The 41,785-nt window shown below is 69.9% G+C and carries 42 protein-coding genes and 1 rRNA gene (1 of these 43 running past the window's edge); 23 read left to right on the top strand and 20 right to left on the bottom strand.

The features are described 5' to 3' along the window. Positions 1 to 184 precede the first annotated feature (184 nt). Positions 185 to 306 (top strand): 5S ribosomal RNA (rrf, locus tag DVR07_RS08290). Positions 307 to 493: 187 nt separating this feature from the next. Continuing rightward, on the top strand, positions 494 to 1,729 hold the full coding sequence (locus DVR07_RS08285) for an ornithine cyclodeaminase (RefSeq protein WP_115796252.1): 1,236 nt from the start codon (positions 494 to 496) through the stop codon (positions 1,727 to 1,729). Position 1,730: 1 nt separating this feature from the next. On the opposite strand, the gene DVR07_RS08280 is transcribed toward DVR07_RS08285, so the two are convergent. Beyond that, positions 1,731 to 3,386 (bottom strand): lipopolysaccharide biosynthesis protein, encoded by a 1,656-nt coding sequence (locus DVR07_RS08280; protein WP_115796251.1) that lies wholly within the window; start codon positions 3,384 to 3,386, stop codon positions 1,731 to 1,733. Positions 3,387 to 3,601: 215 nt separating this feature from the next. Here DVR07_RS08280 and hisD point away from each other — a divergent pair, with 215 nt between their 5' ends. Beyond that, positions 3,602 to 4,909, top strand: a complete 1,308-nt coding sequence (hisD, locus tag DVR07_RS08275; RefSeq protein ID WP_115796250.1) for a histidinol dehydrogenase — start codon at positions 3,602 to 3,604, stop codon at positions 4,907 to 4,909. 16 nt (positions 4,910 to 4,925) lie between these two features. Here hisD and DVR07_RS08270 read toward each other — a convergent pair whose 3' ends face one another. From DVR07_RS08270 to DVR07_RS08245, 6 genes are all read right to left on the bottom strand, one after another. Beyond that, positions 4,926 to 6,272 (bottom strand): hemolysin family protein, encoded by a 1,347-nt coding sequence (locus DVR07_RS08270; RefSeq protein ID WP_115796249.1) that lies wholly within the window; start codon positions 6,270 to 6,272, stop codon positions 4,926 to 4,928. A gap of 227 nt (positions 6,273 to 6,499) precedes the next feature. After that, entirely contained in the window at positions 6,500 to 6,865 is a 366-nt protein-coding gene (locus DVR07_RS08265) for a HesB/IscA family protein (protein ID WP_115796248.1), read from the bottom strand. 206 nt (positions 6,866 to 7,071) lie between these two features. Further along, positions 7,072 to 7,281 carry a dodecin gene (locus tag DVR07_RS08260; protein WP_115796247.1) on the bottom strand — a complete coding sequence of 70 codons (210 nt, stop codon included), beginning with the start codon at positions 7,279 to 7,281 and terminating at the stop codon, positions 7,072 to 7,074. 94 nt (positions 7,282 to 7,375) lie between these two features. After that, complete coding sequence (locus DVR07_RS08255; RefSeq protein ID WP_115796246.1) at positions 7,376 to 8,029, bottom strand: hypothetical protein; 654 nt, start codon at positions 8,027 to 8,029, stop codon at positions 7,376 to 7,378. Next, entirely contained in the window at positions 8,026 to 8,634 is a 609-nt protein-coding gene (locus DVR07_RS08250) for a hypothetical protein (protein WP_115796245.1), read from the bottom strand. The genes DVR07_RS08255 and DVR07_RS08250 overlap by 4 nt, the downstream gene beginning before the upstream one ends. Positions 8,635 to 8,721: 87 nt before the next feature. After that, entirely contained in the window at positions 8,722 to 9,687 is a 966-nt protein-coding gene (locus DVR07_RS08245; RefSeq protein ID WP_115796244.1) for a metal-dependent hydrolase, read from the bottom strand. A gap of 608 nt (positions 9,688 to 10,295) precedes the next feature. Between DVR07_RS08245 and DVR07_RS08240 the strand changes: the two genes are divergently transcribed. Beyond that, positions 10,296 to 11,486, top strand: coding sequence for a pyridoxal-phosphate-dependent aminotransferase family protein (locus DVR07_RS08240; RefSeq protein ID WP_205254498.1), 1,191 nt, complete (start codon positions 10,296 to 10,298; stop codon positions 11,484 to 11,486). 84 nt (positions 11,487 to 11,570) lie between these two features. Here the strand turns inward: DVR07_RS08240 and DVR07_RS08235 are convergent, their stop codons facing one another. The 3 genes from DVR07_RS08235 to DVR07_RS08225 all read right to left on the bottom strand — a co-directional run bounded on the left by DVR07_RS08235 (position 11,571) and on the right by DVR07_RS08225 (position 12,813). After that, complete coding sequence (locus DVR07_RS08235) at positions 11,571 to 11,891, bottom strand: DUF7116 family protein (RefSeq protein WP_115796243.1); 321 nt, start codon at positions 11,889 to 11,891, stop codon at positions 11,571 to 11,573. Positions 11,892 to 11,934: 43 nt separating this feature from the next. After that, positions 11,935 to 12,465 (bottom strand): hypothetical protein, encoded by a 531-nt coding sequence (locus tag DVR07_RS08230; RefSeq protein WP_115796242.1) that lies wholly within the window; start codon positions 12,463 to 12,465, stop codon positions 11,935 to 11,937. Positions 12,466 to 12,573: 108 nt separating this feature from the next. Then, positions 12,574 to 12,813, bottom strand: a complete 240-nt coding sequence (locus DVR07_RS08225) for a DUF5816 domain-containing protein (protein WP_115796241.1) — start codon at positions 12,811 to 12,813, stop codon at positions 12,574 to 12,576. Between the two features lie 127 nt (positions 12,814 to 12,940). Here DVR07_RS08225 and DVR07_RS08220 point away from each other — a divergent pair, with 127 nt between their 5' ends. Together DVR07_RS08220 and DVR07_RS08215 are read left to right on the top strand one after the other, a co-directional pair. Then, complete coding sequence (locus DVR07_RS08220) at positions 12,941 to 14,320, top strand: bifunctional metallophosphatase/5'-nucleotidase (RefSeq protein ID WP_115796240.1); 1,380 nt, start codon at positions 12,941 to 12,943, stop codon at positions 14,318 to 14,320. Positions 14,321 to 14,347: 27 nt separating this feature from the next. Further along, positions 14,348 to 14,752, top strand: coding sequence for a universal stress protein (locus tag DVR07_RS08215; protein ID WP_115796239.1), 405 nt, complete (start codon positions 14,348 to 14,350; stop codon positions 14,750 to 14,752). A gap of 22 nt (positions 14,753 to 14,774) precedes the next feature. Here DVR07_RS08215 and DVR07_RS08210 read toward each other — a convergent pair whose 3' ends face one another. Continuing rightward, positions 14,775 to 15,713: a mechanosensitive ion channel family protein gene (locus tag DVR07_RS08210; protein WP_115796238.1), complete on the bottom strand. Its 939-nt coding sequence runs from the start codon at positions 15,711 to 15,713 to the stop codon at positions 14,775 to 14,777. A gap of 148 nt (positions 15,714 to 15,861) precedes the next feature. On the opposite strand from DVR07_RS08210, the gene DVR07_RS08205 reads away from it, so the two are divergent. Together DVR07_RS08205 and trmB are read left to right on the top strand one after the other, a co-directional pair. Continuing rightward, positions 15,862 to 16,605, top strand: coding sequence for a proteasome assembly chaperone family protein (locus tag DVR07_RS08205; protein ID WP_115796237.1), 744 nt, complete (start codon positions 15,862 to 15,864; stop codon positions 16,603 to 16,605). A 419-nt stretch (positions 16,606 to 17,024) separates the two neighbouring features. Then, on the top strand, positions 17,025 to 18,080 hold the full coding sequence (trmB, locus tag DVR07_RS08200) for an HTH-type sugar sensing transcriptional regulator TrmB (protein ID WP_115796236.1): 1,056 nt from the start codon (positions 17,025 to 17,027) through the stop codon (positions 18,078 to 18,080). 39 nt (positions 18,081 to 18,119) lie between these two features. On the opposite strand, the gene DVR07_RS08195 is transcribed toward trmB, so the two are convergent. Further along, complete coding sequence (locus DVR07_RS08195; RefSeq protein WP_115796235.1) at positions 18,120 to 19,034, bottom strand: hypothetical protein; 915 nt, start codon at positions 19,032 to 19,034, stop codon at positions 18,120 to 18,122. 131 nt (positions 19,035 to 19,165) lie between these two features. Here DVR07_RS08195 and DVR07_RS08190 point away from each other — a divergent pair, with 131 nt between their 5' ends. From DVR07_RS08190 to DVR07_RS08160, 7 genes are all read left to right on the top strand, one after another. Further along, positions 19,166 to 20,143, top strand: a complete 978-nt coding sequence (locus DVR07_RS08190; protein ID WP_165881743.1) for an aldo/keto reductase — start codon at positions 19,166 to 19,168, stop codon at positions 20,141 to 20,143. Positions 20,144 to 20,317: 174 nt separating this feature from the next. Then, entirely contained in the window at positions 20,318 to 21,781 is a 1,464-nt protein-coding gene (locus tag DVR07_RS08185) for an extracellular solute-binding protein (protein WP_115796233.1), read from the top strand. Positions 21,782 to 21,801: 20 nt separating this feature from the next. After that, a complete protein-coding gene (locus DVR07_RS08180) occupies positions 21,802 to 22,785 on the top strand; it encodes a carbohydrate ABC transporter permease (protein ID WP_115796232.1) in 984 nt (327 codons plus the stop codon). Position 22,786: 1 nt separating this feature from the next. Continuing rightward, positions 22,787 to 23,710 carry a carbohydrate ABC transporter permease gene (locus DVR07_RS08175; protein WP_115796231.1) on the top strand — a complete coding sequence of 308 codons (924 nt, stop codon included), beginning with the start codon at positions 22,787 to 22,789 and terminating at the stop codon, positions 23,708 to 23,710. A gap of 6 nt (positions 23,711 to 23,716) precedes the next feature. Further along, positions 23,717 to 24,913 carry an ABC transporter ATP-binding protein gene (locus tag DVR07_RS08170; protein ID WP_115796230.1) on the top strand — a complete coding sequence of 399 codons (1,197 nt, stop codon included), beginning with the start codon at positions 23,717 to 23,719 and terminating at the stop codon, positions 24,911 to 24,913. Next, entirely contained in the window at positions 24,913 to 25,116 is a 204-nt protein-coding gene (locus DVR07_RS08165; protein ID WP_115796229.1) for a hypothetical protein, read from the top strand. The genes DVR07_RS08170 and DVR07_RS08165 overlap by 1 nt, the downstream gene beginning before the upstream one ends. 151 nt (positions 25,117 to 25,267) lie before the next feature. Next, the gene (locus DVR07_RS08160; RefSeq protein WP_115796228.1) at positions 25,268 to 26,341 is read left to right on the top strand and encodes a Gfo/Idh/MocA family protein; all 1,074 of its coding nucleotides are present in this window, start codon (positions 25,268 to 25,270) and stop codon (positions 26,339 to 26,341) included. A gap of 62 nt (positions 26,342 to 26,403) precedes the next feature. Here DVR07_RS08160 and DVR07_RS08155 read toward each other — a convergent pair whose 3' ends face one another. Then, positions 26,404 to 27,336, bottom strand: a complete 933-nt coding sequence (locus tag DVR07_RS08155; RefSeq protein WP_115796227.1) for a hypothetical protein — start codon at positions 27,334 to 27,336, stop codon at positions 26,404 to 26,406. A gap of 163 nt (positions 27,337 to 27,499) precedes the next feature. On the opposite strand from DVR07_RS08155, the gene cyaB reads away from it, so the two are divergent. Together cyaB and DVR07_RS08145 are read left to right on the top strand one after the other, a co-directional pair. Beyond that, complete coding sequence (cyaB, locus tag DVR07_RS08150; RefSeq protein WP_115796226.1) at positions 27,500 to 28,081, top strand: class IV adenylate cyclase; 582 nt, start codon at positions 27,500 to 27,502, stop codon at positions 28,079 to 28,081. 183 nt (positions 28,082 to 28,264) lie between these two features. Next, positions 28,265 to 29,476 (top strand): methionine adenosyltransferase, encoded by a 1,212-nt coding sequence (locus tag DVR07_RS08145; protein ID WP_115796225.1) that lies wholly within the window; start codon positions 28,265 to 28,267, stop codon positions 29,474 to 29,476. Between the two features lie 99 nt (positions 29,477 to 29,575). Here the strand turns inward: DVR07_RS08145 and DVR07_RS08140 are convergent, their stop codons facing one another. Next, positions 29,576 to 29,755 carry a hypothetical protein gene (locus tag DVR07_RS08140; protein ID WP_115796224.1) on the bottom strand — a complete coding sequence of 60 codons (180 nt, stop codon included), beginning with the start codon at positions 29,753 to 29,755 and terminating at the stop codon, positions 29,576 to 29,578. Positions 29,756 to 29,879: 124 nt separating this feature from the next. Between DVR07_RS08140 and DVR07_RS08135 the strand changes: the two genes are divergently transcribed. The 3 genes from DVR07_RS08135 (at position 29,880) to DVR07_RS08125 (ending at position 32,149) form a co-directional block, all read left to right on the top strand. Continuing rightward, positions 29,880 to 31,082 (top strand): tRNA sulfurtransferase, encoded by a 1,203-nt coding sequence (locus DVR07_RS08135; RefSeq protein ID WP_115796223.1) that lies wholly within the window; start codon positions 29,880 to 29,882, stop codon positions 31,080 to 31,082. 62 nt (positions 31,083 to 31,144) lie between these two features. After that, the gene (locus DVR07_RS08130; protein WP_115796222.1) at positions 31,145 to 31,639 is read left to right on the top strand and encodes a CHRD domain-containing protein; all 495 of its coding nucleotides are present in this window, start codon (positions 31,145 to 31,147) and stop codon (positions 31,637 to 31,639) included. Between the two features lie 51 nt (positions 31,640 to 31,690). Further along, entirely contained in the window at positions 31,691 to 32,149 is a 459-nt protein-coding gene (locus DVR07_RS08125) for a DUF5804 family protein (protein WP_115796221.1), read from the top strand. Between the two features lie 30 nt (positions 32,150 to 32,179). On the opposite strand, the gene DVR07_RS08120 is transcribed toward DVR07_RS08125, so the two are convergent. Beyond that, a complete protein-coding gene (locus DVR07_RS08120; RefSeq protein ID WP_162829485.1) occupies positions 32,180 to 32,515 on the bottom strand; it encodes a hypothetical protein in 336 nt (111 codons plus the stop codon). Between the two features lie 59 nt (positions 32,516 to 32,574). Between DVR07_RS08120 and DVR07_RS08115 the strand changes: the two genes are divergently transcribed. Beyond that, a complete protein-coding gene (locus tag DVR07_RS08115) occupies positions 32,575 to 33,429 on the top strand; it encodes an alpha/beta fold hydrolase (protein ID WP_162829484.1) in 855 nt (284 codons plus the stop codon). Here the strand turns inward: DVR07_RS08115 and DVR07_RS08110 are convergent. Beyond that, positions 33,426 to 34,505: a PLP-dependent cysteine synthase family protein gene (locus tag DVR07_RS08110; RefSeq protein WP_115796218.1), complete on the bottom strand. Its 1,080-nt coding sequence runs from the start codon at positions 34,503 to 34,505 to the stop codon at positions 33,426 to 33,428. The genes DVR07_RS08115 and DVR07_RS08110 overlap by 4 nt on opposite strands. Before the next feature lie 215 nt (positions 34,506 to 34,720). On the opposite strand from DVR07_RS08110, the gene DVR07_RS08105 reads away from it, so the two are divergent. Continuing rightward, positions 34,721 to 35,092, top strand: coding sequence for a thioredoxin family protein (locus DVR07_RS08105; RefSeq protein ID WP_115796217.1), 372 nt, complete (start codon positions 34,721 to 34,723; stop codon positions 35,090 to 35,092). 69 nt (positions 35,093 to 35,161) lie between these two features. On the opposite strand, the gene DVR07_RS08100 is transcribed toward DVR07_RS08105, so the two are convergent. From DVR07_RS08100 to DVR07_RS08085, 4 genes are all read right to left on the bottom strand, one after another. Next, positions 35,162 to 37,408, bottom strand: a complete 2,247-nt coding sequence (locus DVR07_RS08100; RefSeq protein WP_115796216.1) for a hypothetical protein — start codon at positions 37,406 to 37,408, stop codon at positions 35,162 to 35,164. A 74-nt stretch (positions 37,409 to 37,482) separates the two neighbouring features. After that, positions 37,483 to 38,247 (bottom strand): DUF7504 family protein, encoded by a 765-nt coding sequence (locus tag DVR07_RS08095; RefSeq protein ID WP_115796215.1) that lies wholly within the window; start codon positions 38,245 to 38,247, stop codon positions 37,483 to 37,485. Between the two features lie 80 nt (positions 38,248 to 38,327). Continuing rightward, positions 38,328 to 40,484 carry a thioredoxin domain-containing protein gene (locus DVR07_RS08090; protein WP_115796214.1) on the bottom strand — a complete coding sequence of 719 codons (2,157 nt, stop codon included), beginning with the start codon at positions 40,482 to 40,484 and terminating at the stop codon, positions 38,328 to 38,330. 345 nt (positions 40,485 to 40,829) lie between these two features. After that, positions 40,830 to 41,285, bottom strand: coding sequence for a pyridoxamine 5'-phosphate oxidase family protein (locus tag DVR07_RS08085; protein ID WP_115796213.1), 456 nt, complete (start codon positions 41,283 to 41,285; stop codon positions 40,830 to 40,832). 151 nt (positions 41,286 to 41,436) lie between these two features. Here DVR07_RS08085 and purD point away from each other — a divergent pair, with 151 nt between their 5' ends. Further along, positions 41,437 to 41,785 carry the beginning of a phosphoribosylamine--glycine ligase gene (gene purD / locus DVR07_RS08080; protein WP_115796212.1) on the top strand. The gene runs 944 nt beyond the window's last position, so only the first 349 of its 1,293 coding nucleotides appear in the window; its start codon is at positions 41,437 to 41,439; the stop codon falls past the right edge of the window.

Raw genomic sequence — 41,785 nt, 5'->3', positions numbered from 1 at the left:
GCAACGAGGCGTTGAGCCCGCGAGCACTAACAGATCGCGCCACACACTCATCACCGCACTTGGTACCCGGACGAACTCGGGTCCAGGCGCAAACTGGATTGCACGTAATCATACGGTCGATAATCGGTCATTGGACCACCGACACTGGCGGAGAAATTCGCGGTTCGATTCCGCGAGTCGGCGTTAAGGCGGCCACAGCGGCGGGGCGACACCCGTACCCATCCCGAACACGGCAGTTAAGCCCGCCTGCGTTTCGGCAAGTACTGGAGTGCGCGAGCCTCTGGAAACCCCGATTCGCCGCCTCCCACTCATCCAACGGCCCATCACAGCACCACGCTGTGATGGGCCGTTTTCATTTCGAACACGACGGTCCGCGAGCGGCGGCTCCGTCAGTCGTCGACGACTGGAGGGGTGACCGAACGTGGACCGGCCGCGCGGCGAGAAAACAACCACCAGCGCAACGTTGATGGCTCGCCCCTCCGTCGTTCGGACGATGACAGTCGCACGCACCGTCGAACTCGAAGGACACATCATCGACTCCGGGATGATGCAACAGTGCTTCGGCGTGGTGATGGACCTCGGCGGAAACTTCGACGTGGAGGTCTTCGACGTCGGGGAGCACAAGGACGCCGAATCGTTCTGCCGCATGACCGTGACGGCCGACGATGAGGAGAGCCTCCGCGAGATACTCCACGAGCTCCACCAGAACGGCGCGCACCTGCCGGACCCGCCGGACGCGACGTTGAAGCCCGCGCCCGGCGACCGGGTGGTGCCCCACGGATTCTATTCGACCACGAACCATCCGACCCAGGTCCGGTACGAGGGCGAGTGGCTTTCGGTCGAGAACGTCGAGATGGACTGCGTCGTCGTCGTGGACCCCGACGCAGACGGCGGACCGCGGGCGTACACGAAGGTGTTGAACGCGGTCGAGGAGGGCGACCTGATCGTCACCGACGAGGCGGGCGTCCGGGTCGACCCGCCCGAGCGGCCTCGGGGGTCGGGAGGCCCGTTCGGGTTCATGCAGGGCGGCGTCTCGGCCGAGCGGCCCTCCGAATCGCTCATCCGGGAGATCGCCGAGGCCATCGAGGAGACGAAGGCCGACGGCGGGTCGGTGCTCGCGGTCGCCGGCCCCGCGGTCGTCCACTCGGGCGCGGGCGACGCGCTGGCCCGACTCGTCCGAGAGGGGTTCGTCGACATGCTCTCGGCGGGCAACGGCTTCGCGGTCCACGACCTCGAGCGCGGCCAGTACGGCACCTCGCTCGGGATGGACGTCGAGACCCTCGAGAACCCCCGGAAGGGACACAAGCACCACATCTACACAATCAGCGAGATCGTCCGCGCGGGCGGCATCGAACCGGCCGTCGACCAGGGCGTGGTCGAGGAGGGCGTGATGTACGAGTGCGTCGACAACGACGTGCCCTACGTCCTCGCCGGGTCCATCCGCGACGACGGTCCGCTGCCCGACACCATCACCGACGCCGTCGAGGCCCAGAACGCCATCCGCGAGCAGGCCCACGAGGCCGACCTCGTCCTGATGCTCGCGACGCTGCTCCACTCGGTCGCGGTCGGCAACTGTCTGCCGTCGACGACCCGGGTGGTCTGCGTCGACATCAACCCCGCCACCGTCACCCAACTGCTCGACCGCGGGAGCGCCCAGGCTATCGGCATGGTGACCGACGTGGGCACGTTCGTCCCGGCGCTCGCCGACCAGGTGCTCGACGAGGCGTGACTCAGCCGAACGCCGACGCCCAGTCGCGCGACAGCGATTCCCGGTACCGCCTGACCAGCGTCGCCCCCAGCCGGCGCTCGACCCGCGTGAACCCGAGCGCCTGCAGCGTCTTCGCGTACGCGGCCAGCCCGCCGGCGGTCCCGAGCACCGGCGCCGCGACGCCCGGCACCGCGAACCTGACCCCGAGCGCGACCGCCGCCAGGGGCACCGCCGCGACGAGCGGTCTCGCGTGGCGGCGCGTGAACGGCTGGAGACCCTCCAGGCGGTAGAGCACCGCCACTTCCAGACCGTTGTTCACGGTCAGCATGAGCACGTAGCTGACGACCAGCCCAGTCAGTCCGAACTGCGACGTCAGCGGCACCGCGATAATCGCCAGTCCGGTAGTAATCGCGACGTTGACGACCAGTAGCGCCCGCTGGTGGTCGGTCATCGTCAGCAGGATCCCGACGCTTCCGGCGGCGCAGGCGGCGTACTGCGCGAGGATGAACCCCGGTAACAGCGGTGCGTACTGCACGTACGTCGGCCCGAACAGCCCCATCACGCTCTCCCGGTACACGATCACCGGAACCGCCAGCCCCGTCACGCCGATCAGCACCAGCCGGCTGGTGACGTGGTAGAGCCGCTGCAACGCTTCGCGGTGGCCCTCCTCGTTGAGCGCGGCCGCGACCGGCGGGATGAACTGGTTGATGCCCATCAGCGGCAACCGGACCAGCGTCCCGAGCAGGACGCCGACCGCGAACACGCCGCCCGCGACGCTCGACAGGAACACCGCGATGAGCGGGTAGAACCCGAGCCGCTGGGTCGTCGTGGCGAACCCGCCGACGAACAGCGGCAACGTGAACCGGAGGTACTTCCGGCGGAGCCGCCGCGCCTCGGCCCCGCGGAGCCGGGGCCTGAATCCACGTTCGCGGGCGACCCAGACCGCGGCCGCGACGCCGACCGCCCCCGTGGCGAGCACGACGCCGACCGCCGCCAGCACGAGGTCCTGGAGGACGTACGTCGCGACCGCGCCGGCGATCAGCTGGGCGGTCGGGAAGCCGACCCGGAGCGCGAGGTTGAGCGGGCCGACCGCTTCGAGCCCGCGGAGCACCTCCGTCACGGTGAACAGCCACACGCCCGCGGGGAGACCGAGCGCGAAGACGCGCAGGAGGAGCTGGAACTGCGGCCCCTCGCCGGCCACCTCGGTCGCCAGCGGCGCCGCCGCGAACAGCGCCGCCCCGAACGCGACGGAGACGCCGACCAGCAGCAGGGCCGCGAACGTGGCGAGCGCGTCGCGCTCGGCCGCCGACTCGGCGTTGGGGAGAAAGCGGCTCAGCCCGCTCCGGAACCCCAGCGCCAGCCGCCGGAGGTACCGCTGGAGGCGCCGGGCCAGCGCGAACGCGCCGTAGGCGCTCGCGGCAAATCCGTTCGTCAGGACCGCCGTGAACGCCAGCGCGAGCCCGCGCTGGAGCAGGATGGCCGGCACCGAGACGGTCGCGCCGTGGGCGACCCGTTCCAGCGCGTCCTCGAGGCGGGCCTCGACCGCGTCCGTTCCGTCGGCGGTCGGTCCGGTCGCGTCGTTGCGGTCGAGTGACTCGCCGCACCGGGTCGGCGGCTCGCACTCCCCGGACGTACCGTCGGCGCCGCGCGCGGGCGACCCGTCCGATTCGGAGACCACGCCCTCACTTCCGCCAACGCGGGAATAAACCCGCCGGAGTCGAGCGATTACTCCTCGGCGGTCTCGAAGAACGCGGTCGCCTCCGGGCCGGTCGAGCGGCCGTCGGAGCGGCCGGATCCGGCGGTCGCCCCAGCGACGTTCGAGCGGGCGCTCGTCTCCGGCGGCGCGCCGCCCGGAAGGAAACCGTTTTTCGCCCGCGCTCCGAAGCGGGTGGCATGAACGTGCGAACACTGGCCGACCTCGGGCCCGACGACCGGCGGGCGCTGTTCGACCGCGACGCCGGCGTCGAGGCGGTCCGCGACGACGTGCGCGACATCGTCGCCCGCGTGCGCGAGGAGGGCGACGTGGCGGTCCGGGAGTTCTGCGAGGAGTTCGACGGCGTCTCCGTCGGCAACCTCGACGTCACCGACGAGGCCGAGCGGGCCTACGACGAGGTCGACGACGAGGTTCGCGAGGCCATAGAGACCGCCGCAGAGAACGTCAGGGAGTTCCACGAGGCACAGCTTCCGGAGGACTGGCGACGGGAGTTCGCCGAGGGCCGGGAGCTCGGCCGGCGGTTCCGCCCCATCGAGCGCGTCGGGGTGTACGTCCCCGGCGGCGCCGCGGCCTACCCCTCCAGCGCGCTGATGGGCGTCGTGCCGGCGAAGGTCGCGGGCGTCGACCAGGTCGCGGTCGCCACCCCGCCCGCCGAGGAGCTCAACCCCGCGACGCTGGCCGCCATCCACGCCGCGGGCGCCGACCGGGTGTTCAACGTCGGCGGCGCGCAGGCGGTCGCCGCGCTCGCCTACGGCACCGAGCAGATCGACCGGGTCCAGAAGGTGGTCGGTCCGGGAAACAAGTGGGTCACCGCGGCGAAGGCCGAGGTGCAGGGCGACGTGGCCATCGACTTCCTCGCCGGCCCGAGCGAACTGCTGGTCGTGGCCGACGAGACCGCCGACCCGCAGCTCGTCGCCGCCGACCTGCTCGCGCAGGCCGAGCACGACGCGGAGGCCTCGGTCGTGGCGGTGACCGACGACGAGGCGACCGCCGAGGGGATCGTCGACGAGCTCGACCGCCAGCTCCCCGAGCGCGAGCGCGCCGACGTCGCCCGCGAGGCGCTCGAGAGCGACGAGAGCGGCGTCCTGCTCGCGCGCTCGCCCAGCGAGGCCATCCTGTTCGCCGAGGAGTACGCGGCCGAGCACCTCTCGATCCAGGCCGACGACGACGAGGAGATCTTAGAGCGCATCGACAGCGCCGGCAGCGTCTTCCTCGGGCCGTACACCCCGGTAGCGGCCGGCGACTACGCGAGCGGGACCAACCACGTGCTGCCGACCAACGGGCTGGCGAAGCTCACCGGCGGGCTGTCGGTCGACACGTTCCTGCGCTCGACCACGGTCCAGCGACTGGACGAGGGGGCGCTCGGCGACCTCTCGGAGACGATCACGACGCTGGCGGAAGCGGAGGGTCTGGAGGCGCACGCCGAGAGCGTCCGGAAGCGATTCGAAGGCAGAGACGGCGGAGCGAACGGCGCAGGCGAAGGGTAACGCCTGCGAGCCGCGACTACGACTCGCTGGTCGGCGTCTCCTCGGCGCCGGTCTCGCGGACGACGACCGTCGAGATTCGGGCGCCGTGGACCCGTTCGACTTCGAGGCGGTAGCCGTCGACCTCGATGGCGTCGCCGACCTCCGGAGCGCGGCCGAGGCGGTCGAGCACCAGCCCGCCGATCGTCCCGAAGTCTCCGGGCTCAAACGCCGCGTCGAGCTCGTCGTTGACTTCCGAGATGGCGACGCCGCCGTCGACGGCGTACGTCCCGTCGGCGCGCCGGTCGATGGACGGCTCGCGCTCGTCGACGTCGAACTCGTCTCTGATGTCGCCGACGACCTGCTCGACGACGTCCTCGACGGTCGCCAGCCCCTCGAACGACCCCCACTCGTCGATGACCGCGGCCATCTGGCTCTGCTGGCTCTGGAACTCGGCCAGCAGGTCGTCGATGCGCCCGCTCTCCGGGACGACCGGGAGGTCGCGCGCGAGGTCCCCCGCGGTGACGGAGTCGTGGTCCGACCCGCCGGCCTCGGTCGCCCGCAGTACGTCCTTCACGTCGAGGTACCCGACGACCTGGTCGCCGTCGTCGGCGTCCAGCACCGGGTAGCGGGTGTGGCCCGACTCGATTATCAGCGACCGGAGCTCCGACAGGGGCAGGTCGGCCGAGACGCTGACCACGTCGGGGCGCGGGACCATGACCTCCCGGACGGTGATGTCGTCGAGCTCGAACACGCGCTCGATCATCTCGACCTCCTCCTTGTCGATGTGGCCCTTCCGCCCCGACCGGGACAGCACCATCAGTATCTCCTCCTCTTCGAGGGTCTCCTCGGTCTCGGATGCCGGCGGGATGCCGAGCAGGCGGGTGAAGTAGTTCGCCGTGCCGTTGAACACGACGAGCCCGGGGATGAAGATGTAGTAGAAGAACCGCATCGGCGCGGCGACGAACAGCGAGACTCGCTCGGCCCTGGCGATGGCGATGGTCTTGGGCGCGAGTTCGCCGAACACGACGTGGAGGAACGTGATGAAGCCGAAGCCGACGGCGAACGACACGAGGTGGACCGCGCTCTCGGGCAGAAACGACCCCAGCACCGGCTCGATGAGCGCCGCCACCGCGGGTTCGCCGATCCAGCCCAGGCCGAGCGAGGAGATGGTGATGCCGAGCTGGGTCACCGCGAGGTAGTCGTCGAGGTTCTGGACGGCCTCCTGCAGCAGTTCGGAGCCGGGCGCGTCCTCCTCGACGAGCGACTCCACGGTCGTCGACCGGATGCGGACGTAGGCGAACTCCGCGGCCACGAAGAACCCGTTCAGGAAGACGAGCAATAGCGCGAGGAGGACGCGTCCCGCCGAGAAGACGAGGTCTACCATCCCGCCCTCCGGCCGCGTCTCAGCCGCGTTCGCCGCCTCGGTTCCCGTTCCGCCCGGGCGCCGGCCCGCCGGCCCGACGACCCGGCGCGGTCGGCCCTCTTTAAGACGAGAGCAGTGTCGGTTTGGTTCACGACGGGAAGTAGTCGCCTCGCCGAAATAAGAATAGCCCTTCCCCTGCCGCCGCGCTCACCGCCCCGTGGCCGTTGGAAGGTTGTCAGTCGCGCGACTCACGTCCGGAAGCTCTCGCCGCAGCCGCACTCGCTGACGACGTTCGGGTTGTCGACGTGGAAGCCCGCGCCCTGGAGGCCGGTCTCGTAGTCGACGACGCTGCCCTCGATGTAGTTCATGCTCGCGGGGTCGACGAACACCCGGAGGCCGTGGTGCTCGTAGACGGTGTCGTCGTCCTCGGGCTCCTCGTCGAAGCGCATCCCGTACGACAGGCCCGCGCAGCCGCCCTGCTGGACGAACAGCCGGAGCCCGGCGAGGCCGGTGTCCAGATCCTCGCTCTCCAGCAGCGAGAGCGCCTGCTCGGCGGCGTCCTCCGTCACCTCGATCTCGGGCCCGGCGTCGTCGGGTGCGGTGTCGGTGCTCATACCACTCAGTTTCGCGCCCGGGATGTTAATCCTGACGCCGAGCGCCGAACGTCTTCGCGCGAGGGTTTATCTGCGAAGCCGGGACCAACACGTCCCGGACGCCCCGTGCGGCCGCCCGGTCGAGCGCAGAGTCGGGGACCGCGCCGGGGACCGCCAGTCCGACTACCCCGAAAGGGCTGTGCCCTGTACGTCGACCCCCGATCCGCCTAGCTCCCCGGTTCCTCCAGTTCGAAGGCGACCGTCACTTCGGCCTGGTACTGTCGGTCGGGCGCCCGCGCGAGTTCGACACCGAGTTCGTCGACCTCGATCCACTTGACGTTGTCCAGCGTCTGCTCCGCGCGGTCGATAGCGTCGTCGGCGGCCGCGTCGAAGCTCTCGTCGCTCGTCCCGATGAGCGTTATCTTCTTGAACACCATGGCGCGTCACGCCTACCACGTAGAGTGCCATAAAGCCATCCGGCCGCCGAAGCGGCTGAGAGCGCTCGCGGCGGACGCGGCGGCGTGTCGCAGCTCAGTCGGCGCGTCGCCGCCGACCGTCGAGGCGGTCGGTGAGCGCGCCCACCACGTCCGAGAGGTAGGCCGCGCCCCAGAACGCGACCACGACGCCGCCGACCGTGTCGAACAGGAGGTCCTTCATCGTGTCCTCCAGGCCGTACTGGGTGAGTATCTTGTCGCTGCCGAGCGCGGTCGCGAGGCCGCCGACGCCGAACTCAATGACCTCCCAGACGACGCCGAACGCCACGACGAACAGGAGGATGAACACGAACGTGAACCGCGGCGGGAGGTAGACGTCCTCGGTGTGCTCGTCGATGGCGCGGGTCGTCGCGTAGCCGATGGCCGCCACGAGCGACGACGAGAGCGCGTGGGTCATGTGGTCCCACCACCAGAGCGTCGGGTCGCGGTACGGGCCGACCGTCCCCAGCGCGTGGAGGAACACCGCGGCCGTGATCCAGAGCGTGAGCCCGGCGTCCATCGGGATGTCGTAGTCCCGCTCCAGCAGCGCGGGGAGGAACGTGACCGCGAGCGCGATGCCCGCGTTGACCGCGATGCCGACGTTCTGACGGAGGAGTCCCCACGCGAGGATGGCGAGCAGTCCCACCTCCATCCAGCGGGTCAGCCGTCGCTGCCCCCGCTCGGAGACGCCGACCCGGTCGCGGACCCTCACGGCGTCTCACCCCGGTCGTCCGGCAGGCGGGCCTCGATCCGGGCGACCCGCCGGAAGTACCACTCGAAGACGACGCCCGCCATCCCGCCGACGACCGTGGCGGCCACGAAGTCCCACATGAGCCGCTCCTCGCTGTGGATGAACGCCGTCCCGAGGTAGAGGTCCGAAAGCCACTGGACCACCGCCCAGACGCCCGCGGTCGCTATCGTGGCGACGACCACGAACAGCACGGCGAACCAGGCGGTCATCTTCACGGTCGTGAAGGCGTGGAGCTCCACGGCCACGATGAGCGCCAGCGCCGCCACCGAGAGGTAGGTCGCCACCCGCGAGGTGAACACCAGCGTCGCGAGCGCCCGGCCGAGTATCGGCAGCGCGGCGAGCGCCAGCACCTCCCACGGGAGCATGGCGGTCCAGTCGCGGTAGGCGACTGCGGGCACCAGCGCCAGCGCGCCGACGGCCACCGCGAACCCGGCCCACAGCAGGTGGTCGTCGAGCACCTCCTCGACCGCGACGAGCGCGAGGAAGGCGACCAGCGCCCACCCCAGGCCGGCGTTCACGCGCGCGTCCTCTACGACTCGGTCGAGCGTGCTCGCGCGACGTGCCATGTCGTGGCGTAGACAATGACGGGATAAGAAAGGCAAGGGTCTCGCAGCAGGACGTCGTACTGCCCGGCGAAGACCGACCCGCCGGACTCAGAGGACCGGACGGAACGCGTAGACCAGCGTGTAGGTCAGCGCGGCCACGCTGACCGCCGCGAGCCCCGTCAGCACCCACGTCACGGTCTCGTCCCACTCCGCCGACAGCACCGGCCGCGAGGGCAGCAGGTTCGGCGCGACCCCGACCGCACCGACCGCCAGGATGGAGAAGACGAAGTGGTACGACACCTCCATCGTCGGCGCGGGCATCGTCACCGCCGCGACGGCGTAGGCGACGCCGAACGCCGCGCGCGCGTCCACGTGCGAGAGGACCCGCCGGTCGGTGGCCCGGAGGTAGACGCACCCCGCGAGCCAGATGGTGGCGAGCTCGACGCCGAACACCGCGAGCAGGTTGAGCGTCGGGTCGGCCAGCAGCACCACGCGGTCGGTCAGCAGCCGCGGGTCGAACGGGTAGAGGAATCGGGGCGGCGAACCGGTGAGCAGGTCGCCGAACGGGTGGGTGAGCAGGCCGACGAGCGCGGCGGCGAGGAGCGCGCGCGGACCGAGGTCCGTCCGCCGCGCGGCGACGGCGGCGACGACCAGTCCCGCGACGAGGAACGCGAGCATGACCGCGCCGCCGAGGGGGCCGCTCTCGGCGTACGCGACCCCGGCGAGACCCGCGACCAGCGCGACCGCGAGGAGCCGCGACCAGCGCCGTCCTGCGTCGGTCCGGCCGCCGACGCTCGCGGCGAACGCCGCGGCGGCGACGCCCCCGACCACCAGCGAGTGGGTGACCGCCCGGTGGACGACGTGCGAGCTCTGCCAGAACGCGTCGGTCATCGTCCAGACGCTCGCGAGTCCGACCTGCGCCAGGCCGAACACCGCGTAGAGCATGTCGACGTCCGGGACCGTCGCGAACCCGGCGGCGACGACGCCGAAGGCCAGCGCGCGCTCGCGGGACCACCACCGCGCCGTCGCGGCAGTCGCTACGGCGAACGCCAGCATCGCGTGGCCGACCATCATGGAAGCGTCAGTTGGTGCCCGGGAGCTATAAGCTTCTTCCTCGTCGAGCGTGCGTCCCAGTAACAGACGCGCCGGTGATTCACGGCTCCCGGCTGCGTACCGCAAACACGGCTGTCAGGACCGTCGCGAGTAACGCGATCCGACAGGCCGTGTCGGGCCTGCCGGAATGTCCGAAAAAGCGGCTCGAAGACGGCTCGGGACGCCGCGAAAGCGGTGGCGACCGACGAGTGTGCAGCCCCCGACTGCGAACTCGTGCCCGCACGGGGCCGAACCAACCTCCCCCGTTTGGGTCGGCCCTCGTGCGCGCGTCCTCCGTCGGTCGCCCCGCGGCGGTTCCCCGCGGATCCGGTCGTGCCGTTTGAAACTCTCGCCCGTCGAACGCGCCCCCGTCGCGTCCGTCGGGGCGTCTTCTCGTATGCCGGACACCCGAATAAACCGGTGGCACCGTTTTGTCCGTTCAGTCCGACCAACGGCGCGTTTCCGCGATACCAGCCGAAGCGGACCGGGTCAACGCCGCGTTACGTCGAGTCGGGACGACGACAACACCCCGATAATCGCGCCGCCTCCGGAGGAATTTTTTAAGTCGGCGCGAGTAGACACCACCTGACATGGTGGAGAAACCGGACGTTGGCGAGTTGACACCGCCGGACCGAACGCTCATGGGCCCCGGACCGAGCGAGGTCCACCCCAGAGTGCTCCGAGCGATGAGCACGCCGCTTGTCGGTCACCTCGACCCGTCGTTCGTCGAGATGATGGACGAGGTCCAGGAGCTGCTCCGGTACGCGTTCCGGACCGACAACCAGTGGACGATTCCGGTCTCGGGCACGGGGTCGGCCGCGATGGAGGCCGCCATCGGCAACGTCGTCGAGCCGGGCGACACGATGCTGGTCCCGACCAACGGCTACTTCGGCGACCGGATGGCCCAGATGGCCCGGCGCGCGGGCGGCGAGGTCGCCCACGTCGACGCGCCGTGGGGCGAACCCCTCGACCCGGTCGACGTGGCAGACGCGATGGACGAGCACCAGCCCGACGTGTTCGGGTTCGTCCACGCCGAGACCAGCACCGGCGTCCTCCAGCCACAGGTCGAGGAGCTGACCGACGTGGCCCACGAGCACGACGCCGTCGTCATCGCCGACACCGTGACCTCGCTGGGCGGCGTCGAACTCAAGGTCGACGACTGGGGCATCGACGTGGCCTACTCGGGGCCCCAGAAGTGCCTCTCGTGTCCGCCGGGCGCGGCCCCGCTCACGCTCAACGACCGGGCGATGGACAAGGTGCTCTCCCGCGAGGAGGACGCCAGGTCGTGGTACCTCGACCTCTCGCTGCTCGAGGGCTACTGGGGCGACGAGCGCGCCTACCACCACACCGCGCCCATCACCAACGTCTACGCGCTCCGCGAGGCGCTCCGGCTCGTCGCCGAGGAGGGCATCGAGGAGCGGTGGGCGCGCCACCGCGAGATCGCCGGGGCGCTCAAGGCCGGCGTCGAGGCGATGGGCCTGGAGATGAACGCTCCCGACGAGTACTGGCTGCCGAGCCTCAACGCGGTGCGGGTCCCCGAGGGCGCGACCGACACAGACGTGACGGGCTACCTGCTGGAGCAGTACGACCTCGAGATCGCCACGGGCCTGGGCGACCTCGACGGGGAGATATTCCGCATCGGTTGCATGGGCTACTCCGCGCGCGAGGAGACCGTCTCGTTCCTGATGGCGGCGCTCGGCGACGCGCTCTCCGAGCAGGGCGCGGACGTCGACGTCGAGGCGGGGCTCGCGGCGACCGCGCGGAAACTAGGCGACCGATAGCTCGCAGAACGGCGGGCAGTCGTCCAAACTTTCTCGAGAAATAAGAGGTGTGCGCCGGAACCCCGGCGCGCGGATCTATGCGAATTACACTGCCGCCGTGGCGCTCGGCGGTGCGCGGAGGACCTCGTAGTCGCCGCCGTCCTCGACGCCGATGATCGCCCACTCGTACTCGGGGTCCGTCCGTCGGAGTCGATTGCGGAGCTCCGACGCCTGCTCGTTCCACGCGACGAAGCATCGAAGTTCGCCGTCGTCCGGTGTGTCGTCCGAGTCCGCTACAGCCGTGACGCGCACGACTCGCCACTTCCGTTCGGCCCGGAACTCCTCGCCGTCGCCGGAGACGGTGTAGCCCAGGTCTGCGAAAATCGACTTCGCGTGATCGATGGGCGGTGTGCTAACAGTGGCCATCCGTGTGGGAGTTGCACGGAATGGGTAATAAACCTTCTGTGGGTCACCGAACGCGCATCCGCGGATTCCGGTTCTGGGACGCGAACTCCTCGATCTCGTCGTTCTTGCGGAGGTGCTTGATCCGGTCTCGGACCTCCTGTTCGTCCAGGTCGGCGACCGCCTTGGCCACCCGGACGACCTTCCGCTGGGGGACGCCCTCGTCGGTGACGGCCTCCTGCATCTTCCCCTCGGGTTCGGTGACGTCCGATTCGATGGTCTCGATGATGCCCCGGACGTCGTCGGTCCCGGCGAACGTCTCGTGCCACGCTCGCGGGTAGTTGCTGACGCGCCCGTCCCCGATCTCGTAGAGGCGCCTGCCGGGCTCCCAGTCGTCGCTGTCGGTGAGTCGGTCCTCGAACGCCTCCCAGTCGACGTCGAAGTACACCGCGTCGGCGTACGCCTCGAGGGTCTCCCGGTCGACCCCCGGGCCGTCGGTCCGGTGGTGGGTCTCGATGAGCCGGACGTACTCGTCGAGCTGCATCGTCTCCTGGTGCTTCTCGAGTTGCGTGATTACCTCCTCATTCGGTTCGGCCATGCGCGGGGGGTTGGGGAATTGGAGGCAAAAGGCGACTGGCCGACCCGCCGCGGAGCGTCGGGAGCGCCGAGGCCGATCGGGGGACGGTCGCCGGGCCGGACCCGCCGGTCACTCGTGGGCGGCGTCCCACTCCGTCGGCTTCCGGACGTTCCCGCAGACGTTGCACTCGATGCGGCCCATCGGGTCCATCGCGTTGTCGACGCGCTCGCAGTTCCCGCAGAGGTAGCCGTACCGGTTCTCGCGAGCCTCGTCGCCGTAGACGACGAAGAAGGGACCCTTCGAGCCCCGGTCGCCCTCGTCGCGGGCGACGTACACCGTCCGTCCCTCGGTCGTCGTGGTCGCGTCCATCGTCACCACGTAGCTCCCCGAGGGGTTTATGCGTGCTGACTCCGGGCGCGCGGCCGTCGTCGAACGTGGCGCCGGCCCAGGACTCGTCCCGAAGGAATCAAAGTCTCCGCGCTCCCAGTTCGCGCAAATGGCTCCCCGCCTCGTCCACTACTCCGACGTGGAGAACGTCTACGACGCTCCCGAGCGGGTCGGTCGACTCGCCGGCCTCCTCCGGGACCTCCGGGGCGACGACGCCGTCCTCGCGGGGTCGGGGGACAACACCTCGCCGGGCGTGCTCTCGCTGGTCGAGGACGGCGCCCAGGCGCTCGATCTCTTCGAGGCCGTCGCGCCCGACGTCGAGACGTTCGGCAACCACGAGTTCGACCACGGCCGGGCCGCTCTCCGGCGGCTCGTCGCCGACTCGCCCCAGACGTGGGTCAGCGCCAACGTCTGGGCCGACCGCGAGGCCGGCCGGCGGTTCGGCGAGGACGTCGGGGTGGTCCCCGCGACCGTCGTCGAGGCCGGCGGCGCGTCGATTGGCGTCGTCGGCGTCACGACCGAGCGGACCGCATCCATCAACCCCGACGCCGCCGACCTGGCGTTCGGCGACCCGGTCGCGGCCGCGCGCGACGCGCTCGCCGACCTCGATACGGACTACGCGGTCGTACTCTCGCACCTCGGACGCGGCGACGAGGAACTCGCCCGCGGGGTCGACGCCGACGCCATCCTCGGCGGCCACGTCCCGACCGAGCGACGCGACCGGGTCGACGGCACCCTGCTCACCCGGCCCGGCGACGGCGGGTCGGTGGTGCTCGAGATCGACCTGGGGGCCGGGACGGTGACCCGCCACCCGGTGGCCGACGCCCCGGTCCACGAGGGCGTGGCCGCGGCGATGCGCGAGCGGCTCGCCGAGACCGGCCTGAACGACGCGGTCGGTTCCGTCGACGAGCCCATCGACCGGGGGGAGGCGACGCTGTTCGGCGGCGAGTGTCGCCTCGGCAACCTGGTCGCCGACGCCTACCGGTGGGCGACCGGCGCGGACGTCGGCCTCCAGAACAGCGGCGGGGTCCGGACCGGCGACGCCCTGGCCGGGGAGGTGACGGCCGCCGACCTGGTGAGCGTCACCCCGTTCGAGGAGCGCGTGGTGGTCGCGGAGGTGCCGGGCGCCGCGCTCCGCGAGGCGTTCGAGTGGGCCGCGAGCCCCGACCTCGGGTTCGCCGAGGAAGGGTGGTGGCACGCCCAGGTCAGCGGCGCGACGGTCGCGTGGCACTCCGGGCACGCCGCGGTCGAGTCGGTCAGCGTCGGCGGCGACCCGCTCGACGACGACCGGACCTACTCGGTGGCCCTGTCGGACTACGTCCTCCACACCGACGACGAGTTCCCCTCGCTCGGCGAGGCCCACCGGGTCTCGACCGCCGGCGTCCAGTACGACGTGCTGGTCGAGTACGCCCGCGAGACCGGTATCGCGCCCGACATCGAGGGACGGGTGGTCGACCTCGCGGCCCGGAGTCCGGCGACCGAGAGGTAGAAAAGTCCCGACGGCGCACGTTCGAACGTGACGCTGGTCGTCGTCCCCGTCCGCTACCCGCTGACCGACCACTCCGAGCGGACGCTGGCCGAAGCGGTACGCATCGCCGAGGAGCGCGACGCGGCGCTGACCGTCCTGCACGTCAACCTCTACCACCGCGGCCGGGAGATCTCCCGGGCGGAGCTCAAGCGCGCGGTCGAGGCCGAGTTCGGCCGCCTCGCCAACGCGCGGTACGTCGTCCGGGAGGGGTTCCTGGTCGAGGAGACCATCCTCGAGGAGGTCGCGGCCGAGGAGGCCGACGTGGTGGTCATCGGCCACAAGCAGGCCGGCCGCTGGCGCCGGATGCTCCGGAAGCTGACCTCGGACCCCGACATCGAGGGGTACCTCCGCGGGAAACTCGACGCCGAGGTCGTCACGGTCGGGAAGGGGTAGGGACTCAGATTTCTCTTCGGAGCTAATCCGGCGCGTCGAACTCCTCGGGCCCGGCGGCGGGTTCGCCGCGCTCGATCTCGACGCGGGCGGTGCCGCTGGTCTCGTCGAACACGAGGTGCTGGTGGGGGTAGGCGATCTCCACGTCGGCCCCGTCGAGTTCGCTCCAGACCCGCTCCTGGATCTTCGACTCGACCCGCCCGACGTAGTAGGGGTCCTTCACCCAGTACCGGAGGTCGAGCAGGACGCCGTGGTCGGCGAAGTCCTTGATGTACGACACCGGGGCGGAGGGGTAGCGCGCGCTCCCGATGCGGATGTCGGGGCCGCCCTCGACCACCTCGGTCGTCTCGCGGGCCGCCCGTTCCATGATGGCGCGAGCCTCGTCGAGGTCGCCCTCGTAGGTCACGAGCAGTTCGAGCGAGAGCCGCGACCGGGTGTCCTCCGCGGAGTAGTTGATGACGTCCCGGTCGCGCATGTTTGAGTTCGGGATGACGAGGAACGTGTTCTCGAGGGTGAATATCTTGGTGTACCGCAGCGTGATGTCCTCGACGTAGCCCCGCCTGCCGCGGTCGACGAGCTCTATCATGTCGCCGATCTCGTAGGGCTGGTCGGCCAGCAGGAACAGCCCGTTGATGACGCTGCCGATGATGGGCGCGAGCACGAGGCCCAGCACCGCGGAGAACACCGTGACTGACAGCAGGATGTCGCCGGGCTTGAACCCGAACTGGTTGGCCGCGACCGAGGCCGCGATCACCATCACGATGGCCCGGAGCCCGCCGAGGATGGTCTTGGTCAGGCTCGGCCGCTGGAACCGCCGGGCGACCGGGCGACCGAGGAACCGGATGAGCAGCTGGCTCCCGAACCACGCGACGACGAGGATCACCGTGGCCCTGACGTAACTCACACCCGGCAGGTTCCGGAGCAGCCGAAGCGCTTCCTCGACTACGCTCTGGAGGCCGACCATGGCACCAACCTTTCCCGGAGCTGGCAAAACGCTTTCCCCCGGCGGGTCTGCGATCGACGGCCGACCGGTCGGGCTGCCGACCGGCCGCCCGAAGGGTCGAAATCCGGGCTCGCAAAGAGCTAAGGATTGCGTGGTCGTATCTCCGCCCATGAACAGGGAACCGAATTCCGCGAGCGCGTCGTTCGAGATAACCGCCGAAAACACGCAGGAGACGGTGATCGCGGGGTTCTCTCAGTTCGGACTGGCCGGGCTGACCGCGGTGGACTACCTCGTCGACCACCTCGACTTCGAGCAGGTCGGCCACATCACCGCCGACCAGCTGCCGGCCATCACGCCGTTCGAGAACGGGGAGCCGCGTCACCACACCCGCGTGTTCTCCCACGAGGAGGCCGGCCTGTCGGTGCTTGTCGGCGAGCTGTTCGTCCCGCCGTGGGCGGCCCAGTCGTTCGGCGAGGCCGTGCTCGAGTGGACGGAGACCGGCGGCATCGACGAGATGACGGTCCTCAACGGGGTCTCGATTCCCCACGCCCCCGAGGAGCACGACGTGTTCTACGTCGCCACCGACGACTACCGTGACCACCGCCTCGCCGACGCCGACGTCCCGGCGATGGGCCGGGGGTTCCTCGACGGCGTCAACGCCGAACTCGTCGGCCGCGGGATGGAGTCGGACCTCCGGACCGCGGTGTTCGTCACGCCGGTGCACGCCCAGGCCCCGGACGTCGAGGCGGCGATCCGACTCCTGAACACGGTCGGACGGGTCTACGACCTCGACGTCGACACCGGGCCGCTGGAGGAGTTCGCCGGCGAGGTCCAGAGCTACTACGAGGGCCTGGCCGAGCGGCTCTCCGAGCGCGCCGAGTCCGATATCGCGGCCGACCGGATGTACATGTAGAACCTTTTGCTGCGGGCGGCGCGTGAACGCGCCGCCCTTGCAAAACGTTCATGAAAACCACGTCGTCACCGCCTCACTCGGACATCGCTTCGCTCAGGACTCGTTCGACGGTTCCTCGGTCCGCTCGCTCGGGCTTCGCCCTCGATCGCGGCGGAACTGCTGGTGCGCACCGCAATCCTCTTCGCTACCCGATTGCACCGGAATCACGCTTCCGGGCTGCGAGAGTTTATAAGCCAAGCCGGGGCAACCCCTTGTCGTGTCGGTCACCCGAATCCTCCGATTCGCGTTGCTGCTCGCCGCGTCCCTCCAGTACCGGGTCTCGGCTGGTCAGACTACGCTTGGGATGAAACGCGTTTACGGAAACAGGTGCTACTCGAAACCGGATAAATCATTTACCCCTCGGGTGAGTGTTCACGTACATGGCCTCCGACGACTTGCACGCGACGATAGAGCAGGTGGGAGAGCGGTTCGACCTCGGGGAGTACGAGATAAACGCCTACCTCACCGTGCTCGAACACGGCGACCTGACCGCCAGCCAGATAGCCGACCGCACCGACATCCCCCAGCCCCGGGTGTACGACACGGTGCGGAGCCTCAGCGACCGCGGGCTGGTGGAGCTCCGGGAGTCCCGGCCGATGAAGGTCATCGCGGTCGACCCCGAGGAGGCGTTCTCGGGCGTCCAGTCGTCGCTGATGGAGATGGTCCAGGAGCTCGAGGCCCGCTACACCGCACCGGCCCGCGACACCGAGGCGGTCTCGCTGGTCAAGTCCCGGTCGACCATCCTCCGGTACCTCGAGGAGGTCATCGAGGAGGCGGAGTTCGAGCTCGCGCTCTCGCTGACCCCCGACCTGCTCGAGCGGTTCGCCGACGACCTCAGCGCCGCGGTCGAGTCGGGCGTCAGCGTCGAACTGCTGGTGACGCCCGCCTCGGAGGCGCCCGCGCCCGAGGAGTTCGACTACCTCGAGGTGGCGACTACGGCCAGGGCCCGCCGGGGCATCACCACGCCGGTCATCGCGGTGGCCGACGGCGAGTACTCCATCTACGCCACCCAGGACGCGCTCCGCGACGACGAGGACCGCTACGGCGTCATCTTCAACCGGTCGGCGCTGGGCTTCCTGGTCTCGGGATTCTTCGGCACCGTGCTCTGGACCACCGCCGAGCGCACCCTGGCGGCCGACGGCGAGGACCGGCCGTTCCCCCGGCGCTACGCCTCCATCCGGCGGTGCGTCAAGGAGCTCCAGGAGCTCGAGGGCGACTTCTACGCGACCATCGAGGGCCGGGACATCGAGACCGGCTCCTCCCGGGTCGTCGAGGGCGAAGTGGTCGGCTTCTCGTTCGAGGCGGGCGAGCGCGTCGCCGGGATGAAGATACGGACCGACGACGGCCAGGTCACGGTCGGCGGCCAGGTCGCCGCCCTCGAGGACGTCGAGGCCCACGAGATCCGCATCGGTCGCGACAGCCCGCCGGCGCGGTAGGCGTCCCTGCCCTTCTGTCGTTTCCGACTACGTGTGTGCCTACCGGAACGTGTAGAGCCGCGCGTCGCAGTCGGCGCAGGCCAGCACCTCGTCGGGAGCGTCGGGATGGGTCCCGCCGGGGCCGCCGCAGCACTCCACCAGCGTCGTCTCGGCGACAGGGCCGTCGCAGACCGGACAGCGCTCGAGGAAGGTCCGGAGCGGACCGGCCGCTCGGGCCCGCGACGTCTCGGACAGATGGGTCCGGTCGGCCAGCGTCCGAACCGCGGCCGCCTCCGCGACTGCGACAGGCCGGGTGAGCCAGTTCTCGGCGGCGGGGTCGTCGCTCCCGTCCGAGACCACGAACCACCGGTCGTCGGTTTCCGTGCTTCCGGCGTCCGCCGCGCCCGGCGCCACCACGTCGACGATCCTGCCCTCGGGAGCCGCGGATTCGAGCGCGGTCGCGAGCTCCTCGTCGTCCATCTCGCGGCGGCGCTGCATCTCCCCGCGCCACGCCGTCCGGAAGTCGTCGTCGAGGTACACGGTCTCGCCGTCCGCCACCACGACGCCAGCGTCGACGAGGGACCCGAGGACCGCCTCGCCGGCCGCGGCCTCGGTCGCGGCGTCGCCGAGCGACCCCGGTTCGTCGGGGGCGCCGGCCGTCTCGCGTTCCGCCGGCTCGTCGCCGCGCGCCGGGACAGGAGGTGTCCGAGCGCTCGACTCGTCGTGGAACCGGTCGCCCGGCAGCCGCGAGGCGAGTCGAGGCGCGAACGTCGGGGTGCCCGGCACCAGGTATCCCCGGAGCGCGATGGTCGCCGCACCGCCGACGCCGAGCGCGGCCGCGAGCGACCGCGAGCGCCGGCGGGCGACGGCCGCGCAGACAGCAAGCAGTATCGCGGCGTTGACGGCGGTGCACGGCCAGCACCGCCGCTGGCCCGTGTGGTCCGGGTTCCGGAGTCGGTCGAGGAGGGACGACATATCATCCGTGTCGGTGCGGATCGGCTTGAGGTTTTGGCGGGACTCGTCGACCGGTTCGCCTCTCCGGTCACGGACCCGCCCGTACCGTTTTACGACGGCTCCCCGTACGCGAGGCCATGCCGGACACGGAGATGGAGTACACGAACCTCGGCGACACGGGCCTCGAGGTCTCGCGGTTCTGCCTCGGGTGCATGAACTTCGGCAGCGACCGGGAGTGGATGATCGGCGACCGGGAGAAGAGCGAGGAGATCATCGACCGCGCCATCGATCTCGGCGTCAACTTCCTCGACACCGCGAACGTCTACTCGCACGGCGAGAGCGAGGACATCGTCGGCGACGCCATCGAGAAGCACGACCGCGAGGAGCTGGTCGTCGCGACCAAGGTGTACGGCCAGATGGGCGAGGGACCGAACAAGCAGGGGCTCTCGCGCAAGCACATCCTGGACCAGATAGAGGGGAGCCTGGAGCGGCTCGGGACCGACTACGTCGACCTCTACCAGATTCACCGCTGGGACGAGTCCACGCCGGTCGAGGAGACCCTCGACGCGCTCGACCACCTGGTCGAGACCGGAAAGGTCCGGTACGTCGGGGCCTCGACGATGGCGGCCTGGCAGTTCACCAAGGCGCTCTACGAGAGCGACGTGAACGACTACGCCCGGTTCACCTGCATGCAGCCCCAGTACAACCTGGTGGACCGCCAGGAGGAGGAGAACGTCCTGCCGGTCTGCGCCGACCAGGGCGTCGGGGTCATCCCGTGGAGCCCGCTCGGCGGCGGGTTCCTCACCGGCAAGTACAGCAGGGACGACGACCCGGAGGAGGGCCGTGCCGCGACCGACGAGCACACGCGCGAGCGGTTCACCGAGGAGAACTGGGCGGTGCTCGACGAGGTCGAGGCTATCGCCGAGGAGAAGGGAGCCACGCCCGCGCAGGTCAGTCTCGCCTGGCTGCTCGCCAAGGACGTGGTGGACGCACCCATCGTCGGGCCGCGGAGCCTCGACCATCTGGAGGAGAACGTGGCCGCGCTGGACGTGAGCCTCACGAACGAGGAGGTCGAGCGGCTCGAGGCGCCGAAGGACCCGGTGTGGTCCCGGGACATCGCCGATACCTAACCCGGTTCCGAGTAAATTTGGCCGACAGCGACCGGCCGTGCACGTGACATCCCGCCGACAACCGAGCGCAAATCCCCGTCCCGAAGCGGGTATTTTTCCAATCACCTCCGAGGGACGCTGGCCAAAGCTGTTTTACGGCGGTCTGTCGTAGCCGGTCTGGGGGAGTGAGAAATAATGACAGATGACGGTAGCGGTACTTCTAGGCGACAGTTCGTCAAGGCCGTCGGTGCGTCGGGTGCGGCGGCGGGGTTGACGGGATACGTCGACGACGGGGCGGTGGGCGAGGTCCAGCAGGGCGGGACGACGACGCTCCAGTGGGCGACGGACCCGGACTTCCAGGGTAGCACGTGGAACGAGGAGCTCCAGCCCATCCTGTACGAGAACGGTCTCTCGCAGGACATCGAGGTGAACGTCCTCGCCGGGCCGTCGGTGACCGACAACCGTCGGGCACAGTATCAGCAGTGGCTCTCGGCGGGACGCGCCAAGCCGGACATACTGTACGTCGACAGCGGGTGGACGATTCCGTTCATCGTCCGGAACCAGCTGATGAACCTCAGCGAGGCCAGCAACTTCCCGCAACAGCGGATGCAGGAGCTGGAGAACCAGTACTTCGACGCCAGCGTCTCCACGGCGAAGGGACCGAACGGCGACCTCTACGCCGTTCCGCTGTTCCCCGACTTCCCGACGATGCAGTACAACAAGAACTACCTGCGCAACGCGGGCTACGGGCAGTCGGACTTCGACCAGTGGGCCCAGAACTCGATGACCTGGCAGAAGTTCTCCCAGGTGACCCAGGAGGCGATGAACAACAACGACGTCCAGTACGGGTACACGTTCCAGGCCAGCGCCTACGAGGGCCTGTCGTGCTGTGACTTCAACGAGTTCATGTCGAGCTGGGGCGGGGCGTACTTCGGCAACCCCGCAGAGAACCTGTTCGGTCCCATCGGCGAGCGACCCGTCACGGTCGACGAGCAGCAGGTGGTCGATTCCATCAAGATGGTCCGGACGTTCATCCACGGCTCGGACGCCAACAACACCCTGGACAACTACCAGGGCAACATCGCGCCGGCGGCGGTGATGCAGTGGACCGAGGAGCCCTCGCGAAAACCGTTCACCAACACGGACGCCGTGATGCACCGCAACTGGCCCTACGCCATCAACATCAGCGGCAGCGAGGAGAACCTCGGCCAGGACCTCGGCGTGATGCCCATCCCGTACGCCAAGACCGAGCAGGAGGCCAAGTACCCGATGACGGGCGGCCCGGTCGCGGCGCTGGGCGGGTGGCACAACGCGGTTAACCCCAACTCCAACAACAAGGAGGCGGCGGTCGAGGTGCTCAAGGCGATGATGAGCGACGAGTTCAAGTACAAGCTGTTCGAGGTGCTCGGGTTCCTGCCGCCGGAGCCCCAGCTGCTCGACTCCCAGCGGGCGCGGGACGTGCCCATCATGGGCCGCTACGTCGAGCAGCTCCGGATCGCCGGCGAGAACGCGATTCCGCGACCGGTCACGGCGGTGTGGCCCTCGCAATCGTCGAAGATCGCCCAGCAGGTCAACGGCGCGTTCGCGCAGGGCGGCAACCCGAGTCAGGCGATGACCCAGCTCAAGGCCCAGCTCGAAGCGATCGAACAGAGCGCGTAACAACTCCACCGTAACACTTTATGGCAACATCCGAGGATGGGATTCGGGACTCCGAACGCTCGGGCCCGTACGTCGCGGCGACTCGTTGGATGGAGAACCTGAGCGACGCGCAGTTCGCGTACCTGTTGCTGACGCCGGTGCTGCTGCTGTTGGGACTCATCGCGTTCTGGCCGCTGTTGAGCACGTTCTGGATGTCGCTCCACGCCGACAACCTCGTCGGCAGCGCCGCTCTCGGCGAGTTCATCGGCCTGGAGAATTACGTCGCGCTCCTGACCGGCGAGCGCGACGCGCTGCTGGTCAGGCCGTTCCTCGACCTGTCGACCCCGTTCAGTAGCGCGCTCACCGTGACGCTCATCTTCACGGTGTTCAGCGTCTTCTTCGAGACGCTGATCGGGTTCGCGCAGGCGCTGGTGCTCGACCAGGACTTCCGGGGGCGCAGGTGGGTCCGTGTCGCGATCATCATCCCGTGGGCCGTACCCATCGTGATCCAGGGGATGATATTCTTCCTGCTGTTCCAGCCCAACATCGGCTTCCTCGTCGACCCGCTCCGAAACCTGGGGCTGTTCACGGCGACGCCGCTGAGCAATCCGGTCGATTCGATGATCATCCTCATCGTCGCCGACGTGTGGAAGACCTCGGCGTTCATGGCGCTCATCATCCTCGCGGGGCTCCAGAGCGTCGACCGGAGCCTCTACAACGTGGGAAGGGTGGCCGGCGCGTCGAAGTTCCAGCAGTTCTGGTACATCACCCTGCCGCTGGTGCTGCCGTCGGTGCTGGTGGCGATGCTGTTCCGGACCATCGGCGCAATGCGCATCTACGGGCTCATCGAGACGGTCGTGGGCTGTAACACGGTGCCGTCGCTGTCGTGCCTCGTGGTGACGACGTTCCGCGGGTCGCGGATGTACGGCACGTCGGCGGCGGTCGCGTTCATCACCGCGGGCCTCATCGGTATCGTGGTCTCGGTGTACATCGTCAAGTACGCGGACACGGAGACGGGGGCATAACATGGCTACGGAAACTGACTCGAGTCAAGGCGCGTTCTCACGGTGGGCGAGTTCGGCGATAGAGAGCCCGCAGAAGGTGTACCGGGCGATGTTCTACGTCGCCATGATATTCTTCCTATTCACCACGCTGTTCCCGTTCTACTGGCTGCTGGTGCTGGCGCTGACCCCGAACGAGGCCATCACCAGCTTCGGCTTCCCGCCGGTGCCCCACGGGTTCAACCCCGAGGCGTTCGTGAACGTGTTCACGACGGTGCCGTTCCACGTCTACATGTTCAACAGCTTCGTGCTGGGCATCGCCACGACCGCCATCGTGCTGGTGCTGGCGAGTCTGGCGGGCTACGTGTTCGGTCGGCTCGACTTCCCGGGGAAGGGACCGCTGATGTTGCTCATCCTGGCGGTGTCGTACTTCCCGCCGGCTGCGTTCATCATCCCGCTGTTCCGGCTGTTCACCGGGAACGTCTCGGTGCTGGGGATCTCGAGCCTGAACCTGTTCAACACGCCGTTCGCCATGATACTCCCGTTCAGCGCGCTGTTCATGCCGCTGTCGATCTTCATCCTCTCGACGTTCTACGGCCAGATTCCGGACGGGCTGGAGGACGCCGCGCGCATCGAGGGGACGACGCGGCTCGGGGCGCTGTTCCGGGTCATCATGCCGCTGTCGGCACCGGGCGTGGCGACGGCCGGCGTGTTGACGTTCATCTCGGTGTACAACGAGTTCTTCTTCTCGTTCCTGATGACCTCGGGCGAGCCCGGAAGCTGGGCGCCCATCGTCTGGGGCATCCTGAGCTACCAGGGCCAGTACACCGAACTGTACAACCTGATGGCCGCCGCGAGCATCGTCGGGGTCCTGCCCGTCGCCATCCTCGTGGTCGTCGCGCAGGAGAAGATCGTCAGCGGACTCACCGCGGGCGCGCTCAAGGAGTGATTCACAATGGGGAAAGTCATCCTGGACGGGGTTACGAAACGCTACTCGGACGTAACGGCAGTCGACGACATGAACCTCGAGATCGAGGACGGCGAGTTCGTCACGCTCGTCGGCCCCTCGGGCTGTGGGAAGTCCACCACGCTGGAGACCATCGCGGGGCTGACCATCCCCACCGAGGGGACCATCACCATCGCCGAGCGGGACGTGACCAACCTCCCGCCGAAGGACCGGGGCATCGCGATGGTGTTCCAGAACATCGCGCTGTTCCCGCACATGGACGTGTACGACAACATCAGCTTCGGGCTGCGCCTGCGCGACTACCCGAAGGACGAGATCGACCGGCGGGTCGATCGGGCCTCGGACATCGTCCAGCTCGAGGGGATGCTCGACCGGATGCCCGACGAGATGTCGGGCGGGCAGCGCCAGCGGGTCGCCATCGCGCGGGCCATCGTCCGCGAGCCCGAGGTGTTCCTGATGGACGAGCCGCTGGCGAACCTCGACGCCAAACTCCGGGTCCACATGCGGACCGAGCTCCAGCGGCTCCACAAGGAGCTGGACACGACGATCATCTACGTGACCCACGACCAGGCCGAGGCGATGACGATGTCCGACCGCATCGCCATCATCGACGGCGGCGAACTCCAGCAGATCGCGCCGCCGCTGGTCTGCTACAACGAGCCCGAGAACCTGTTCGTCGCGGGGTTCATCGGCTCGCCGTCGATGAACTTCGTGGAGGGCGAGGTCACGTCGAGCGGGCTCTCGACGCCCGACTTCGACGTCGAGTTCGACCCCGGGCAGCTGTCGGGCGTCGCGCAGGGCGACCACCTGACCCTCGGCGTCCGGCCGGAGGACGTCTACCTCCGCGAGGCCAGCGAGGGGGTCACCAACCCGACCCAGCCCATCCCGGCCCGGACGGACGTGCTGGAGCCGATGGGCGACGAGATATTCGTCTACCTGCTGACCGGCGAGGCGGCCGAACCGCAGATAGAGACCGACCCCGAGGCCGAGGCGCCCCAGAACCAACTGCTGATGAGCGTCGACCCGTCGTCCGACCTCGAGGCCGAGCAGGACGTGGAGGTCGTGCTCGACCGCGAGCGCATCCACCTCTTCGACACCGAGACGGGCGACGCCATCAGCCACAGCCTCGAGTTCGCCGCGGTCGAACCGGGGTCGGCCGAGACCGAAGCGGAGGGCGACGACTGATGGTCTCGGCGATGGGGTGGTTCTACCTGGTCGGCGGGACGGTGCTGTTCTTCTTCTGGGCCTACGGCATCGTCTCGTTCGCACTCGACTGCAAGAACAAGTTCCTGCCCGCCGTCCGGACGTGGATGGCGGAACGCCGAAGAGCCAAGCGGGAGGCCGACCGCGAGAGCGAGCGGGAGGAGACCGAGCGCCAGCTCTACTGACGGTCGCCCGTACCCTGACGTCTCGGCGACGAAGCGGGCCGACCCGCGGGCGCGACGCCGACCTATCACCCGGGGGCAGCTTCCCGAACGCTGATAGACCGCAGAACAGAAAAACCTAACAACGATTCACGGCTGGCTACCACTAGTAACTATGTCTAGAACGAACGAGCCGGTCCGGGTCGGCTTCGTCGGTCTGGGGAACATCGGACACTACCACGCCGACCGCCTCGCGGACCTCGAGGGCGTGGACATCGTGGGCGGGGTGGACATCAACCCGGACGCCCGCGCTCGCTTCGCCGAGAAGTACGGCGTCGAGTCCTACGAGAGCTACGAGGACCTCTACAGCGCCGACGCGGACGCTGTCATCGTGACCACGCCCAACAAGTTCCACGAGGAGTACGCGGTGGCGGCCCTGGAGTCGGGGCTCGACGTGCTGCTGGAGAAGCCGCTGGCCCACTCGCTGGAGAGCGCCGAGCGCATCGCGGAGGCGGCCCACAACGCCGACGGCTTCTGCATGGTCGGGTTCCACAACCGGTTCCGGAACCCGGTCGAGGTCGTGAAGGCCTACCAGGAGGAGGGTCGGTTCGGCCAGACCCGCCACGTCGAGGCCAACTTCATCCGACGACGGGGCGTACCGGGCCGGGGCTCGTGGTTCACCAACCAGGAGATCGCCGGCGGCGGCGCGCTCATCGACATCGGCGTCCACGCCATCGACCTGGCGCTGCACTTCCACGACTTCCCGAAGGTCCGGGAGGTCTCGGGCACCATCCGGTCGCAGTTCGGGTCGCGGGACGACTACGCCTACCTCGAGATGTGGGGCGAGGACGCCCAGTCGGGCGAGTTCTCGGTCGACGACTCGGTGAGCGCGTTCGTCCGGTGCGAGGGCGGCAAGACGTTCACCCTGGAGGTGGCGTGGGCGGCCAACCGGTCGCCCAACGAGGAGTTCGTGGTCCGGGGCACCGAGGCGGGCGCGAACTTCGACAAGGGCGACGACTCGCTGACCATCTACGAGTCGGGCCGACAGGGCACCGACCACTTCTCGGACTCCGAGATACAGACCCGCCACGAGGACCCCCACAAGGCCGAGCAGCGCGTGTTCTTCGAGGCGGTCCGGGACGGCGTGGCCCCGACTCGGAACACGGTCGAGCAGGCCCTGGAGGTCCAGCGGGTGATCGACGGCATCTACCGCTCGCACGAGGACCAGCGCGCGGTCCAGTTCGAGTAGTTCCCCGCTCTCTCTTCTTCTCCCGGTTCTCTCTTCTCCGGTGTCCACCGCTCCTTCGATCGCTACCAGCTCTGGAGTCCCGCCTCGAAGGCGAACACGACGACGCTGCTCGTCAGCGAGTAGCTCAGGTACGCGAGCGCCGGCACGGCGAGCGATTCGGTCCGCTCGTACGTGAGTGCAGCCAGCCCGAGCACGGCGAACTGCGTCGCCGCGAACAGCGCGCCGGCGACCGTCTCCAGCGCCGCGACACTGAAGACCGCGACCGCGCCCGCGAGCCCCGCCGCGGGCAGCCACGCGAGCGAGCGGACCCACCGGCGGTCGGCCCGGCCGGTCGCGCACAGGGCGGCCCATACCGCGAGGCCCATCAGGGCCGCGCCGGCGAGTCGGCCTCGGTCGGGGACCGGCGACAGACCGCCGCCGGCGCTTCCGGCGAGCAGGAAGCCGGTAGTGACCGTCGTCAGCCCGACCGCGACGTCCCCATCCACGACTCGGCGGAAGCTCCCCTGGACGACGACCTGGCAGAGCAGCAGGTAGCTCGGCACCCCCACGAGCAGTCCCAGCCCCGCCACTGCGAGGACGGGCCCCATCGCCGCGTCCGCGGCGTACGCGGTCTTCGTCAGCGACCCGTACGCCGTCCCGGTGAGGACGCCGACCAGCTTGGTCAGGCCGACGAGCCCGGCCGGTATCGCCAGCGCGGCCGCGGCCGGCGCGGCGTCGTCGGTCGTCGGGAGCCCCAGGTCGACCTCGATTCCCCGGAGTCCGGCGTACCCGCCGGCGAACAGCGCCAGCAAGGCGACGACCGCGCCACCGCCGACCAGCCCCTCGACCAGCAGGCCGCCGGAGACCGACAGCGCGTCGAGCGCCCTCGAGGCCCACTCCGTCGCGGCGCGGTGGAGGAGCACGACCGCGACGGTCGCGACCACGACCGCCGCGTACTCGGTCGCGATTGGATGGTCCGTGACGGCCGCCGAGCGACCGCCAGTCGGTGTTGCCATGGCGGACAGTGTCGGAAGAACCACAATAAAGATTCGTATCGTGTCGATTTGAATTCACTTCGGGCCGGTGTCGCTCGCGGGCGACACCGGCGTACCGCCCCGGACACGGACCGCGAGCCGGGAAGCGCAACCCCGAAGACCCGGCCGGCCCAACCACGGACCCATGTACGAGGTCGAAGTGAAGGTCCGCGCCGACCGCGACCGGGTCCGCGACCGCCTGGCCGAACTCGGAGCCGAGTCGGTCGGCGCGGTCGAGCAGGTCGACACCTACTACGACGCGCCCCACCGCGAGTTCGCCGAGACCGACGAGGCCCTGCGGGTCCGCCGGGAGACGTCGCGGCGCGACGGCGAGGGTGGCGACGGCGGTCCAGAGTCGTTCGCCGAACTCACCTACAAGGGACCGCTGGTCGAGGCCGAGTCGAAGACCCGCCGGGAGGTCGAGACCCGCGTCGCGGACGGCGACGCCGCCGGCGAGGCGTTCGAGGCGCTCGGGTTCGACCCGGCGGCCACCGTCCGGAAGGACCGCGAGCGGTTCCGACTCGACGGGTTCACGGTCACGCTCGACGCGGTGGCGGGACTGGGCGAGTTCGTGGAGGTCGAGACCGAGGTCGACGCCGAGACCGACGTCGAGTCGGCCCGCGAGGCGGCGTTCGACGTCCTGCGGGACCTCGGGCTCGACCCCGACGACCAGATCCGAACCTCCTATCTCGGTCTCCTGCTGGCCGAGGAGAACGAGGACGAGTGAGGCGGGGGACGGGTGAATCGGGCGTCGCGATAGGAATCGCCCTCCGACTTCGAGCCTCCCGGAGCAGGCCGGTCGCTTTCGTCCGCGTCAATTGTTGCCGAGTGGCGCGATAACCCTTGGTTATCTCTCGCGCTCGTATGCTTTCCGCAAGTTATAGAATCCGTGACCCGATAGGTGGGGATAATGACCGACCGGAACATCCGCGTCGAGCCCATCGACCGGCCCGCAGTCGAGGACCAGGAGATCGAGATCGTCGAGCGAAAGGGGCTGGGTCACCCCGACTCCATCTGCGACGGCATCGCCGAGAGCGTCTCGCAGGCGCTGGCGAACGCCTACCTCGACCGGGTGGGGAAGGTCCTCCACTACAACACCGACGAGACCCAGCTGGTCGCCGGACGCTCGAACCCCGAGTTCGGCGGCGGCGAGATGATCGAGCCCATCTACCTGCTCATCGTGGGGCGCGCGACCAAGGAGTACGAGGGTCGGACCGTCCCGACAGAGACCATCGCGCTGGAGGCCGCCCGCGACTACCTCGCCGAGCACTTCCCGGAACTCGACTTCGGCACCGACGTCGTCGTGGACGTGAAGCTGGGCGAGGGCAGCGGCGACCTCAAGGAGGTCTTCGGCGAGGACGGCGTCACCGTCCCGATGGCCAACGACACCAGCTTCGGCGTCGGCCACGCCCCGCTGACCGAGACCGAGCGCATCGTCCTCGACGCCGAGCGCCGGCTCAACGGCGAGTTCGGCGACGACCACCCCGCGCTCGGTCAGGACATCAAGCTCATGGGCAAGCGCGAGGGCGACGATATCGACATCACGGTCGCGGCCGCGATGATCGACCGGTACGTCGCGGACCGGGCCGACTACGACGACGAGGTCGAGGCGGTCCGGGAGTTCGTCCGCGACGTGGCCCACGAGCACACCGACCGCGACGTGAGCGTCTACGTCAACACCGCCGACGGCGACGGCGACGACGAGGAGAACATCTACCTCACGACCACCGGCACCAGCGCCGAGATGGGCGACGACGGGTCGGTCGGTCGGGGCAACCGCTCGAACGGCCTCATCACGCCCAACCGCTCGATGTCGATGGAGGCGACCTCGGGCAAGAACCCGGTCAACCACATCGGGAAGATCTACAACCTGCTCGGGACCGAGATCGCCGAGTCGGTCGTCGCAGAGGTCGACGGCATCCGGGACCTCCGCATCCGCCTGCTCTCCCAGATCGGTCGGCCCATCGACCAGCCCCACGTCGCCGACGCCGAGATCGCCACCGAGGCCGGCGTCGAGATCGCGGACATCGAGGCCGACGTGATCGACATCGTGGACCGCGAACTCGCGGACGTCACCTCCATCACCCAGCAGGTCATCGACGGCGACCTGACGACGTTCTGACGGCCGAGCGACGTCAGAGCCCGAAGGACGGAGTCGTTCGGCTTCTGAGACCTGCGGTCGTTAGAAAACGGAAGCGGAAGTCTTCCGACGTTCTGCGCGTCATTCCCCGGCGTTGGCCTCCAGTTCGGCCGCGAGTTCGTCGATGAGCGCGATCGCCTCCTCCTGCAACCGCTCGACGTCCGGGTCGTCGTACTCGCTCGCGTCGATGTCCGCCACGAGCGCCTGGGCGCGGAACGCCTTCTTCGGGTCGTCGAGGTCCGTCTCGTCGAGGTCGACCATGTCCGCTCTCCGGTTCCATTCTCCTCAGTCGTGGTGCCGGTCGAGACCGATGCCGCCTCGTTCCCTCCTGCGCGTCCGCCACGCAATCGAAGGCCGTTTATCCGCCTCGCGTCTACCTCCGGTCATGCGACCGCCGGGAGCCGACACCGTCCTCGTCCGACACGCCGACGTGGGCGTCAAGAGCGGGAAGGTCCAGGCCGAGATGGAGCGACGGCTCCGGGACAACATCGAAGCAATCGTGCGCGACCGCGGCGTCGACGCCGAGGTCGAGCGCCGCTGGTCGCGAATCCTGCTCCACGCCGATTCCGAGAGCGTCGCGGACGCGACCGACGCCGCGGCAGACGCCTTCGGCGTGCGGTCGGCCAGCCCCGCCGTCGTGGTCCCGCCCGAGATAGACGCCATCACCGACGCGCTGGCCCGGACCGCCCGGGCGTACGCCGAGACCGCCGAAGACGACCCCGACGTGCTGGGCGACACCTTCGCGGTCGACGCCCGACGCGCGGGCGAAGCCGAGGCCCACCCGTTCACGAGCAAGGACCTCGAGAACGAGGGCGGTGCGGCGGTCTGGGACGAACTCCCCGATCCCGAGGTCGACCTGAGCGACCCCGACGTCACCTTCTCGGTCGAGTGCCGCGAGGACGAGGCGTTCGTCTTCACCGGGAAGCGGTCCGGTCCCGGCGGCCTCCCGCTCGGCAGCCAGGCGAAGGTCGTCGCGCTCGTCAGTGGGGGCATCGACTCGCCCGTCGCGGCCTGGGAGGTCATGAAGCGCGGCGCGCCGGTCGTGCCCGTCTACCTCGAACTCGGCGACTACGGCGGCCCCGACCACGAGGCCCGGGCGATGGAGACCGTCCGGCGTCTCGCAGACTACGCGCCGAACTACGACATGAGCGTTCGGAAGGTGCCCGCGGGCGAGATGATGGACACGCTCGCCGAGGAGGTCGGCCCGGCCCGGATGCTGGTCTACCGCCGGTTCATGTACCGGGTCGCCGAGCACGTCGCCCGCGAGGCGAACGCGACCGGCATCGTGACCGGCGAGGCCATCGGCCAGAAGTCGTCCCAGACCGCCCGGAACCTCGGCGCCACGAGCCGTGCGGCCGATATGCCGATTCACCGGCCGCTGCTGACGATGGACAAGAGCGACATCACCGAGCGCGCCCGTCGCATCGGGACGTTCCGGGACTCGACGATTCCGGCGGGCTGCAACCGGATCGCGCCCGACTATCCGGAGACCAACGCGACCCTCGAGATCGTCGAGAACGCCGAACCCGACGACCTCGTCGAGCGCGCCGAGCGGGCGGCCGCGAACGCCACGGTAGTCGACGTCTGAGTGTCCGGAGTCGGCGAAACCGCTTTCACGCCGCCCGTCGGGCCTCGGTTCGGGGAGGGGAGATGACACGACAATCGAGACGCCGTTTTCTGGCGTCGCTCGGCACCGTAGCGGGCGGACCGACCGTGCTCCGACCGCAGGGGTACGAGGGGTCCGAGATCTTCGGCGCGTGGCTGACCGGCGAGAACGAGGTCCCGCCGGTCGAGACCGACGCGTTCGGGGTCGCGGGCTTCCGGCTCGCCCCCGACGAGAGTCGCGTCGACTACTGGCTGGTGGTCGGGGACATCGAGAACGTCGAGCAGGCTCACGTCCACAAGGGGCCGCCGGATCTGAACGGCAACGTCGTCGCCTACCTGTTCGGACCGGCCCGGCGTCCCGTGACGAAGACGGGACTGCTCGCGTCGGGCACGTTGACCGACGAGGACGCGATCTGGCCGCTGACCGACGCGGCGGGACTGGCAGAGCAGTTGCGCGCGGAGAACGTCTACGTGAACGTCCACACGGCCGAGCATCCGGCGGGCGAAATCCGGGGCCAGATACGCTCGCTGTCGGGTTGAGACGGGTCGAGGAACGAAATCGCTTTACGACGCCGGTCCCATCGGACACGTGTGACTCGGGTCTGTCTCGTCGGTTCCGAGGGCGTGGACCTCCGGGCCGAGCTCGTCTCGCGGGAGACCGCCCGCGAGGCGCTGGCCACCTACGACCTCCGGGAGCGCTACGAGAACTCGCTGGCGCTCGAGACCATCAGCCTCGGCTCGGCGGTGGCGCTGCTGAACGACCTGAACTGGTACCTCGTCCGGTTCGCCGACGACGCGCTCGTGCTCGAACCCAGCGTGAGCGAGACCGAGTGGCTCTCGCGCACGCTCGCCGAGGCGGTCCGCGACGGCGAGGTGCGCCCGGAGGAGACCGACCGGTACCTCAAGATCTACGGCCGGACTACCGAGGGTGATCTCGTCGAGCCGATGTTCGTCGCCCGCCGCGAGGACGGCGAGATCCCGGGGTACGACATCCGGGACGTCGAGGACACCGTGGTCGTCAGGGTCGCCGAGTCGGAGTTCGGCGGGTAGCTGCGGCCGTACCGACGCTCTCGCGGCGACTCAGACCTCGGCGTCGGCGACGTACTCGGCGAGGCCGTTCACTTCCTCGCGGAGGTCCGACACCGTCTCGCCCGGCCAACTGAAGTAGACCCACTCGCGGTACTCGCCGTCCGAGTCGCGCTCGGGTCGACTCCGCCGCCGGAGGTCCTCGACGGGTCCGGCCGCGAGCGCGCCGTCGGACAGTCCGGTATCGACCTCGACCAGCCCCCGGTACTGGGTGGCGTCGGCCACGCTCGTCCGCTGGATCTCGCAGTTTCGGCCCTTGTACGTCCATCGCTTCGCTGTCTGCCAGAGTATCATCGTGGGGGTCGCTCTGGCTACGTCGAATCGAGACACGTCAAATACCTTTTGGTAGTGCCGGGCGACTCAAGTTCCACGGTTCCGTGGTCGACTGTGTGTCCAGCGACGACTCCGTCTCGCTCGACGGACTGCGCGTTCGCTACCACCGTGCCGGCCCCGAGACGGCCCCGCAGGGCGCAGACGCTCCGCCCGTCGTCCTGCTCCACGGCGGAGGTCTCGACTCGGCCGCGCTCTCGTGGCGCGACGCCCTCCCCGCGCTCGCGGCCGACCGCACGGTCTACGCGCCCGACTGGCCGGGCTTCGGCGAGAGCGACCCGCCGGACGGGTCGCCGAGCGTCGCGTACTACGCCGACGTCCTCCGGCGGTTCCTCGACGCGCTGGACCTCGACCGAGTCTCGCTCGTCGGCATCTCGATGGGCGGCGGGGTCGCGCTCGGATTCGCCCTCGACCACCCCTCGCGCGTCGAGCGACTGGTCGCGGTCGACAGCCTGGGCCTCGGGAGCGAGAGCCCCGGCGGACCGCTCGGCGCGATGTTCGTCCGATTGCCCGTCGTGAACGGGCTCCCCTTCGCCGCGATGGCACAGAGCCGGCGGCTCACCGCCCAGACCCTCCGCGAGATAGTCGCGCCGGGCAACCTCACCGCCGACCTCGTCGACGAGGCGCTGGCGGAGCTCCGCCGGCCGCGGGCCGCCGAGGCGTGGACGGCGTTCCAGCGCAACGAGGTGGGGTTCGACGGCCTCGAGACCGATTACACCGACCGGCTGGGGGAGCTCCAGACGCCGACCCTGTTCGTCCACGGCGAGGACGACCCGCTGGTTCCGGTCGGGTGGTCGGTTCGGGCGGCCACGCTCGCGCCGGACGCCGAGGTGCGCGTGGTGGCGGACTGCGGCCACTGGCCGCCGCGCGAGAGACCCGAGGAGTTCGTGGAAGCGGTCCGGGCGTTCCTCTAGTCGAACATCCCGGTCGAGAGGTACCGCTCGCCGCTGTCCGGGAACACCGTCACGACCAGCGGGCAGTCGTCGTAACCGTCGAGCGCTCCGCCGTCGGGCCGCAGGCCCGACGAGGCTCGCGCCTCGGCGCGGCGCTCACCGCCGTCGGACTGCACTTCAGTGGCAGTTCCGGTTGCCGCTCCCGTCGTTTCACCGTCCGAGGCCACGAGCTCCTCCACCTCCTCGGGCGCTTCGGGACAGTTGAGTTCGGGCCGGGCGATGCGCTCGGCGACCCGTCTGGCCGCGACCGACGCCGCGCCCGACGACTGGCCGACCAGGATGCCCTCCTCGCGGGCCAGCCTGCGGGCCTCTGCCTCGGCGTCCTCCAGCGAGACGGTCTCGACGCCGGTCAGGAGGTCGGTGTCCAGCAGGTCGCTGACGAACCCCGGGCCCATCCCCTGGTAGTCGTCCTCGCCGGCCTCGCCGGTCGAGAGCACGGGATTGCGCTCGGGCTCGACCGCCACGACCTCCATCTCGGGGAACTCCTCCAGGAGTCGCTTCGCCGTGCCGGTGATGGTGCCGCCGGTGCCGACGCCGGCGACGAAGGCGTCTATCTCGCGGCCCTCGACCTGGTCGAGTATCTCCTCGGCGGTGGTCCGGTAGTGGGCCTCGGCGTTGGCGGGGTTCTCGAACTGGCCCATCTGGACGACGCCCTCGGCCGCGGCGAGCTCGTCGGCGCGCTCGCGGGCGTCGGTCATGTCGCCGTCGATCAGTTCGAGGTTCGCCCCGTACGCCTTCAGCAGCTGTCGGCGCTCGGGCGACTTCGACTCGGGCATCACGATGGTGAGGTCGTAGCCGCGGGCGGCGGCCGCCACCGCGAGGCCGATGCCGGTGTTGCCGCTGGTGGGCTCGACGAGGTGGTCGCCCGGTGCGACCTCGCCCGCCCGCTCGGCGGCCGCGATCATCTCCCGGGCTGGCCGGTCCTTGGCGGACCCGCCGGGGTTGAACCCCTCGAGCTTCGCGGCTATCGTGGCGCCCTCGGGGGAGGAGATCCGAACGAGCGGCGACCCGACCGCGTCGAGTACGGAGTCCTTCATTACCTCCTCGTACGCACGCGGCGTATAAACGAATGGCGACTGGTGGCAGTACGTGCCGGTACTCCCCGCGAGTCCGGCCGTCGCGGTGGCTCCGGTGCGGCCGGGACCTACTCCCGACAGTCCCCGACGATCCGCGCGACCACATCTTTCGGGTCCGCGCGTCCATATCCGCCGGGACCCGTGCGACTAAACCGCTCGAGCGCCAATCCCGGGACATGGAGACGACCGAACCCAGTCCTTCGTGGGACGCCGACGCGAACAGCGAGGCCGTCGACGCCATCGAGGCGGCGGTCGGCGAAGTCACCTACCTGGTGTGGGGCGCCGACTGGTGCGGCGACTGCCGCGACGTTCTCCCGGACTTCTTCGCGGCGCTGGAGGCCGCGGGCGTTCCCAACGGCGAGATACGCGTCCACGAGGTCGACGAGAACAAGGACGGCGAGGGCGTCGACGAGTACGACGTGACGCTCATCCCGACCGTCGTGGTCGAGCGCGACGGCGAGGAGATCGTCCGCTTCGAGGAGAGCGAGGACGAACCGGCGGCCCAGTACGTCGGCGAGCGGCTGCTCGACAGCGACGTGATGGCCTGAACCGCGGTCCTGCGACTCGTCCGACGTTCTCTTCGTTCGACTCTCCGGCCGACTACCTGCGGGTCGGAACTACTCCGACCCGTCGGCCGCGGCGTACCACTCGTCGCTCCAGCGGAGCCGACCCCCGACGACGACCGGGGCCGAGTAGTCGGCCAGGGTGTCCCGCAGGGCCGCCCCCGAGGCCGCGAACGGTCCCATCCGGCCCGGGACGAGGTAGAAGTCCGGGTCGTCCTCGCCCCGGAGGTGGGGCTGGGCCGCCGCGCCGATGGGGTACTCGTCGGTCGCGAAGCTCCGCACGGTGGTCGCGACCTCCTCGTCGGGCGCCGGCACCGTCTCGGCCTCGCACGCCAGCTCGTATACCAGCGGGTTGCCGTCGGCGCACTGGGCGACTGTCGCGGTCGGATCGCCGACGACCAGGTAGTGGCGGCCGATGGCGGTGTGCTCCTCGACGAGTTCGAGCGCGCCGCCCACGCCGAAGCCGTAGTTGAGCAGCCGGGCGAACGTCTCGCCAACCTCGACCGCACCGCTGTTGTCCACGTCGCCCCAGCTCACGATGGCCGCGCGGGCGCCGGCCTCGACCAGCGCGACGCCCTGGTCGTGCGACCGGCACGCGTTGAGCAGGACGGTCGTCGCGCCGGTCGCCGACAGCGTCTCGGCGTCGAGAATGCCGTCCCGACACCGGAGCCCGCGGCCGTCGACGTGGCCGATGAAGTGGAACAGGTCGCAGTCGTCGGCCAGCAGCGACCGGAGCTCGGCTGTCGAGACGTCGAACCGGCAGTCGACGTCGAAGGGGACGACGGCCTCGTCCCCGTGGCCGTCCCGCGCGCCGTACACCGCCGAGACCGCGTCCCACTCCTCGCGCATCAGATCGTCGTTGCAGACGACGGTCACGTCGATGACGCCGTCGGTGGGCTCGGCCCGGTCGCGGTCGAACGCGGCGGCCAGCAGCTTCGCGCCGTGGACCGGCGTCCCCTCGCCGACCCACGCCCGCTCGACGGCGTCGGTCTCGGGCAGCGGGACGTACTCGTCGGGGTCGGGGACGCCGGCCGTGTCAGGGTCGTCGCCAGTCGGCAGCCCGAGCCCGTCGAACGCCGACTCCGACCCTGTCCCTGGTTCCGACGCCGACTCCGAGTCCGACCCCGACTCCGACTTCTCACCGGGCCCGGTCGCCGACTCCGGCCCCCGCTTGAACGAACTCAGCGCGCGCCGCTGACTGGCCTGCACGCCGCTCGCGGACCCGACGCCTCGGTCGTCGGCCTTCACCCGGACCAGCGAGAGGTCGGCGGCGACGAACGGGAGGAGTTCGGCGGTGGCGGGTTCGGGTCGGACGTAGGTCGTCCGGCTCCAGGTCGGCAGCGCGTCGGCGAGCGCCTCGCGCGGGACCGCGAGGTACGCCGCCAGCCGGTCGCCGAGCGGCGCGCCGTACAGGTCCGCGAGGTCGAGCTCCGTCGCCGACTCGACCGCCCGGCGCTCGGGCGTGTCCATGGGGTGGAACCCCTCGGTCCGGACGGCGCAGTCGAGGAGGAACACCTGCTTCAGCACTCGGTTCACCTCGTGCTCGAACCCTCGGTCGGCGTCGAACCGGTGGACGAACCCGGTGTCCGCGGTCAGCCGCGCGGGCTGGCCCGGGACCACGTCCGCCCCCAGGTAGTACGCCAGCGGCGTCACCGGGTAGACGCGCTCGTAGTCGGCCGGCACGCGGACCGTGACGCCGGTGTCGGGCGCGTCGAGGTCGTCGGGAATCGCCAGTTCGCCGCCGCGCTCGACGGCCGGCGGGTGGCCCCGGAGGTTCGACCACGACCGCTCGCAGGACGTCGTCTTCAGCGCCGACCCGAACGTCGAGACCGCCGCCATCACGGCCTCCGGGTCGTCCGGGACCGTCAGGGTCGCGGCGGGCGAAGTGTGCGAGGACCGCGCACCGAGGTCGACGGTCGTCTCGTCGCCGAACTCGAACCGGACGCCCTTGGTGGTCGCCTCGACCGCGAGCGACGAGGACACCCGGAGGTAGAGCTTGACGGGCGCGCTCACCTCGATCAGGTAGTCGTCGGCCTCGAGCTCGAAGGTACCGTCGTGGCCCGCGTCGCGGATGTGCGCGCCGTCGCCCGCCTCGCGGACCGCGACCGGGACGTTGTAGGGGAGCGTGACCCGGGAGGTGGTGATCCGCCGAGCGACCGAGACGGGGAAGGCGAACGACTCGACGTCGGCGGGAGCGGGCGACACGGACCCGGCGGTGTAGAGGACGAAGCGGCGCTTCTCGATCGGGTCGAGCACCGCCAGTCCGGTCTCGTCGTCGAGCCGGTCGAATCGGGGTCGCACGCGGTCTCACCTCCCTGTTCTCGCTGGAGTCGCCGGAGCCGAATTCCGCGGAGCGGTCGCTCGTTCGCGCCCCCTCATAGCGGCAGCCAGTCGGTAGTGAGGTCGTGGCTCGGGACGTGCCAGCGCTCCTCGGCGTGGTGGTCGCCGCCCGCGGCGTCCACGGCTCTGATCTCGACGACGGCGTCGAACTCGTCGGCGAGTCGGTCGGCGCGGTCGCTCCCGTACGGCTCGGTCAGGACGTAGTGGCCCATCGCGTCGTAGTCCCGGACGTAGCCGGTGACGACCCGGAGGCACCGCCGGACCACGTCCTCGTCGTAGCGCTCGACCAGCGCCCCGACGGAGTCGACCCCCACGCGCAACTGACCCGGGTCGAGCCCGCCCGCCCTGCAGTCGAACTCCGCCATCGCCTCGGCGAGGTCGGCCTGCAGGCCCGCGAGCTGAGGATCCGCGACCTGCGGCTCCGAGATGTCGGCGAGCGGCGGCGCCTCGGGCCGACCGCCCGCCTCGGCCGCCGACCGGGGCGGCCCGGCGTGGTTGACCACCTCGGTCGTGTCGGCCAGCGACCCCGGCACCGCCTCGGGTCCGGGCAGGCGCTCGACGACGCTCCGCGAACTGGCGTCGGTTATCGCCAGCAGCCGGTAGCGGATCTCGTCGGTCCCCCCGAGGAGGCCGGCGCTGGCCGCCGTGAACAGCCGGCGCGGCGCGTCCCCCACGACCAGCAGGTTGCAGCCGTCGGCCTTCAGTTCCCGAAGCACGTCGAGGAAGCGCGGCTCCTCGTCGGACGGCGCCCCGTCGCCCCCGGAGCCGTCGTCCCCCCGGCCGGAACTCCCTGGGCTCATTGGTAACTTTGTTGACGATGTACGGTTATGAAACTTCCGCACCCGAATCGGGGGAAATCTTGGTCGGCGCGAGCGGTGGGCTACTCCGCTGCTCCGCCGTCGGCGGCCCAGTCGAGCGCCTCGGCGAGGTCGGCGGTCGGCGGCGAGCAGGCGAAGTTCCGGCAGACGTAGGCGGTCGGCTCGCCGTCCCGGGCGCTCCGGTCGGCCCAGATCGGCGGCGCCTCGGCGAGGCCGAGATCGTCGAGCCACCCAGCGAGCGCGTCCTCGGTCGGCGGCCGGCGCGTCAGCAGGCGGGTCGGCAGGTACCGCGCGGCGAGTTCCTCGCGCCACGGCGCCGGCGGGTCGTCCGCGGCCATCGTCACCTCCAGCGACCCCCGGGCGTACCGGTCGGCCGCCAGCGCGAGCGACGCGTGCTGGAGCGGGTTCGAGCGGATCTGCTGGCCCCGGGTCTCCAGCACTCGCTCTGCGATGTCGACGAACTCCTCGTCGGTCCGGAACTCCGACAGTGCGAGCAGCGTGTCGGCCGCGACCCCGAGGCTGGAGGGAGTCGACTGGTCGTGGGGCTCCTGGGGCCGGGCGACCAGCTCCTCGCCGGTCTCGGGCGTGAAGTAGATGGTGCCGGCCTCGGCGTCCCAGAACTCGGCCACGACGGCGTCGGCGAGGTCGAGCGCGAAGCCCAGGTGGTCGGGGTCGCCGGTGGCCTCGTAGCAGTTGAGCGCGCCCCGCGCGAGGAAGGCGTAGTCCTCCAGGTACCCCTCGATGGCGACGTCCTCGTCCTTGAATCGCCGGAAGAGGTGTCCGGTATCGTCGTCCCCTTCGGGTGCTTCCCACAGGTGTTCGCGGACGAACGCCAGGGCGTCCTCGGCGAGGTCGGCCCACCGTTCGCCGTCGTCCAGCACCAGGGCGCCCTCGGCCAGCGCCGAAATCATCAGCCCGTTCCAGCCGGCCAGCACCTTCTCGTCGCGTCGGGGGCGAACCCGCTCCGCGCGGGCCTCGAAGACCTGCTCGCGGGCGTCTTCGACGGTCTCCTCGACCTCGGCCTCGCTCATCCCGTACTCGTCCGCGAGGTCCGGAATCGACTCGCTGACCGTGAGCACGGTCTTCCCCTCGAAGTTGCCCGACTCGGTGACCCCGAACCGGTCGCGGAAGATGTCCGCGGCGGTGTCGTCGCTTACCGCGTCCCTCACTTCCTCCGGCGTCCAGACGTAGAACTTTCCCTCCTCGCCCTCGCTCTGGGCGTCGAGCGTGCTGTAGAACCCGCCCTCCGGATGGGTCATCTCCCGCTCGACGAACTCGAAGGTCCGGCGGGCGGCCTCGGCGTACCGGTCGTCACCGGCGACCTGGTAGCCAGCCAGCATCGCGCGGGGAATCTCCGCGTTGTCGTACAGCATCTTCTCGAAGTGGGGGACGACCCACTTCCGGTCGACGGTGTAGCGGTGGAACCCGCCGCCGACGTGGTCGAAGATGCCGCCCTCGGCCATCGCGGTCAGCGCCTCGGTCGCGACCTCGTGGTACTCCTCGGCGGTCTCCTCGTCGCTCGCGCGGTCCGCGGCCCGCAGCAGCAGGTGGATCCGCCCGGCCTGGGGGAACTTCTGGCCGGTGCCGAACCCGCCGTGGTCGCGGTCGGCCGACCGGACCGCGGCGTCGGCCGCCGATTCCAGCAGGTCCTCGCCGGGCGCCTCGCCGGGGTCGGGGACCGACTCGAGCTCGCCCGCGATGGCGTCGGTCCACTGGTCGGCCCGGCGGTCCATCTCTCGGCGGTCCTCGTCGTCGTTCCACGAGTCGGCGATGTTCTCCAGCAGGTCCGGGAAGCCGGGCTGACCGCGCTTGGGCTCCTTCGGGAAGTAGGTCCCGACGTAGAACGGCCGACCGTCGGGCGTGAGCCACACCGAGAGGGGCCACCCGCCGCGGCCCGAGACCGCCTGCGCGACGGTCTGGTAGATGCTGTCGAGGTCGGGACGCTCCTCGCGGTCGACCTTGATCGGGACGAAGTTCTCGTTCAGAATCTCGGCGACGCCCTCGTCCTCGAAGCTCTCCTCCTCCATCACGTGACACCAGTGGCAGGCCGAGTAGCCGACCGACAGGAAGACGGGCACGTCGCGCTCCTCGGCGGCCGCCAGCGCGGCGTCGTCCCACGGTTGCCAGTGGACCGGGTTGTCGGCGTGCTGGCGGAGGTACGGGCTCTCCTCCTCGTCCAGCCGGTTGCGCTCGGTCGGGTCGGCGTCGGAGTCGCTCATGGCTCACCCGAGGTGCTTCAGCGACGTAAAGTCGGGGCTTCCGGTGGCGTGGCGATTCGGCTCGCTTCCGCGTGGCGGCCCGCGTCGGGACTCAGAGGACGGCGATCCAGAAGACCACCAGGAACGCACCGAGGGCGAGCCAGAGCAGTTTCCAGAGCCAGTGCATCCCCACCGTCGAGGAGTCCAGGGCGACGAGTTTCTCGAACACGCGACCCTCTGATTGGGGGTGGACCAAGGCCTTTGTGGTACGGAGCAGTCACCGCGGTACCGATTCGGTCGGCGATCTCCGCCCGGTGGGCCGCCGGTCCCCCGCCCGCCGGGATACCGGCGGGACCTCGGACCCGGTCAGTCCTCCGTCACGGCGCGCATGCGCTCGGTGTAGTCCCAGCTGTACACCCGCCGGGGCCGGACCCGGATGCGGACCTCCTCGCGGTCATCCGAGAGGAGCCGCGACGCCAGCTCCGAGTCGGTGCCGCCGAGGTACCGTTCGAGCAGGTCGCGCAACACCGTCTTGTCCTCGTCGGGCGAGAGGCCGACGCTCCCGTTGCCGCGGACGCCGCGGTACGGCGGTTGGTTGACGGACACCTCGAAGGCCACCTCCGAGTCGTTGCGGAGGTAGGACACCACGTCGGCCTTGGCCCCCGTCGCGCACTCGAAGTAGTCGTTCCGGTAGCGGTACCACAGCGCGACCATCCACAGCGACTCGTCGGGTCGGTGGCAGGCGATCCGGATCGGAATCGTCGCCTCTTCGAGGAAGGACTCGACCTCCTCCCGCGTCCACGCACCCCTGAACTCTGCCATGAGAACATTCACCACGCTATCGGTGATAGTTCTCCCGCCAGGATTTGGCGGACGTCTCGACCGCCTGGCCGGGGAAATGATTGCACGTTCTTGCCCACTTCCGGCGTCGGCAAGAGCAACCTTTACACTCCCTTGCCTACACCTTCCGGGCATGAGCGAGACAGTCCTGCTGGTCGGCGGCGGCGGGCGCGAGCACGCTGTCGCCCGGGCGCTGGCCGAGAGCGACGCGGACCTCTACGCCTGCGCGGGCAACCGCAATCCGGGCATCGCGGCGCTGGCCGAGGGGTTCGAGACGCTGGAGACGACCAACCCGAAGGCGGTCGTCTCCTACGCCGAGGACGTGGGCGCGACGCTCGCGGTCGTCGGCCCCGAGGGCCCGCTCGCTGCGGGGGTCGCCGACGCGCTCGACGACGCCGGCGTCTACGCCTTCGGTCCGCGGGAGGCCGAGGCCCGCATCGAGACCGACAAGGCCTACCAGCGCCGGTTCATGCGCGAGCACG

This window comes from Halorussus rarus (assembly GCF_003369835.1).
Lineage (GTDB): Archaea > Halobacteriota > Halobacteria > Halobacteriales > Haladaptataceae > Halorussus > Halorussus rarus.
The sequence above is the reverse complement of the archived record's forward strand: the minus strand, read 5'-3'. Positions and strand labels throughout refer to the sequence as shown.

Excerpts from the sequence above, each read along its gene's own strand:
- cyaB (WP_115796226.1), top strand. The coding sequence starts at position 27,500 with ATGTACGAGGTCGAAGTGAAGGTCCGCGCCGACCGCGACCGGGTCCGC.
- DVR07_RS08170 (WP_115796230.1), top strand. The coding sequence starts at position 23,717 with ATGGGGAAAGTCATCCTGGACGGGGTTACGAAACGCTACTCGGACGTA.
- DVR07_RS08095 (WP_115796215.1), bottom strand. The coding sequence starts at position 38,247 with ATGAGCCCAGGGAGTTCCGGCCGGGGGGACGACGGCTCCGGGGGCGAC.
- DVR07_RS08155 (WP_115796227.1), bottom strand. The coding sequence starts at position 27,336 with ATGGCAACACCGACTGGCGGTCGCTCGGCGGCCGTCACGGACCATCCA.
- DVR07_RS08235 (WP_115796243.1), bottom strand. The coding sequence starts at position 11,891 with ATGGCCACTGTTAGCACACCGCCCATCGATCACGCGAAGTCGATTTTC.
- DVR07_RS08225 (WP_115796241.1), bottom strand. The coding sequence starts at position 12,813 with ATGGACGCGACCACGACGACCGAGGGACGGACGGTGTACGTCGCCCGC.
- DVR07_RS08205 (WP_115796237.1), top strand. The coding sequence starts at position 15,862 with ATGAACAGGGAACCGAATTCCGCGAGCGCGTCGTTCGAGATAACCGCC.
- DVR07_RS08160 (WP_115796228.1), top strand. The coding sequence starts at position 25,268 with ATGTCTAGAACGAACGAGCCGGTCCGGGTCGGCTTCGTCGGTCTGGGG.
- DVR07_RS08270 (WP_115796249.1), bottom strand. The coding sequence starts at position 6,272 with ATGGTAGACCTCGTCTTCTCGGCGGGACGCGTCCTCCTCGCGCTATTG.
- trmB (WP_115796236.1), top strand. The coding sequence starts at position 17,025 with ATGGCCTCCGACGACTTGCACGCGACGATAGAGCAGGTGGGAGAGCGG.
- hisD (WP_115796250.1), top strand. The coding sequence starts at position 3,602 with ATGAACGTGCGAACACTGGCCGACCTCGGGCCCGACGACCGGCGGGCG.
- DVR07_RS08165 (WP_115796229.1), top strand. The coding sequence starts at position 24,913 with ATGGTCTCGGCGATGGGGTGGTTCTACCTGGTCGGCGGGACGGTGCTG.
- DVR07_RS08085 (WP_115796213.1), bottom strand. The coding sequence starts at position 41,285 with ATGGCAGAGTTCAGGGGTGCGTGGACGCGGGAGGAGGTCGAGTCCTTC.
- DVR07_RS08145 (WP_115796225.1), top strand. The coding sequence starts at position 28,265 with ATGACCGACCGGAACATCCGCGTCGAGCCCATCGACCGGCCCGCAGTC.
- DVR07_RS08190 (WP_165881743.1), top strand. The coding sequence starts at position 19,166 with ATGGAGTACACGAACCTCGGCGACACGGGCCTCGAGGTCTCGCGGTTC.
- DVR07_RS08240 (WP_205254498.1), top strand. The coding sequence starts at position 10,296 with ATGGTGGAGAAACCGGACGTTGGCGAGTTGACACCGCCGGACCGAACG.
- DVR07_RS08140 (WP_115796224.1), bottom strand. The coding sequence starts at position 29,755 with ATGGTCGACCTCGACGAGACGGACCTCGACGACCCGAAGAAGGCGTTC.
- DVR07_RS08110 (WP_115796218.1), bottom strand. The coding sequence starts at position 34,505 with ATGAAGGACTCCGTACTCGACGCGGTCGGGTCGCCGCTCGTTCGGATC.
- DVR07_RS08250 (WP_115796245.1), bottom strand. The coding sequence starts at position 8,634 with ATGGCACGTCGCGCGAGCACGCTCGACCGAGTCGTAGAGGACGCGCGC.
- DVR07_RS08210 (WP_115796238.1), bottom strand. The coding sequence starts at position 15,713 with ATGGTCGGCCTCCAGAGCGTAGTCGAGGAAGCGCTTCGGCTGCTCCGG.
- DVR07_RS08135 (WP_115796223.1), top strand. The coding sequence starts at position 29,880 with ATGCGACCGCCGGGAGCCGACACCGTCCTCGTCCGACACGCCGACGTG.
- DVR07_RS08130 (WP_115796222.1), top strand. The coding sequence starts at position 31,145 with ATGACACGACAATCGAGACGCCGTTTTCTGGCGTCGCTCGGCACCGTA.
- DVR07_RS08195 (WP_115796235.1), bottom strand. The coding sequence starts at position 19,034 with ATGTCGTCCCTCCTCGACCGACTCCGGAACCCGGACCACACGGGCCAG.
- DVR07_RS08230 (WP_115796242.1), bottom strand. The coding sequence starts at position 12,465 with ATGGCCGAACCGAATGAGGAGGTAATCACGCAACTCGAGAAGCACCAG.
- DVR07_RS08175 (WP_115796231.1), top strand. The coding sequence starts at position 22,787 with ATGGCTACGGAAACTGACTCGAGTCAAGGCGCGTTCTCACGGTGGGCG.
- DVR07_RS08180 (WP_115796232.1), top strand. The coding sequence starts at position 21,802 with ATGGCAACATCCGAGGATGGGATTCGGGACTCCGAACGCTCGGGCCCG.
- DVR07_RS08105 (WP_115796217.1), top strand. The coding sequence starts at position 34,721 with ATGGAGACGACCGAACCCAGTCCTTCGTGGGACGCCGACGCGAACAGC.
- DVR07_RS08185 (WP_115796233.1), top strand. The coding sequence starts at position 20,318 with ATGACAGATGACGGTAGCGGTACTTCTAGGCGACAGTTCGTCAAGGCC.
- DVR07_RS08260 (WP_115796247.1), bottom strand. The coding sequence starts at position 7,281 with ATGGTGTTCAAGAAGATAACGCTCATCGGGACGAGCGACGAGAGCTTC.
- DVR07_RS08245 (WP_115796244.1), bottom strand. The coding sequence starts at position 9,687 with ATGATGGTCGGCCACGCGATGCTGGCGTTCGCCGTAGCGACTGCCGCG.
- DVR07_RS08265 (WP_115796248.1), bottom strand. The coding sequence starts at position 6,865 with ATGAGCACCGACACCGCACCCGACGACGCCGGGCCCGAGATCGAGGTG.
- DVR07_RS08220 (WP_115796240.1), top strand. The coding sequence starts at position 12,941 with ATGGCTCCCCGCCTCGTCCACTACTCCGACGTGGAGAACGTCTACGAC.
- DVR07_RS08090 (WP_115796214.1), bottom strand. The coding sequence starts at position 40,484 with ATGAGCGACTCCGACGCCGACCCGACCGAGCGCAACCGGCTGGACGAG.
- DVR07_RS08285 (WP_115796252.1), top strand. The coding sequence starts at position 494 with ATGACAGTCGCACGCACCGTCGAACTCGAAGGACACATCATCGACTCC.